Source organism: Bacillus sp. AFS012607 (genome assembly GCF_002558005.1).
Taxonomy (GTDB): domain Bacteria; phylum Bacillota; class Bacilli; order Bacillales; family Bacillaceae_G; genus Bacillus_A; species Bacillus_A thuringiensis_S.
In genome coordinates, this window is the sequence record NZ_NTVM01000021.1 from 1 (window position 1) to 55,873 (window position 55,873).

The following is a 55,873-nucleotide window of genomic DNA, read 5'->3' on the forward strand; positions in this document are numbered from 1 at the left end:
AGCAACTAAAACACGAGTCAAATGACTCGTGTTTTTTCGTGTTTTATTTTATAATCCATAGTAATAAAAAATGTGTTTAAAGTATTCATATTTTGTTTAAATACAGGGGAATGTGGCTAGGATAGTGAATAAGCAAAAGAGTTGCAAATTTTATTAATACGTATATAATTAAAGTCAAAGATAGTCAAAGTCAATAAAGGTGGCGGATAAATGAGAAATATATCTGATATCATTGAGCAATATCTAAAGCAAGTTATTGACTTAAGTAATAATAATGTGATTGAAATCAAGAGAAATGAGATTGCGGATCGATTCGAGTGCGTACCATCTCAAATCAATTATGTAATCAATACCCGTTTTACGTTAGAAAGAGGATTTGTAGTAGAAAGTAAACGTGGTGGAGGAGGTTACATTCGCATTATAAAAGTCAAACTGCATGACGATATAGATATTATTGATCAAATGCTTCATATGATTGATCATAGCGTTGCGCAAGGGAATGCAGAAAGTATGATTATACGTTTAATAGAAGAGGGAATTATAACAAATCGTGAAGCGAAACTGATGTTAAGCGTAATAGATCGTTCTGTATTATCAATGGATGTTCCTTCTCGAGATGAACTTAGGGCTCGAATATTATGCGCAATGTTAAGAACACTGAAATATAAATAAATATAACTTTTGTAAAAGATTGATAACTAAGATAAAGCAGTTAAATATTGTAGAAGTTTTGAAAAAGAACATGCACTTTTATTTAAACGGATTCAGGAAAGCGAACAATCTAGTAATGTATGAAAAGTACCATGAGATAGAGCGTTCCTGTTGTAAAGGTGGGGATAGTGATGACTTGTCAAAACTGTAATATAAGACCAGCAACTTTACATTATACAAAAGTAATTAACGAGAAGAAGGCGGAAGTTCATCTTTGTGAGCAATGTGCAGAGCAAAGTGGCTATACGTCTTTCTTTCCATCATCGCAGTCTAACTTTTCATTTCATGATTTATTTGCTGGTTTATTACACGGTGAATCAACAATGTTTGAAGAAGGAAAAAATGGATTTTCAAATGCAGATATAGTAAGATGTCCAGATTGTAAGATGACATATGAACAATTTACAAAAGTCGGACGTTTTGGCTGTTATTCTTGTTACGATACATTTAAGGAGCATTTAAAGCCATTATTAAAACGCCTTCACGGTGGGCATACAGAACATTGTGGGAAAATTCCGGAACGTATAGAAGGAAATATCCACTTAAAGAAAGAATTAGATGAACTAAAACTTATTCTGAAACAATACGTACAGAAAGAGGAATTTGAGAAAGCTGCAGAAGTAAGAGATAAGATCCGAGGTCTTGAAATACAGCTTAGTGAGCATAGAGAGGGGGAATAGTTCTATGTCACTGGACAAAATTATGAACGAAGCAATTAGTCCATGGATGAAGGGGGATGGCCCTGATTCTGATATTGTTTTAAGTAGTCGAATTCGTTTGGCTCGTAACTTTAAACAATATCAATTTTCCACTATGCAAAACGAAGAAGAAGCTAAACAGATTCATGAATTATTCAAAAAGAAATTCATAAATAAAGCAGTAGGGTCTTTTGGGGAGTTTGGACTATTAAAGATGAATGAATTAACCCCTCTTCAAAGGAGAGTTTTAGTCGAAAAGCATTTAATTAGTCCAAATCTTGCAGGGACAGAATATGGAGCATGTCTACTATCAGAAAGTGAACATATTAGTGTTATGCTTAATGAAGAAGACCATATTCGGATTCAGTGCCTATTTTCAGGATTACAGTTATCAGAGGCACTTCAAAGTGCCAATCAAATAGATAATTGGATTGAGAAAGAAGTTGAATACGCTTTTGATGAATCACTTGGATATATTACGAGTTGTCCTACTAATGTTGGCACAGGGTTAAGAGCTTCTGTGATGATACATTTACCGGGACTGGTTTTAACAAAAAGAATTAGCCGTATTATACAAGTAATTCAAAAATTAGGGTTAGTAGTAAGAGGAATATACGGTGAAGGTAGCGAAGCGTTAGGTAATATATTTCAAGTTTCAAATCAAATGACGCTAGGAAAGTCTGAAGAAGATATTATTGCAGATTTAAAGAGTGTCATTCAACAAATTATACAGCAAGAAAAAATGGCTAGAGAATTAATTGTACAAAATTCAAGTATTGAACTTGAAGATAAGGTTTATCGTTCTTACGGCATACTAGCAAACAGTCGTTTAATTCAATCTGCAGAAGCAGCCAATTGCTTATCAGATGTACGACTTGGTATTGATCTAGGATATATAAAAGGTATATCGAGAAATATTTTGACTGAGCTAATGGTTCTTACGCAACCAGGTATTTTACAACAATACGCAGGTGGACCTTTAGGGCCAGAAGAAAGAGATTATCGAAGAGCAACCTTAATCCGTGAGCGATTACGTATTGAAAAAAACTAAGCGCAAGTAGGAGGCGATTTCTATGATGTTTGGAAGATTTACAGAAAGAGCACAGAAAGTGTTAGCTTTATCTCAAGAGGAAGCAATTCGTATTGGGCATAATAATATTGGAACAGAACATATTTTACTTGGGCTTGTACGCGAAGGTGAAGGAATTGCAGCAAAAGCATTAATTGCTCTTGGATTAAGTCCAGAGAAAGTTCAAAAAGAAGTAGAAGCGTTAATTGGGCGAGGAACAGAAGCTTCTCAAACTGTACATTATACACCTCGTGCTAAAAAGGTTATTGAATTATCTATGGATGAAGCGCGTAAGCTAGGCCATTCTTACGTTGGAACAGAACACATTTTACTCGGTTTAATCCGTGAAGGTGAAGGTGTAGCCGCACGTGTTTTAAATAATTTAGGTGTAAGTCTAAATAAAGCAAGACAACAAGTGTTACAACTTCTTGGAAGTAATGAAGCTAGTTCAGGTCATCAAGGTGGTTCAGCAACAAATGCAAATACACCGACACTGGACAGTTTAGCAAGGGACTTAACAGTTGTTGCACGTGAAAATCGCTTAGACCCTGTTATTGGACGCGGTAAAGAAATTCAACGTGTAATTGAGGTATTAAGCCGTAGAACGAAAAATAACCCAGTATTAATTGGTGAGCCTGGTGTAGGTAAAACGGCAATTGCAGAAGGATTAGCACAGCAAATTGTAAATAATGAAGTTCCTGAAACTTTAAGAGATAAGCGTGTTATGACACTAGATATGGGTACAGTGGTAGCTGGAACAAAATATCGCGGTGAATTTGAAGATCGTTTAAAGAAAGTGATGGATGAAATTCGCCAAGCAGGCAATATTATTCTATTTATTGATGAGCTTCATACATTAATTGGTGCAGGTGGAGCAGAAGGTGCAATCGATGCATCGAATATTTTAAAACCATCTTTAGCACGAGGAGAGCTACAATGTATTGGGGCAACAACTTTAGATGAGTATCGTAAATATATTGAAAAAGACGCGGCTTTAGAAAGACGTTTTCAACCAATTCATGTTGATGAGCCAAGTTTAGAAGAATCGATTCAAATCTTGAAAGGTTTACGTGATCGTTATGAGGCGCATCACCGTGTATCTATTACAGATGACGCTATTGATGCAGCTGTAAAACTTTCAGATCGTTATATTACAGATCGCTTTTTACCGGATAAAGCAATTGATTTAATTGATGAAGCTGCTTCAAAAGTTCGCTTACGTTCTTATACAACACCACCAAACTTAAAAGAGCTTGAAGTGAAGCTTGAGGAGATTCGAAAAGAAAAAGATGCAGCTGTACAAAGTCAAGAATTTGAAAAGGCTGCATCCTTACGTGATATGGAGCAACGCTTACGTGAGAAGTTAGAAGATACAAAACGTCAATGGAAAGAGCAACAAGGAAAAGAAAATTCAGAGGTTACGGTAGAAGATATTGCAAATGTCGTTTCTACATGGACGCGTATCCCAGTTTCTAAACTTGCACAAACAGAGACTGATAAATTATTAAATTTAGAATCCATTCTTCATGATCGTTTGATTGGTCAAGATGAAGCAGTAGTAGCAGTAGCAAAAGCTGTTCGTCGTGCAAGAGCAGGATTAAAAGATCCGAAGCGCCCGATTGGTTCATTTATTTTCTTAGGACCAACAGGTGTAGGTAAAACAGAACTTGCAAGAGCACTAGCAGAATCTATGTTCGGTGATGAAGATGCAATGATTCGCATCGATATGTCAGAGTATATGGAGAAGCATTCTACTTCCCGTTTAGTTGGTTCTCCTCCAGGATATGTTGGATATGAAGAAGGTGGACAATTAACAGAGAAAGTTCGTCGCAAGCCATATTCAGTTGTATTATTAGATGAGGTAGAGAAAGCTCATCCGGATGTATTTAATATTCTACTACAAGTATTAGAAGATGGTCGTTTAACAGATTCTAAAGGACGTACAGTTGATTTCCGTAATACAATTGTTATTATGACGTCTAACGTTGGTGCCGAGGCGTTAAAACGTAACAAACATCTTGGATTTAATGTCCAAGATGAAAGCCGTGATTATTCGGATATGAAAGGTAAAGTAATGGATGAGTTGAAAAAGGCATTTCGTCCAGAATTCTTAAACCGTATTGATGAAATTATCGTATTCCATATGCTTGAGAAAAAACATATTCAAGAGATTGTAACTCTTATGGTAAATCAGTTAGTAAATCGCTTAAAAGAACAAGAAATCGAATTGCACTTAACGGAAGGGGCAATTTCAGCTATTGCAGATAAAGGATTTGATCGTGAGTATGGCGCTCGTCCACTTCGCAGAGCAATTCAGAAACATGTAGAAGATAGACTATCAGAAGAACTTTTAAAAGGTGCTATTGAGAAAGGACAAAAAGTTATCTTTGATGTAGAAGGAGAATCATTTGTCATTCATAGTGCGGAAAAGGTAAAATAAGTATAGACAAACAAAGAGGGCTACGCGATAGCCCTCTTTCTTGTACGAGAAGGATAAACGTTTATAGACGAAAGTGAAGTGAACTATAAAAAGGTATGGCTAAAAAGAAAACGAAATTTATATGTCAAGAATGTGGTTATCAGTCACCAAAATATATGGGTAAATGTCCTGGATGTGGTCAATGGAATACACTTGTTGAAGAAATGGAGCCAGTTGTATCATCTAGGCGCCTTAATTACGCGAATGCAATTCAAACGGAAGTAACAAAACCAAGACGTCTTACCGAAGTAGAAACAAAGTCTGAGGCACGTATTGAAACGGAATTTCAAGAGTTTAATCGTGTGCTTGGTGGTGGAATTGTAGATGGGTCCTTAGTGCTTATTGGTGGAGACCCTGGGATTGGAAAATCAACATTACTATTACAGATTTCATCACAATTAGCAGATTCTTCATATGATGTATTATACATATCGGGTGAGGAGTCGGCAAAGCAGATTAAACTTCGTGCAGATCGTTTGCATGTAAAGGGTAGCAATCTATTTGTTGTAGCAGAGACAGACCTGCAGCGTATTGCAGCACATATTGAAGAGATGAATCCAGCTTTTGTTGTTATTGATTCTATTCAAACGATACATTTACCTGAAGTGACGTCAGCACCAGGAAGTGTGGCACAAGTACGTGAATGTACAGCGGAATTAATGAAACTTGCAAAAACAAAAGGAATCCCTATTTTCATTGTCGGGCATGTGACAAAAGAAGGAGCAATTGCAGGACCTCGTATGTTAGAACATATGGTCGATGCAGTTCTTTACTTTGAAGGAGATCGACACCATACGTATCGTATTTTACGGGCTGTGAAGAACCGTTTTGGTTCCACGAATGAAATGGGTATCTTTGAAATGAAAGAGCTTGGTCTTGCGGAAGTTTTAAATCCTTCTGAAATCTTCCTTGAGGAAAGGCCGGTTGGTGTTGCAGGATCAACAGTAGTTGCTTCAATGGAAGGAACAAGACCGGTTTTAGTAGAAATACAAGCATTAATCTCCCCTACTAGTTTTGGAAATCCTCGAAGAATGGCGACGGGAATTGATCATAACCGTGTTTCGCTTATTATGGCAGTATTAGAAAAAAGAACAGGTTTACTATTGCAAAATCAAGATGCATATTTAAAAGTAGCTGGTGGTTTGAAATTAGACGAACCGGCAATTGATTTAGCAGTGGCTTTAAGTATAGCCTCAAGTTTTAGGGATAAATCTACGGCACCAACTGATGCAGTAATAGGAGAAGTAGGATTAACTGGAGAAATAAGAAGAGTATCAAGAATCGAACAACGTGTACAAGAAGCGGCTAAATTAGGATTTCAACGTGTTATTATTCCTAGAAAAAACTTAGGAGGATGGACAATTCCGGATGGGATTGAGGTTGTAGGTGTTTCTAATTTAGGAGAAGCGCTTCGTTTGACATTAGGAGGCTAGGCTATGGAAGAAAATAAGCAACGTGTCAAAAGTATGATTAATATTTTACAGCTCGTGGCCCCAGGAACACCACTGCGTGAAGGGATAGATAATGTACTTCGCGCACAAACAGGGGGGCTAATTGTTCTTGGATATAATGAGCAGATTAAAAGTATTGTGGATGGTGGTTTTCACATTAATTGTGCATTCTCTCCTGCTAGTTTATATGAATTAGCAAAAATGGACGGGGCACTTATTTTAAATGAAACGGGAAGTAAAATTTTAATAGCGAATGCACAGTTAGTTCCAGAGGCATCTATTGATTCTATTGAAACCGGTATGCGTCACCGAACAGCAGAACGTGTAGCGAAGCAGACGGGCAGCCTTGTTGTGGCCATTTCACAAAGACGTAACGTAATTACGCTATATCAAGGGAACTTACGTTATACACTAAAAGATATAGGGGTTATTTTAACAAAGGCAAACCAAGCTATTCAAACGTTAGAAAAATATAAGGCTGTATGGAATGATGGTATTACGAATTTGGGCATTCTAGAATTTGAAGAGGTCGTTACAATGTCTGAGGTAGTTCACGTTTTACATAGTGTTGAAATGGTACTGCGTATTAAAAATGAAATATTGAGCTATATTCATGAGCTAGGAACAGAAGGTAGGTTAATTCGTTTACAGCTTACAGAATTACTAGCTGATTTAGAAGCAGAGGCAGCATTGTTAATTAAAGATTACCATCAGGAGAAAACACAAGACCATCATCAAATTTTGAAAAAGTTACAGGACCTTGCAAATACACAACTTTTAGAGGATAGTGATTTAGTTAAATTACTTGGCTATCCAGGGCAAACCAGTTTAGAAGAAAGTGTGACGCCAAGGGGATATCGAATTACAAGCAAAATCTCTCGTGTTCCGCCACTTATCATTGAAAATTTAATTAATCGATTCAAAACGTTGCAAGGAGTTTGTCGCGCGACTATTCATGAATTGGATGATGTGGAAGGAATTGGGGAAGTAAGGGCGAAGAAAATACGAGAAGGCCTAAAAAGAATTCAAGAGCATCTCTATATGAGTAGACACAATTAAGAATATTACATTGATTCCATAATATAACGACACTAGAACATTTTTGGTATATGATATGATATATTGGTAAATAAAACTATTTATAAAAAAAAACACGTCCGCTTTTGCATTCGGCGTTTTGATTAGCGAAACAATGGTTAATAATGAGTAGGAGGTGGTTGGATGTTAAAACGGATCGTACAGCTCTTCTTTCTAGTAATCGGGGGAGCGTTAGGGATTTACTTAATCCCAAAAGTTATTAATGTATTAGACATCGGTGCTGTTCCTTTATTGGAAGGATCTTATGTTCGTGCGATTATTGGTGCAATTATTTTATTTTTAACAACATTTTGGCTTGTAGATTATATTGTTCAACTTATTAAGCATATTGAAGAGGCTCTTGTAAAGGCGCCTGTAGCAGATGTTTTATTTGGTACATTAGGATTGATCTCTGGTCTTATTGTTGCATATTTAATTTTAATACCGATTCGTGAATTTACAATTCCGGTTATTAGTACGGTGTTGCAAGTGTTCTTCACTCTTTTACTTGGATATTTAGGATTCCAAGTAGGATTTAAAAAGAGGAATGAATTGCTAGGATTATTTACATTACCCCAACGCGGAGGTAAGAAGAAAAATAATAGCGAGAACGAAGAGGTAGAAGCAGAAAAATCTACGACTCATTGGAAAATTCTCGATACGAGTGTAATTATCGATGGACGTATTGCTGATATTTGCCAAACGAAGTTTTTGGAAGGAACAATTGTGATTCCACAATTCGTATTAGAAGAGCTTCAGCATATTGCCGATTCTTCCGATGCTTTAAAGCGTAATCGTGGTCGCAGAGGACTAGACATTTTAAATCGTATTCAAAAAGAGATGCCGATTCCGGTAGAAATTTATGAAGGCGATTTCGAGGATATCCAAGAGGTGGATAGCAAACTTGTAAAGTTAGCAAAAATCACCGGTGGAACTGTAGTAACGAATGATTTCAACTTAAATAAAGTTTCTGAATTACAAGGAGTAACGGTGTTAAACATTAATGATTTAGCTAATGCAATTAAACCAGTTGTACTCCCTGGCGAAGAATTAAATGTTTATGTTGTGAAAGATGGTAAAGAGCAAAACCAAGGTGTTGCGTACTTAGATGATGGTACGATGATTGTAGTAGAAGATGGTAGAGAGTATGTAGGTTCGCAACTTAATGTACTGGTTACTAGCGTATTACAAACATCGGCTGGTCGTATGATTTTCGCAAAACGTAAATTATTAGAAAAAGCATTATAGGTAGAGGATTATTAATATGTATACATTAATTATTCCGGCAGCCGGCCAAGGAAAGCGGATGGGTGCTGGCAAAAATAAGTTGTTCTTACTTATAAACGAAGTACCGATTATCGTTCATACATTACGTGCTTTTGAAAGAGATAAAGAGTGCAAAAGTATTGTTATGGCAATTAACGAAGAGGAACGCCCGTATTTTGAGGAATTAATGCAGAAGTATCCGATTGAAAAACAGGTACAATTTATTCAGGGTGGAGCCGAAAGACAAGATAGTGTATATAACGCGATTCAGCATGCGAGTGATGTTGAATACGTTCTTGTACATGACGGAGCGCGCCCATTCGTAACGAATAAAGTGATTCAAGACGTATTAACAGCAGCAGAAAAATATGGAGCTTCCATTTGTGCAGTGCCAGTAAAGGATACAGTTAAGAAAGTAGAGCAAGGTGTTGTTGTCGAAACGGTAGAACGATCTCAGCTTAAGGCTGTACAAACACCGCAAGGGTTCTCTGTTTCTCTTTTGTTAGAAGCTCATAGAAGTGCAAAACAGAGTTGTTTTCTTGGTACAGATGATGCAAGTCTCGTGGAACGTATTGGTAAGCAAGTAGGTGTAGTAGAGGGGAGTTACTATAATATTAAAGTGACGACTCCAGAGGATTTGCTAATTGCTGAAAGTTTCCTTCATGTTCAGAAAAAATAGCCGTGATGGTGTATAACAAAGGAAAGCTCGGCAATGGCCGGGCTTTTCTTTGTAGGGATATCAATATAATATAGAGTCATAAAGCTCAGTGGTTTAGCTCAAGGAGGATGTAAAGAATGTTTCGAATTGGACAAGGTTTTGATGTGCATGAATTTGCGGAAGGTAGACCGTTAATTATTGGCGGAATTACAATTCCACACGAGAAAGGATTAATCGGTCATTCAGATGCAGATGTATTGTTACATACGATTGCTGATGCATGTTTAGGTGCCATTGCAGCAGGAGATATTGGAAAGCATTTTCCTGATACAGACCCAGCTTTTAAAGATGCAGATTCAGCTGTATTGTTACAAAAAGTTTGGGAATTTGTGCGTGAACAAGGTTACGAGTTAGGGAACTTAGATTGTACAATTATTGCTCAAAAGCCAAAAATGGCACCGCATATTGAAAGTATGCGTAAACGTATTAGTGAACTGTTAGAAACGTCTATAGATAACATTAATGTAAAGGCAACAACAACAGAGAAATTAGGATTTACAGGTAGAGAAGAAGGAATTGCTTCTCAAGCAGTGGTATTATTACAGAAAAAATAATGGTTTTTAATTCGTAAGATGGATAATCACATTTTTTTGTTGTACAATTATAGAATGTGTAGACATTAAGAATGGAAGGTGTACCAATTATGGAAAAGCAAGTGAGAGTGCGCTATGCGCCAAGTCCAACAGGACACTTACATATCGGAAATGCGCGTACGGCATTATTTAATTATTTATTTGCTCGTCATTTAGATGGCAAGTTTATTATTCGTATTGAAGATACTGATGTAAAACGTAACGTGGCTGGTGGAGAAGAAAGCCAATTAAAATACTTGAAATGGCTCGGTATGGACTGGGATGAAGGTGTTGATGTTGGTGGTGAATTTGGACCATATCGTCAAACAGAGCGTTTAGATATTTATAAAAAATTATATCTAGATTTATTAGAGCGTGGTTTAGCTTACAAATGTTATATGACAGAAGAAGAGCTAGAAGCAGAGCGTGAAGGACAAATTTCTCGTGGTGAAACACCTCGTTATGCAGGTAACCACCGTGATTTAACTGAAGAACAAATGAAAGAATTTGAAGCTGAGGGACGTATTCCAAGTATTCGTTTCCGTGTACCAGCTGATCGTGATTACACATTTAAAGATATCGTAAAAGATGAAGTAGCATTCCATTCAAATGATTTCGGTGATTTCGTTATCGTGAAAAAAGATGGAATTCCAACTTATAACTTTGCGGTAGCAGTAGATGATCACTTAATGGAAATTACACATGTACTTCGTGGTGATGACCATATTTCAAATACGCCAAAACAAATGATGATTTATGAAGCTTTCGGTTGGGATATCCCGCAATTTGGCCATATGACTTTAATTGTAAATGAAAGCCGTAAAAAATTAAGTAAGCGTGATGAATCTATTATTCAATTTATTGAGCAATATAAAGAGCTTGGATATCTTCCAGAAGCAATCTTTAACTTTATTGCACTACTAGGTTGGTCGCCGGTAGGAGAAGAAGAAATCTTCTCTAAAGAAGAGTTTATCAAAATGTTCGATGCAGCTCGTTTATCAAAATCACCTGCATTATTTGATTCTCAAAAATTAAAATGGATGAACAACCAATATATGAAAAAGCAAGATTTAGATACGGTGGTAGAATTAAGCTTACCGCATCTAGTGAAAGCTGGACGTATAGGTGAAACTTTAAGTGAACAAGAGCAAGCTTGGATTCGTGATGTAATTGCGTTATATCATGAACAAATGAGTTTTGGAGCTGAAATTGTAGAGCTTTCTGAAATGTTCTTCAAAGATCATGTTGATCATGAAGAAGAAGGACAAGAAGTATTAAAAGGTGAACAAGTACCAGAAGTACTTCGTGCATTTGCTGGTCAAGTAGAAGCACTAGAGGCGATGGAACCAGCAGCAATTAAGGCGGCTATTAAAGCAGTTCAAAAGGAAACAGGTCATAAAGGTAAAAACTTATTTATGCCAATCCGTGTTGCAACTACTGGTCAAACACATGGCCCAGAGCTTCCTAATGCTATTGCACTTCTTGGAAAAGAAAAAGTTTTAAATCGTCTTCAAAAAGTAATTGGTTAACATTTTCTAGGTTTAGAAATATAATAAGTATACTTAAAACCTAATAAGGAAAAGCGACGAGAAGGAGAAGTAGAAAATCAGGCTTTTTACAGAGAGAACCACCTTTAGGCTGGAAGTGGTTTATAAGCGGGTTTTTGAAATGCCCCTTCGAGTCTTCTGCTGAACAGCAAAATGTTTTGTGAAACATCTTAAGGCGTTAAAGTAAGCAGAAGCGGTGTACACCGTTATCAGAGATGAGTTTGAGGCTTTTTTAGCCTAAACAGAGTGGAACCGCGCTTAAAAGGCGTCTCTGTCAATATGACAGAGGCGTCTTTTTTTATACCGTAAAACTGGGTATGAGTATAAATTTTATCTACGTGTATAAAGATTTAGGGAGATAAGTAGGGAGTTAGTTCACTCGAAAAAGCAGCCCATAAAGGGGAGGGAACATCGATGTTTAAGAGGCTTCGGGAAGATATTGAAGTCGTTTTTGAACAGGATCCAGCGGCAAGAGGTTATTTCGAAGTCATTTTAACTTACTCTGGATTACATGCAGTTTGGGCTCATCGAATTGCACATGCTTTTTATAAAAGGGATTTTTTCTTTCTTGCACGTTTTGTTTCACAAGTTAGTCGTTTTTTTACTGGCATTGAGATTCATCCAGGAGCAACTATTGGTCGACGCTTTTTCATAGACCATGGAATGGGAGTTGTAATTGGAGAAACTTGTGAAATTGGTGATAATGTAACAATTTATCAAGGGGTTACATTAGGTGGTACAGGAAAAGAAAAAGGCAAGAGGCATCCAACAATTCAGGATAATGTATTAATTGCGACGGGTGCTAAAGTCCTTGGTTCTATTACTGTGGGAGAGAATTCTAAAATCGGGGCAGGGTCTGTCGTATTAAAAGAAGTTCCTGCACATTCTACAGTTGTAGGTATACCTGGCCGAGTCGTTATTCAAAATGGAGTAAAGATTGGTCAAGAATTAAATCACTCTGACCTTCCGGATCCAATTTTTGATAAATTAAAGGCTATGGAAGTAGAACTTGATAAATTGAAGAAACAACTGGAAGTAAAGGTAGAAAGGAAGGATAAAAATGACTATTCACATTTATAATACGTTAACACGTCAAAAAGAAGAGTTTGTTCCATTAGAAGAAAATAAGGTAAAGATGTATGTATGCGGACCTACAGTCTATAACTACATTCATATTGGCAATGCAAGACCTCCTATGGTATTCGATACAGTACGTCGCTATCTAGAATATAAAGGGTACGATGTGCAATACGTATCGAACTTTACGGACGTAGATGATAAATTAATTAAAGCGGCAAATGAATTAGGTGAAGATGTACCGACAATTGCTGATCGTTTTGTTGAAGCGTACTTTGAAGATGTAACAGCGCTAGGTTGCAAACACGCAACAGTCCATCCTCGTGTAACAGAAAATATGGATATCATTATTGAATTTATTCAAGAACTTGTGAATAAAGGGTATGCATACGAATCAGAGGGAGATGTGTACTTTAAAACGAAGGAATTCGAAGGTTACGGTAAATTATCACATCAACCAATCGCAGATTTACGTCACGGTGCTCGTATTGAGGTGGGGGAAAAGAAACAAGACCCTCTTGATTTTGCTTTATGGAAAGCTGCGAAAGAAGGAGAAATCTTCTGGGAAAGCCCTTGGGGGCAAGGGCGTCCAGGGTGGCATATTGAATGCTCAGCAATGGCACGTAAGTACTTAGGGGATACAATTGACATTCATGCTGGTGGTCAAGACTTGGCGTTCCCGCATCATGAAAATGAAATTGCGCAGTCGGAAGCATTGACTGGAAAAACGTTTGCACGTTACTGGATGCATAATGGATATATTAATATTAACAATGAGAAGATGTCTAAATCGCTTGGTAACTTTATTTTAGTTCACGATATTATTAAGCAATACGACCCACAGTTAATTAGATTCTTTATGTTATCAGTACACTATCGTCATCCGATTAACTTTAGTGAAGAGTTATTACAAAGTACGAATAATGGGCTGGAAAGAATTAAAACAGCTTATGGAAACTTAAAGCATCGTATGGAAAGCAGTACGGATTTAACAGACCATAATGAGAAATGGTTAGTTGAAATAGAGAAATTCCAGACTGCATTTGAAGAGGCAATGAATGATGACTTTAACACTGCGAATGCAATTACCGAATTATACAATGTAGCCAATCATGCAAATCAATATTTACTTGAAGAGCATACATCTAAAGTTGTGATCGAAGCATACGTAAAACAATTGGAAACGTTATTTGATATTTTAGGATTAGAATTAACGCAAGAAGAATTGCTGGATGAAGAAATTGAAGAACTTATCCAAAAGCGCATTGAGGCTCGTAAAAATCGCGATTTCGCATTGTCTGATCAAATTCGTGACGATTTAAAAGGACGTAATATTATTTTAGAAGATACCGCTCAAGGTACAAGATGGAAAAGAGGATAAGGATGATTGATGCAAAGCAATTAAACAGCTTGGCGTTAGCGTATATGGGTGATGCGGTATATGAACAATATATCCGCTATCACCTCCTTCAAAAAGGAAAGGTTCGCCCTAATCAATTACATCGCTTAGGGACGAGCTTTGTTTCAGCAAAAGCACAGGCGAAAGTTGTTTATCATTTATTAGAGACGTCGTTTTTGACAGAGGAAGAAGAGGCGGTATTAAGAAGAGGACGTAATGCAAATTCAGGTACGGTTCCGAAAAATACGGATGTACAAACATATCGACATAGTACAGCCTTTGAAGCGCTAATTGGTTATCATCATTTATTAAATAACCGTGAAAGATTAGACGAAATTGTATATAAGGCAATTGCAGTTTTAGAAGAAAAGGAAGGGGGCACATCATCATGAGTAGTGAATATATTATCGGACGTAACCCTGTAATTGAAGCGTTACGATCAGGGAGAGATATTAATAAAATTTGGATCGCAGAAGGTGCTGCCAAAGGACAAGTGCAGATTGTACTAGCGTTAGCGAAAGAGAATAAGGTTATTTTACAACATGCACCAAAGAAAAAGTTAGATCAATTAGTTGAGGGTAATCATCAAGGTGTAATCGCTCAAGTAGCTGCATATCAGTATGCGGAGTTAGAAGATTTATTCAAAGTGGCAGAAAAACGTAATGAAGATCCATTCTTCTTAATTTTAGATGAGATTGAAGATCCGCATAACTTAGGTTCTATTATGCGTACTGCTGATGCGACAGGAGCTCATGGGATTATTATTCCAAAGAGAAGGGCTGTGGGGCTTACAGCGTCAGTTGCGAAAGCATCAACAGGAGCAATTGAATACATTCCTGTTGCACGCGTAACGAACTTATCCCGTACAATTGATGAATTAAAAGAACGTGGACTTTGGATTGCTGGTACAGATGCCAAAGGAAAAACGGATTATCGTAATTTAGATGGTAAAATGCCGATTGGGTTAGTAATTGGTAGTGAAGGAAAAGGTATGAGCCGTATTATTGGTGAAAAGTGTGATTTCCTAATCACTCTACCGATGGTTGGTAAAGTTACATCCTTAAATGCTTCCGTAGCCGCAAGTTTGTTAATGTATGAGGTATATCGTAAACGTCACGAAATTGGTAAATAAAAGATGAACGATATTTTAATCGTTGACGGTTACAACATTATCGGAGCTTGGGGAGATTTGAAGAAACTGCGGGATGTAGATTTACAATCATCAAGAGATGCACTTATTGATAAGATGGCGGATTATCAAGGTTATACAGGCACAAAAGTGATGATAGTCTTTGATGCCTATACAGTACATGGTATTGAAAAAAAGATGAAACAATCTCGTGTGGAAGTAATATTCACACGAAAGAATCAAACTGCAGATGAAAAGATAGAGCAACTTGCGATAGAGCTTAGAAATATAAATACACGAATATATGTTGCGACTTCTGATTACACGGAACAATGGGTTATATTTGCGCAAGGTGCCCTTCGGAAATCTGCGCGTGAATTAGAGTTGGAAGTACAGGCAATGGAGCAACAAGTAAGAAGGCGTACAAAAGACACGAAAGAACAGCAACCCGCCATGCGAAAGATATTTAGTAAAGATATTACAGAAAAATTAGAAAAATTAAGAAGAGGAGAGCGTTGAAGCATTGACGCTCTTTGTCTTTTTACTGTATAATATTGCTAAATAAATAGCGGTCGGAGGGATCAAGGTGGAAGCAGGCTTCGTAAGTGTAGGCGACGTTACATTTCGTGATTTAGAGGATGAGGCAATCGTTGAGTTAGTTCGAAAAGGTAATACTGACGCTCTAGAATATTTAATTCACAAGTATAAGAACTTTGTTCGCGCGAAATCAAGATCTTACTTTTTAGTGGGTGCCGATCGAGAAGACATTGTTCAAGAAGGTATGATAGGGTTGTTTAAAGCAATTCGTGATTATAAAGAGGACAAGCTGTCTTCATTCAAAGCATTTGCTGAACTGTGTATCACTCGACAAATTATTACCGCTATTAAAACGGCAACAAGACAAAAACATATTCCCTTAAATTCATATGTGTCTTTAGATAAGCCGATTTACGATGAGGAATCTGATCGAACATTATTGGATGTTATTTCTGAAGCGAAGGTAACTGATCCTGAAGAGATGATTATTAGCCAAGAAGAATATACAGACATAGAATCAAAAATATCAGAATTATTAAGCGATTTAGAAAGAAAAGTACTTTCTTTATATCTAGATGGGCGTTCTTATCAAGAGATTTCAGAACAGTTAAACAGACATGTGAAATCTATTGATAACGCTTTACAGCGGGTGAAGAGGAAATTGGAACGATATATGGAAATGCGAGAAAGTACAACTTTAAATTCATAACAAATAACAAGTGCAACAGGTGTAAAATAAATCACCTGTTTTCTTTTGTAGAGCGTACAAAATGCATGTCATTGACATTGTCTTTTATTGTATGATACATTTTTAGGGACATAATGTTACAAGGTTGGTGTAACTAATGAGGAAAAAAGTTGTACTCTCATGTGAAGAGTGTAAAAATCGAAACTACTCTACTATGAAAGATACGAGCTCAATAGAGCGACTTGAAATAAAAAAGTTTTGTAAAACATGCAATCAGCATACAGTTCACAAGGAAACAAAATAAATAATTGAAATAATACACTGGAGGTCCCGCAGATGCGTTTAACGAACTTTTTCGGCGATGTAGGTCGCGAAATGAAAAAAGTAAGTTGGCCTAAAAAAGATGAATTACTCCGCTCAACAGCGACTGTTGTTGCTACAGTTGTGTTCTTTGCGATTTTCTTCGCAGTAGTTGATATGGGCATTTCTTCTTTAATTCGGTTAATTCTTGGTTAATTCTTGAATAAGAAGCACTTATCCATGATATAATGTTATTTATAAGAACTGTGTAAAAGCCCGGTGAACGGGTTTTTTCATTTGCGCAAAAAAATGTACGTCAGGGAGGGAAGGACGCTCGTCCTAAATGAATGGAAAAAAGTTGGTATGTTGTCCATACTTATTCTGGATATGAAAATAAAGTAAAAGCAAACCTAGAGAAGCGTGTAGAATCAATGGGTATGCAAGATAAAATTTTCCGTGTTGTTGTCCCGGAAGAAGTAGAAGTAGAAATGAAAAACGGAAAAGAAAAATTAATGAAAAGAAAAGTGTTCCCAGGTTATGTATTAGTAGAATTAATCATGACTGATGATTCTTGGTATGTTGTACGTAACACGCCGGGTGTAACTGGGTTCGTTGGTTCTTCTGGTTCTGGATCTAAGCCATCGCCTCTATTAGAAGAGGAAGTTGTTACCATTATGAAACATATGGGAATGGACAACGAAGTGGTTGATTTCGACTTTGAACTTCATGAGACAGTACGTGTAAATGAGGGGCCATTCGCAGATTATACAGGTGCTATTGAAGAAATTGATGTGGAGAAGAAAAAGGTTAGTGTACTTGTGGACATGTTTGGTCGCGAGACTCCAGTTGAACTTGACTTCCATCAAATTGAAAAATTATAAAATGAAACTTGAAATGAATTGTAAAAAGTGATAATATCTTTTAAGTCAGTACGTCTTCATTATCGGAGGCGTTTTTTGAAAGATTTTATCCTTACAGATAAAATATGACGTGGGAGGGCAAATCACTGTCCAATTGACCACATCACGGACTTAAGGAGGTGTGTCTCGTGGCTAAAAAGGTAATTAAAATGGTAAAGCTTCAAATTCCTGCAGGTAAAGCTAACCCAGCTCCACCAGTTGGTCCAGCATTAGGACAAGCAGGTGTTAACATCATGGGCTTCTGTAAAGAGTTTAACGCTCGTACAGCAGATCAAGCTGGTCTTATCATCCCTGTTGAAATTACGGTATTTGAGGACCGTTCATTCACTTTCATTACTAAAACTCCTCCTGCTGCTGTTCTTCTTAAGAAAGTAGCTGGTATTGAGTCTGGTTCTGGTGAACCAAATCGTAATAAAGTGGCAACTGTTAAGCGTGATAAAGTACGCGAAATCGCTGAAACTAAAATGCCTGACCTAAACGCTGCTAGCGTAGAAGCTGCAATGCGTATGGTTGAAGGTACTGCACGCAGTATGGGCATCGTTATCGAAGACTAATTCGATTTGTTTTTAAAAAAAGGTTGCGGGTCTGGAATTCCAATTCGCAACCTTTATTATCGTAAATGATTATCGTTTTTAAATAAATGGATGGCGCTCATCCTCAGGTTATACCTGAAAACAGGCGTAAACGTGGGAGGTTATTCCGCTAAAACCACATTCGAGGAGGAAATAAAAATGGCTAAAAGAGGTAAAAAGTACGTAGAAGCTGCAAAGCTTGTTGACCGTGCAGCTGCTTACTCTGCAACAGAAGCAGTAGAATTAGTAAAGAAAACAAACACAGCTAAATTTGATGCAACTGTAGAAGCTGCATTCCGTTTAGGTGTTGACCCTAAGAAAGCTGACCAACAAATCCGTGGTGCAGTTGTTCTTCCGCACGGTACTGGTAAAGTACAACGTGTATTAGTGTTCGCTAAAGGTGAAAAAGCTAAAGAAGCTGAAGCTGCTGGAGCTGACTTCGTAGGCGATACTGATTACATCGGTAAAATCCAACAAGGTTGGTTCGATTTCGATGTAGTAGTAGCAACTCCTGACATGATGGGTGAAGTTGGTAAACTTGGTCGCGTATTAGGACCTAAAGGTTTAATGCCAAACCCTAAAACTGGAACAGTTACTTTCGATGTAACTAAAGCTGTTAACGAAATCAAAGCTGGTAAAGTTGAATACCGCGTTGATAAAGCTGGTAACATCCACGTTCCAATCGGTAAAGTATCTTTCGAAGATGCTAAATTAGTAGAAAACTTCAAAACAATCGCTGATACTTTATTAAAAGTTAAGCCATCTGCTGCAAAAGGTACTTACATGAAGAACGTAACAGTTGCTTCTACAATGGGACCTGGCGTACGTGTAGACGTTTCTACATTAGCGTAAAAATTGGAAGTTGACTTCATAAAGAAGATTTAATATAATCATTTATGTTGTGAATTTAAATAGTGTACCGTAGACAGTAGGTGTCAATAGACTTAATTTCCTACCTAGGTGTTAATATACGAAACGGAATTTTTTTCTGTGACTATATGCCTCCATGTCTACAAGTTGGGCATGGAGGTTTTTAGTGCACTTTCGGTACATCTTCTATATAATCTACAGGAGGTGTAATAACATGAGCAAAGTAATCGAAACTAAACAACAAGTTGTAACTGAAATCGCGGACAAACTTCGTGCTAGTAAATCTACGATCGTTGTTGACTACCGTGGTTTAACAGTTTCTGAAGCAACAGAATTACGTAAGCAATTACGTGAAGCTGGCGTTGAGTTCAAAGTTTACAAAAACTCTCTAACTCGTCGTGCTGCAGAATCTGCTGAAATGGCTGAGTTAAACGAATTCTTAACAGGACCAAACGCAATCGCGTTCAGTAACGAGGATGTAGTTGCTCCTGCGAAAGTATTAAACGACTTCGCTAAAAATCATGAAGCTTTAGAAATTAAAGCGGGCGTAATCGAAGGTAAACTTGTAACACTTGATGAGGTTAAAGCAATCGCTACTCTTCCATCACGTGAAGGCTTACTTTCTATGCTTCTTAGCGTTCTTCAAGCTCCAATCCGTAACCTTGCACTTGCTACTAAAGCAGTTGCAGAACAAAAGGAAGAGCAAGGCGCTTAATTTTTTAAAAGATAATTACGTATTATCGATAAAACAATACAAACCTATTTAAGGGAGGATATTTACAATGACTAAAGAACAAATCATTGAAGCAGTTAAATCTATGACTGTATTAGAACTTAACGACTTAGTAAAAGCTATCGAGGAAGAATTCGGCGTAACTGCTGCTGCTCCTGTAGCTGTTGCTGGTGGCGCTGGAGAAGCTGCTGCTGAGAAAACTGAATTTGATGTGGAACTAACTAGCGCTGGTGCACAAAAAATCAAAGTTATCAAAGTTGTTCGTGAAATCACTGGTCTTGGCTTAAAAGAAGCTAAAGAATTAGTTGACAACACTCCAAAAGTAATCAAAGAAGCTGCTGCTAAAGAAGAAGCTGAAGAAATCAAAGCTAAACTTGAAGAAGTTGGCGCTGCTGTAGAAGTTAAGTAATTAACTTTTGATGCTTTAAAAAAAGCTCGCTCTCATGCGAGCTTTTTTTTTAACTGTAAAGAAGAGAGGTGGCCATATGGCAGACCATTATTTTTCTAACGACCCTTCTAGTAAAAGTGATCGTAAGCGATGGGAATTTGCACTTCGTGGATCTCAATTTACTTTCTTATCCGACCATGGGGTGTTCTCGAAAAACGAAGTGGACTTTGGTTCCCGTCTTTTAATTGAAGCTTTTCAAATGCCAGATATTAAAGGTAATATATTAGATGTAGGTTGCGGATACGGTCCTATTGGTTTGTCGCTAGCGAAAGAGTTTCAAGGTCGTGAAGTTCACATGGTGGATGTGAATGAAAGGGCGCTTGGACTTGCGAAAGAAAACGCCGCTAATAACAAAATCGAGAATATACGTATTTTTCAAAGTAGCGTCTATGAAAATGTAGATGGCAAGTATGCTGCTATTCTATCTAACCCTCCAATTCGTGCGGGTAAAGATGTCGTACATGAAATTTTAGAAAAAGCTGTGGAGTATTTAGTTCCAGGTGGAGAACTTTGGATTGTTATTCAAAAGAAGCAAGGTGCACCATCTGCGCTGAAAAAACTAGAGGAAGTATTTTCTGAAGTTGAGGTTGTAGAAAAGAAAAAAGGATATTATATCATAAAATCAAAAAAACGTTGACGGTTATTTTTGGCTATGTTAACATTATACAATGCCAATATATGATTTTCTGCGTTGAGAAAGATGTATATTTTTGTTTCTCTTGGAAAAGATAGTAAAATCAGCAGATTATGAAACAGAATGATGGTTTTCTTATAGAAGCCATTTTTCTTTTTTGAGCAGGTAGAAAGACTCAACGTATTTATCTTTAAGAGAAAAAGACTACGCTAATAGCAGTAGTTGTATTTATTTGTGATTTTGCACAAATTTTTTTGTGCATTTATAATACTCATGATTTGAGGGGTGAAGCAGTTGACAGGTCAACTAGTTCAATACGGACGCCACCGCCAACGAAGAAGTTATGCCCGTATTAGTGAAGTATTAGAGTTACCAAATCTTATCGAAATTCAAACCTCTTCTTATCAGTGGTTTCTTGATGAGGGTTTGCGAGAAATGTTCCAAGACATTTCTCCGATTGAAGACTTTACGGGAAATCTATCGCTTGAATTTATCGACTACAGCTTAGGTGAACCTAAATACTCTGTAGACGAATGCAAAGAGCGTGATGTGACGTATGCAGCACCACTTCGTGTAAAAGTGCGTCTAATCAACAAGGAAACTGGTGAAGTAAAAGAACAAGATGTGTTCATGGGAGATTTCCCACTCATGACAGAGACTGGAACATTCGTAATTAACGGTGCAGAACGTGTTATCGTTTCCCAGTTAGTTCGCTCTCCAAGCGTATACTATAGTGGCAAAGTGGATAAAAACGGAAAACGTGGTTTTACTGCTACTGTAATTCCAAACCGCGGAGCTTGGTTAGAGTATGAGACAGATGCTAAGGATGTTGTATATGTGCGTATTGACCGTACGCGTAAACTTCCTGTAACTGTTTTGTTACGCGCATTAGGGTTTGGCTCTGATCAAGAAATCACCGAGCTTTTAGGTGATAACGAATACTTAAGCAACACATTAGAAAAAGACAACACAGATAGCACAGAAAAAGCATTGCTTGAAATTTATGAGCGTCTACGTCCTGGTGAACCACCAACAGTAGAAAATGCTAAGAGCTTACTTGTGTCTCGTTTCTTCGATCCAAAGCGCTACGATTTAGCAAATGTAGGTCGCTATAAGATCAACAAGAAGTTACACATTAAAAACAGATTGTTTAATCAACGTTTAGCTGAAACATTAGTGGATCCAGAAACTGGTGAAATTTTAGCGGCAGAAGGAACAATCTTAGATCGTCGTACACTTGATCGCATTTTACCTTACTTAGAGAAAAACATTGGATTCAAAACAGCGAAACCAATGGGTGGAGTGGTAGAAGGCGATGTTGAGCTGCAATCTATTAAGATTTATGCTCCTGAGTCGGAAGGCGAACGCGTAATTAATGTAATTGGTAATGCAAACATTACTCGTGATGTGAAACACATCACACCAGGTGATATCCTTGCTTCTATCAGTTACTTCTTCAACCTACTATACAAAGTAGGAGATACAGATGATATTGACCATTTAGGAAACCGTCGTCTGCGTTCTGTTGGAGAACTATTACAAAACCAATTCCGTATCGGCCTTTCTCGTATGGAACGTGTTGTTCGTGAGAGAATGTCGATCCAAGATACAAATGCAATTACACCACAGGCACTAATTAATATTCGTCCTGTTATTGCATCTATTAAAGAGTTCTTCGGAAGTTCTCAGTTATCTCAGTTCATGGACCAAACAAATCCATTAGCAGAGTTAACTCACAAACGAAGACTATCTGCATTAGGACCTGGTGGTTTAACGCGTGAGCGCGCAGGCTTTGAAGTACGTGACGTTCATTACTCCCACTATGGTCGTATGTGTCCGATTGAAACACCAGAGGGACCAAACATTGGTTTGATTAACTCATTATCTTCGTTCGCGAAAGTAAATGAGTTTGGTTTCATTGAAACACCATACCGTCGTGTTGACCCAGAAACTGGTCTTGTAACAGGGCATGTTGATTATTTAACAGCAGATGAAGAAGATAACTATGTTGTAGCCCAAGCGAATATGAAATTATCTGATGAAGGTGAATTCCTAAGTGAAGATATCGTAGCTCGTTTCCGTGGCGAAAATATTGTCACAAATAGAGAACGCATCGACTACATGGATGTATCTCCAAAACAAGTAGTGTCGGCAGCGACAGCTTGTATTCCGTTCTTAGAAAACGATGACTCTAACCGCGCACTTATGGGAGCGAACATGCAACGTCAGGCGGTTCCGTTAATGAATCCGGAATCTCCGATTGTAGGTACAGGTATGGAGTACGTATCAGCAAAAGACTCGGGTGCTGCAGTAATCTGTAAACATCCTGGTGTTGTTGAGCGCGTAGAAGCACGTGAAGTTTGGGTACGTCGCTATGTAGAAGTTGACGGTCAAACAGTAAAAGGCGACTTAGATCGCTACAAAATGCAAAAATTCATTCGTTCTAACCAAGGAACTTGTTACAACCAACGTCCAATCGTAAGTGTTGGAAATGAAGTTGTAAAAGGTGAAATCCTTGCGGATGGTCCTTCTATGGAATTAGGTGAACTAGCACTTGGACGTAACGTACTTGTTGGCTTCATGACTTGGGACGGTTATAACTACGAGGATGCGATTATCATGAGTGAGCGCCTTGTAAAAGATGATGTGTACACTTCTATTCATATTGAAGAATATGAATCAGAAGCTCGTGATACGAAGCTTGGACCAGAAGAAATTACACGTGACATTCCAAACGTTGGGGAAGACGCATTACGTAACCTTGACGAGCGCGGTATCATTCGCGTTGGTGCTGAAGTAAAAGATGGAGATTTACTTGTTGGTAAAGTAACACCTAAAGGTGTAACAGAATTAACAGCTGAAGAACGTCTATTACATGCTATCTTTGGAGAAAAAGCGCGTGAAGTACGTGATACATCACTACGTGTACCACACGGTGGTGGCGGTATTATCTTAGACGTAAAAGTATTCAACCGTGAAGATGGCGATGAATTGCCACCAGGTGTGAATCAACTTGTACGTGCATATATCGTTCAAAAACGTAAAATTTCTGAAGGTGACAAGATGGCCGGACGTCACGGTAACAAAGGTGTTATTTCTCGTATTTTACCAGAAGAAGATATGCCTTACTTACCAGACGGTACGCCAATCGATATTATGTTAAACCCATTAGGGGTACCATCTCGTATGAATATCGGTCAGGTATTAGAGCTTCATCTTGGTATGGCAGCAAGATACCTGGGCATTCACATTGCAACACCAGTATTCGATGGTGCTCGTGAGGAAGATGTTTGGGGCACAATTGAAGAAGCTGGTATGGCAAATGACGCGAAAACAATCCTGTATGACGGACGTACTGGTGAACCATTCGATAACCGCGTATCTGTTGGTGTCATGTATATGATCAAACTTGCGCACATGGTTGACGATAAACTTCATGCTCGTTCTACTGGACCATACTCACTTGTAACGCAGCAACCTCTTGGAGGTAAAGCTCAGTTCGGTGGACAGCGTTTCGGTGAGATGGAGGTTTGGGCACTTGAAGCTTACGGTGCTGCTTATACTCTTCAAGAAATCTTAACAGTGAAGTCTGATGATGTTGTTGGACGTGTTAAGACTTATGAAGCAATTGTTAAAGGCGAAAATGTTCCAGAACCAGGCGTTCCTGAATCATTCAAAGTATTGATTAAAGAGCTGCAAAGTTTAGGTATGGACGTTAAAATGATGTCTAGCGACGATACAGAAATTGAAATGCGTGATACAGAAGATGATGATGATCATCAATCAGCAGATAAATTGAATGTTGAAGTTGAGACAACTAAGGAATAATTGGGATAACCTGTAGACTAAAAGGGAGGTAGGCCCCTTGATAGATGTAAATAACTTTGAATATATGAAGATTGGACTTGCTTCACCTGACAAGATTCGTTCTTGGTCATACGGTGAAGTTAAGAAACCAGAAACTATTAACTATCGTACGTTAAAGCCTGAAAAAGATGGCTTGTTCTGTGAGCGTATTTTCGGACCACAAAAGGACTGGGAATGTCATTGCGGAAAATACAAACGTGTACGTTATAAAGGTGTAGTTTGTGATCGATGTGGCGTTGAAGTAACGCGTGCAAAAGTACGTCGTGAACGTATGGGTCATATTGAATTAGCTGCTCCTGTATCTCATATTTGGTATTTCAAAGGTATCCCGAGCCGCATGGGACTTGTCTTAGACATGTCCCCTCGCGCGCTTGAAGAAGTAATTTATTTCGCTTCTTATGTTGTAACAGAAAGTGGAGATACACCACTTGATAAGAAGCAATTACTTTCTGAAAAAGAATACCGTGCATATCGTGATCGATATGGTAGCACATTCCAAGCTGCTATGGGTGCAGAAGCGATTAAAAAGCTACTACAAGACATCGATTTAGATAAAGAAGTAGACTTCTTAAAAGAAGAATTAAAAACAGCACAAGGACAACGCCGTACTCGTGCTATTAAACGTCTAGAAGTATTAGAAGCATTCCGCAACTCTGGAAATGAACCATCTTGGATGATCTTAGATGTTCTACCAGTAATCCCACCAGAACTACGCCCAATGGTACAGTTAGATGGTGGACGTTTTGCTACTTCTGACTTAAACGACTTATATCGTCGTGTAATTAACCGTAACAACCGTTTAAAACGTCTATTGGACCTAGGTGCTCCAAGCATCATCGTTCAAAACGAAAAACGTATGTTACAAGAAGCTGTAGACGCATTAATCGATAATGGCCGTCGTGGCCGTCCGGTTACTGGACCAGGTAACCGCCCATTAAAATCACTATCTCACATGCTTAAAGGTAAACAAGGACGTTTCCGTCAAAACTTATTAGGTAAACGTGTTGACTACTCTGGCCGTTCTGTAATCGTTGTAGGACCGAACTTAAAGATGTACCAGTGTGGATTACCGAAAGAAATGGCGCTTGAACTGTTCAAACCTTTCGTTATGAAAGAGTTAGTTGGAAAAGGCTTAGCACACAATATTAAGAGTGCGAAACGTAAAATTGAGCGTGTACACCCTGAAGTTTGGGACGTTTTAGAATCTGTGATTAAAGAGCATCCAGTACTTCTAAACCGCGCACCAACACTTCACCGTCTTGGTATCCAGGCGTTTGAACCTACATTAGTAGAAGGTCGCGCAATTCGTCTTCATCCACTTGTATGTACTGCATACAACGCGGACTTTGACGGTGACCAAATGGCGGTTCACGTTCCGTTATCATCAGAGGCACAAGCAGAAGCTCGTATTCTTATGTTAGCGGCACAAAACATCTTGAATCCAAAAGACGGAAAACCAGTTGTTACTCCATCTCAGGATATGGTATTAGGTAACTACTACTTAACACTTGAGCGTGAAGGCGCAATCGGTGAAGGTATGGTCTTCAAAGATGCAAACGAAGCAATACTTGCATACCAAAATGGATATGTACATCTGCACACACGTGTTGCAGTTGCTGCAAGTTCAGTAAATAACGTAACGTTTACTGAAGAGCAAAAGGGTAAGCTTCTATTAACAACAGTTGGTAAATTAATATTTAACGAAATCTTACCAGAGTCGTTCCCTTATATTAATGAACCGACAAACTCAAACCTTGAAAAAGAAACACCAGCGGAATATTTCGTTGAAAAAGGTGCGAACATTAAAGAAATTATTGCTAGTCGCGAAGAAGTGGCACCATTTAGCAAGAAGATCCTTGGTAACATCATTGCGGAAGTATTCAAACGTTTCCAAATTACGGAAACATCTCGCATGCTTGACCGTATGAAAAACTTAGGATTTAAGTACTCTACAAAGGCTGGTATTACAGTTGGGGTATCTGACATTCTTGTATTAGGTGAAAAAGATGAAATTCTCCATGAAGCACAAGCAAAAGTAGATAATGTAATTAAACAATTCCGTCGCGGTTTAATCACGGAAGAAGAACGTTACGATCGCGTTATCTCTATTTGGAGTAATGCAAAAGATGTTATCCAAGGAAAACTGATGAAATCCTTGAATAAACGCAACCCAATCTTCATGATGAGTGATTCCGGTGCCCGTGGTAACGCATCGAACTTTACTCAGCTTGCTGGTATGCGTGGTCTGATGGCCAATCCATCTGGTCGTATTATCGAACTTCCAATTAAATCAAGTTTCCGTGAAGGTTTAACAGTACTTGAGTACTTCATCTCTACGCATGGTGCGCGTAAAGGTCTTGCCGATACAGCACTTAAAACTGCCGATTCTGGTTACTTAACGCGTCGTCTTGTAGACGTTGCACAAGATGTAATTGTCCGTGAAGATGATTGTGGAACAGATCGTGGTCTATTAATTGGTGCGATTAAAGAGGGTAATGAAGTAATTGAGTCATTATATGATCGTCTTGTTGGACGTTTTGCAAGAAAAACTGTAAAACATCCTGAAACAGGTGAAGTATTAGTTAGTGAAAACCAATTAATTACTGAAGATATCGCTCATATCGTTGAAAATTCGGGTGTTGAAACTGTAAACATTCGTTCAGCGTTCACGTGTAACACTCGCCACGGTGTATGTAAGAAGTGTTACGGTCGTAACTTAGCAACTGGTACAGACGTAGAAGTAGGAGAAGCGGTAGGTATTATCGCAGCTCAATCTATCGGTGAGCCAGGTACACAGTTAACGATGCGTACATTCCATACAGGTGGGGTTGCCGGAGATGATATCACTCAAGGTTTACCTCGTATCCAAGAGATCTTCGAAGCTCGTAATCCGAAAGGTCAGGCAGTTATCAGTGAAATCGACGGTGTTATCGCAGCGATCAACGATGTTAAAGATCGCCAAGAAGTAGTTGTACAGGGTGAAGTTGAAGCTCGTACGTATGCTATTCCTTACGGTGCTCGTCTGAAAGTAACTCCAGGACAGCCAATTAGCCACGGTAAAGAGTTAACAGAAGGTTCTATTGATCCGAAAGAATTACTAAAAGTAACGGACATTACAGCAGTGCAAGAATACTTATTACGTGAAGTTCAAAAAGTATACCGTATGCAAGGGGTAGAAATTGGTGACAAACACGTAGAAGTAATGGTACGCCAAATGCTACGTAAAGTTCGTGTAAGTGATGCAGGTGAAACAGATGTATTACCAGGAACATTACTAGATATCCATCAGTTTACTGATGCGAATGCGAAGGTGTTACTGAAAGGTAAACAACCAGCGACAGCTAGACCTGTTCTACTTGGTATTACAAAAGCTTCACTTGAAACAGATTCGTTCTTATCTGCAGCTTCGTTCCAAGAAACAACTCGTGTTTTAACGGATGCAGCAATTAAAGGTAAACGCGATGAGCTTCTAGGATTGAAAGAGAATGTTATTATCGGTAAGCTTGTTCCTGCTGGAACAGGTATGAATCGTTATCGTAAAGTGGATCTTGTAAAAACAACACAAGATAACATGAATGTAGAAAACGATGAAGTTTATGTGGAACAGTAAAATTTTCCGTCGTAAATTTTGTATAAAAACAGCTAATCCTAGTTGACATTGTATGAGTCAAAATGTTACTATAATCAAGGTTGCTCCTGAACGATGCTTTGGAGGATATTTATATGTCTTATCAAAAAGTGTCAAATGCTGAAAATGTAGTCGTTGGTCATAAACGAACATTGGAAGCAATCAAAAATGGTATAGTTAAAGAAGTTGTTATTGCAGAAGATGCTGATGTGCGGTTAACCCATGTTATCATTCGCACTGCTTTGCAACATAACATACCCATAACAAAAGTTGAATCAGTTCGTAAGCTTGGAAAAGTTTCGGGGATTCAAGTGGGAGCTTCAGCAATAGGAATAATAAGTTAAAACTGTTTTTGTGAGGAGAGAGCATTTGCTCTTCCTTGCAAAAACTTTGTTTTCAACTAATAATGAACCACCTGGATATGTGGTCATACAAACATGCGAAGGGAGGATAATCAAATGCCTACTATTAACCAATTAGTGAGAAATGGTCGTACTGATAAAGTATGGAAATCTAAATCACCTGCGTTAAACAAAGGTTTTAACTCTTTAAAGAAAAAATCAACTGATATCTCTGCACCTCAAAAACGTGGTGTATGTACTCGTGTTGGTACAATGACTCCAAAGAAACCTAACTCAGCGTTACGTAAATACGCTCGTGTACGTTTAACAAACGGGATTGAAGTTACAGCTTACATCCCAGGTATCGGTCATAACTTACAAGAGCATAGCGTAGTATTAATTCGCGGTGGTCGAGTAAAGGATTTACCAGGGGTACGTTACCACATCGTTCGTGGAGCGCTTGATACAGCTGGTGTTGACAAACGTATGCAAGGACGTTCTAAATATGGTACTAAGCGACCAAAACCTGCTAAAAAATAATAAACTTATAATGAAAGGAGGAACTCAATATGCCTCGTAAAGGACCTGTTGCGAAACGTGACGTGTTACCAGATCCAATGTACAATTCTAAGCTAGTAACACGCCTTATCAACAAAATGATGGTTGACGGTAAAAAAGGTAAATCTCAAACAATTCTTTATAACGCTTTCGATATCGTTCGTGAACGTTCAGATAAAGAACCAATGGAAGTATTCGAGCAAGCTCTTAAGAACATCATGCCTGTTCTTGAAGTACGCGCTCGTCGTGTTGGTGGTGCTAACTACCAAGTTCCAGTTGAGGTTCGTCCAGAACGCCGTACAACTTTAGGTCTTCGCTGGTTAGTAAACTATGCTCGTCTTCGTGGTGAAAAAACTATGGAAGAGCGTCTAGCTTACGAAATCTTAGATGCAGCTAACAACGCTGGTGCATCTGTTAAGAAACGTGAAGACACTCATAAAATGGCAGAAGCTAACAAAGCATTTGCTCATTACCGTTGGTAGGATTCAACGTAAAATAAATGTAAGCATAAACCGCTTTATTTGTCGCTTATGGAAGTGTGGAGAGGGAGAATGCCTCTCCCTTTCGTTGGGCGCTCGTTTTACATAATGAGGGTACTGGACACTGGCATATGTAACAATATAAAGTGGCTTTTTTGCTACTTAAAATAAAAAATCCAATCCATATATGGAAGGAGCAAGACACCAAATGACAAGAGAGTTCTCTTTAGAAAACACTCGTAATATTGGTATCATGGCTCACATCGATGCTGGTAAAACAACAGCAACTGAGCGTATTCTGTATTACACAGGACGTATTCATAAAATCGGTGAAACTCATGAAGGTGCATCTCAGATGGACTGGATGGAGCAAGAGCAAGAGCGTGGTATCACAATTACTTCTGCTGCAACTACAGCTCAATGGAAAGGTCACCGTGTAAACATCATTGATACTCCAGGACACGTAGACTTCACAGTAGAAGTAGAACGTTCTTTACGCGTACTTGATGGTGCGGTAGCAGTACTTGATGCACAATCTGGTGTAGAACCACAAACAGAAACTGTTTGGCGTCAGGCTACTACTTACGGTGTACCTCGTATCGTATTCGTTAACAAAATGGATAAGATCGGTGCAGATTTCTTATACTCTGTAGGAACAATCCACGATCGTTTACAAGCAAACGCACATCCAATTCAGTTACCAATCGGTGCTGAAGATGAGTTCAATGGTATCATTGATCTTGTTGAAGAGTGTGCTTACATGTACGGTAACGATTTAGGAACAGACATCGAGCGTGTCGAAATTCCTGAAGAGCACAAAGAACTAGCTGAAGAATACCGTGGAAAGCTTATTGAAGCGGTAGCTGAGCTTGATGAAGAAATGATGATGAAGTACCTAGAAGGTGAAGAAATCACTGTAGAAGAGCTTAAAGCTGGTATCCGTAAGGCTACAACTTCTGTAGAATTCTTCCCAGTAATCTGTGGTTCTGCATTCAAAAACAAAGGTGTTCAAATCCTGTTAGACGCAGTTATCGACTACCTACCATCTCCATTAGATGTACCTGCTATTAAAGGTACTCTTCCGGATACAGATGAAGAAGTAGAACGTAAGTCTAGCGATGAAGAACCATTCGCAGCTCTAGCATTCAAAATCATGACTGACCCTTATGTTGGTAAGTTAACGTTCTTCCGTGTGTACTCTGGTGTGTTAAACTCTGGATCATACGTGAAAAACTCAACTAAAGGTAAGCGTGAGCGTGTAGGACGTATCCTACAAATGCACGCTAACAGCCGTGAAGAGATTTCAACAGTTTACGCTGGTGATATCGCTGCTGCTGTAGGTTTAAAAGATACTACTACTGGTGATACTCTTTGTGACGAGAAGAGTCTTGTTATCCTTGAGTCTATGGAATTCCCAGAGCCAGTTATCTCTGTAGCTATCGAACCAAAATCTAAAGCTGACCAAGATAAAATGGGTACAGCATTATCTAAGCTTTCTGAAGAAGATCCAACATTCCGTGCTCACACTGACCAAGAAACTGGCCAAACTATCATCGCTGGTATGGGTGAACTTCACCTTGATATCATCGTTGACCGTATGCGCCGTGAATTCAAAGTCGAAGCAAACGTTGGTGCTCCTCAGGTAGCATACCGTGAAACTTTCCGCGCTGCTGCGAAAGTTGAAGGTAAGTTTGCTCGTCAATCTGGTGGACGTGGACAATTCGGTCACGTTTGGATTGAGTTTGCACCTAACGAAGAAGGTAAAGGATTTGAATTCGAAAACAAAATCGTCGGCGGTGTAGTTCCACGTGAATACATCCCAGCTGTTGGAGCGGGTCTTGAAGACTCACTTAAAAATGGTGTACTAGCTGGTTACCCACTAGTTGACATTAAAGCAGCATTAGTTGACGGTTCTTACCATGATGTCGATTCATCTGAGATGGCGTTCAAAATCGCTGCATCTATGGCACTTAAAGCTGCGGTTTCTAAATGTAACCCAGTAATTCTTGAGCCAATGATGAAAGTTGAAGTTGTAATCCCTGAAGAATACATGGGAGACATCATGGGTGACGTAACATCTCGTCGTGGACGTGTAGAAGGTATGGAAGCTCGCGGTAACGCACAAGTTGTTCGCGCTATGGTTCCGCTTTCTGAAATGTTCGGTTATGCGACAGCATTACGTTCTAACACTCAAGGACGCGGAACATTCTCAATGACATTTGATCATTATGAAGAAGTACCGAAGTCTGTTTCAGAAGAAATTATTAAAAAAAATAAAGGCGAATAATTGATTTTTATCAATTGTTCGAGTATAACTACTTATGTAAGCTTAGAAAGTGGGACGTAAGTTTCGCTTTCTAGTCTAAATATAAAATAACCTATATAAACTAAGGAGGAATTTAGAATGGCTAAAGCTAAATTCGAACGTTCTAAACCCCATGTTAACATCGGTACAATCGGCCACGTTGACCATGGTAAAACTACATTAACTGCTGCGATCACTACAGTTCTTGCAAAAGCTGGTGGTGCTGAAGCACGCGGATACGATCAAATCGACGCTGCTCCAGAAGAAAGAGAGCGCGGAATCACAATCTCAACTGCACACGTTGAGTACGAAACTGAAACTCGTCACTATGCACACGTTGACTGCCCAGGTCACGCTGACTATGTTAAAAACATGATCACTGGTGCTGCTCAAATGGACGGCGGTATCTTAGTAGTATCTGCTGCTGATGGCCCAATGCCTCAAACACGTGAGCACATCCTTCTTTCTCGTCAAGTAGGTGTTCCTTACATCGTTGTATTCTTAAACAAATGCGACATGGTTGACGACGAAGAATTATTAGAATTAGTAGAAATGGAAGTTCGTGACCTATTATCTGAATACGGATTCCCAGGCGACGACATTCCTGTAATCAAAGGTTCTGCTCTTAAAGCTCTTCAAGGAGAAGCTGATTGGGAAGCAAAAATCATTGAATTAATGACTGAAGTTGATGCTTACATCCCAACTCCAGAACGTGAAACTGACAAACCATTCTTAATGCCTATCGAGGATGTATTCTCTATCACAGGTCGTGGTACAGTTGCAACTGGTCGTGTAGAGCGCGGAATCGTTAAAGTTGGTGACGTAGTAGAAATCATCGGTCTTGCTGAAGAGAATGCTTCTACAACTGTAACTGGTGTAGAAATGTTCCGTAAACTTCTTGACCAAGCTCAAGCTGGAGACAACATCGGTGCTCTTCTTCGTGGGGTTGCTCGTGAAGACATCCAACGTGGACAAGTTCTTGCTAAAACTGGCTCTGTAAAAGCACACGCTAAATTCAAAGCTGAAGTTTTCGTATTATCTAAAGAAGAAGGTGGACGTCACACTCCATTCTTCGCTAACTACCGTCCTCAGTTCTACTTCCGTACAACTGACGTAACTGGTATCATCCAATTACCAGAAGGTACTGAAATGGTAATGCCTGGTGACAACATCGAAATGACTATCGAACTTATCGCTCCAATCGCTATCGAAGAGGGAACTAAATTCTCTATTCGTGAAGGTGGACGTACAGTAGGTTACGGTGTAGTTGCTACTATCGTTGAGTAATCTTAACTGATATAAAAACCCCCCAAGGGATTTCCCTTGGGGGGTTTTGTTTGTGTTTATATAATGAATTGGATGATATCTTTATGTTTTGACGAGTTTCTTCTATAGTATATAAAAACATTAAAACGAAACCCAAAAACTGTAAAATGAATTCTAGTAGATGAAAACTTGAAATTCTTTAAAGTGCCATGTATAATAGCAAAAGTAGAGAAAAGCAGATGCAAACAAAAAGATGCTTGCATCTAGACTAATAACATTGTATAATAGACAATGTTGGTCTTTGACTGCGATGAAGTGGAAGGTTGCTGACACACCCGGCCGCTTTGCCATGGCATGGTGTGGGGAAATTTCCATGGAGAAGGTCTATTTTAGAAATAGGCGAACGAAGGAGGGAAAATAATGGCAAAAGAAAAAATTCGTATCCGTTTAAAAGCTTATGATCACCGTATTCTTGATCAATCAGCTGAGAAAATTGTAGAAACAGCTAAGCGTTCTGGGGCAACAGTTTCTGGTCCGATCCCATTACCAACTGAGAAGACTATTTACACAATTCTTCGTGCTGTTCATAAGTACAAAGATTCTCGTGAGCAATTCGAAATGCGCACACACAAACGTTTAATCGATATCGTGAGTCCTACTCCACAAACAGTAGATTCATTAATGCGTTTAGACTTACCGTCTGGTGTAGATATCGAAATTAAACTATAAATTATATAACTTAAAAATGTAGGAGGTGTAACTCATGACCAAAGGAATCTTAGGAAGAAAGATCGGTATGACTCAAGTATTTGCTGAGAACGGTGAGTTAATCCCAGTAACAGTTATCGCTGCTAATCCAAACGTTGTTCTTCAAAAGAAAACAACTGAAACTGATGGCTACAATGCAATCCAGTTAGGATTTGAAGATAAACGTGAAAAGTTAACTAACAAACCTGAACAAGGCCACACTGCTAAAGCATCTACAACTCCTAAGCGCTTCATTCGCGAAATCCGCGATGCAGACGTGGACGGATTAGAGGTTGGTCAAGAGGTAAAAGTTGAAGTTTTCGCTGCAGGTGAAATCGTTGACGTAACAGGAATTTCTAAAGGTAAAGGTTTCCAAGGTGTTATCAAACGCCACGGACAATCTCGCGGACCTATGTCTCATGGTTCTCGCTATCACCGTCGTCCAGGTTCAATGGGCCCAGTTGCTCCGAACCGTGTATTCAAAGGCAAAAAACTTGCTGGACGTATGGGTGGAGACCAAGTTACTATCCAAAACTTAGAAATCGTTCAAGTTGACACTGAGCGCAACTTATTACTAGTAAAAGGTAACGTTCCAGGTGCTAAGAAATCTCTTGTAGTTGTTCAAGGCGCTGTGAAGGTTAGCAAATAATTCACAATAGGAAGGAGGAATTCCAATGCCAAAAGTTACTGTATATAACCAAACTGGTTCACAGGTTGGTGAAATCGAATTAGCTGAAGCTATTTTCGGTATCGAACCAAATGAAGCTGTACTTTTCGAAGCTGTAATGATGCAACGTGCATCTTTACGTCAAGGTACACACAAAGTAAAAACTCGTTCTGAAGTTCGCGGTGGTGGTCGTAAACCATGGCGTCAAAAAGGAACTGGACGTGCTCGTCAAGGGTCTATCCGTTCTCCTCAATGGCGTGGTGGTGGTACGGTATTCGGACCTACACCAAGAAGCTATGCGTACAAACTTCCTAAGAAGGTTCGTCGTTTAGCAATTAAATCTGCATTAGCTACTAAAGTAGTTGAGAACAACATTGTAGTTCTTGAAGACCTAGTATTAAATGCACCAAAAACAAAAGACATGCTAGCAGTACTTAAAGGATTAACTGTTGAGAAGAAAGCTCTTATCGTAACTGCTGATGCAAACGAATCTGTAGAGTTATCTGCTCGCAATATCCCTGGAGTAACAGTAATCACTGCTGATGGCGTAAACGTTTTAGACGTGCTTCATCATGATAAGCTAATCATGACAAAAGCGGCAGTGGAAAAAGTAGAGGAGGTGCTTGCATAATGAGAGATCCTCGTGATATCATTAAGCGCCCAGTTATCACTGAACGTTCTATGGAAATGATGGCTGAAAAAAAATACACGTTCGATGTGGACGTTAAATCTAATAAAACAGAAGTTAAAGATGCTCTTGAAGCGATCTTTGGTGTTAAAGTAGAAAAAGTGAACATCATGAACTACAAGCCGAAAGCAAAACGCGTTGGTCGTCACGCTGGTTTTACTAGCCGTCGTCGTAAAGCAATCGTTAAGCTAACTGCTGACAGCAAAGAAATCGAAATCTTCCAAGGCGTTTAATTCTTACTAAAGAAGGAGGGAAATTGAGATGGGAATTAAAAAGTATAATCCAACTACTAACGGTCGTCGTAATATGACTACGAATGATTTCGCTGAAATCACGACTGACAGACCCGAAAAGTCTTTACTTGCTCCTTTAAGCAAGAAGGCTGGTCGTAATAATCAAGGTAAAATTACTGTACGTCATCAAGGTGGCGGACATAAGCGTCAATACCGTATCATCGACTTTAAGCGTAACAAAGATGGAATTCCAGGACGCGTTGCTACGATCGAATACGATCCAAACCGCTCTGCGAATATCGCATTAATTAACTACGTTGACGGTGAAAAACGTTACATTCTTGCTCCTAAATCATTAGAAGTAGGTATGGAAGTTATGTCTGGCCCAGAAGCTGACATCAAAATCGGTAACGCATTACCATTAATCAACATTCCAGTAGGTACTGTTGTTCATAACATCGAGCTTAAGCCTGGTCGTGGCGGACAATTAGTTCGTTCTGCTGGTACATCTGCTCAAGTACTTGGTAAAGAAGGTAAATACGTACTTGTACGTTTAACTTCTGGTGAAGTACGTCTTGTATTATCTGCTTGTCGCGCTTCAATCGGTCAAGTAGGTAACGAACAACATGAACTTATCAAAATCGGTAAAGCAGGTCGCTCTCGCTGGTTAGGTAAACGCCCAACAGTTCGTGGTTCTGTAATGAACCCGGTTGATCACCCACACGGTGGTGGTGAAGGTCGTTCTCCAATCGGACGTAAGTCTCCAATGTCTCCATGGGGTAAACCAACTCTTGGATTCAAGACTCGTAAGAAAAACAAAGCGTCTGACAAATTTATCGTTCGTCGTCGTAAAAAATAATGGGATTGTAGTACGGTTCATTTCTAGAACCGTACGCCAATCACGAAGGGAGGCACCAAAATGGCTCGTAGCTTAAAAAAAGGACCATTTGTCGATGATCACTTAATGAGCAAAATGGAAAAATTAGTTGCATCTGAGCAAAAACAAGTTGTTAAAACTTGGTCTCGCCGTTCAACAATCTTCCCTCAGTTCATCGGACACACAATCGCTGTATATGATGGTCGTAAACACGTACCTGTGTACATCACTGAGGATATGGTTGGCCATAAGTTAGGTGAATTCGCACCAACTCGTACGTATAAAGGTCACCTTGCTGACGATAAGAAAACTAGAAGATAATGAGAGGAGGCACTTCAATGCAAGCTAAAGCAGTAGCGAGAACAGTTCGTATTGCTCCTCGTAAAGTTCGTTTAGTAGTAGACTTAATCCGAGGTAAGCAAGTGGGTGAAGCGATTGCTATCCTTAACCACACACCAAAAACTGCTTCTCCAGTTGTAGAAAAAGTTTTAAAATCTGCAATCGCAAATGCAGAGCACAATTATGAGATGGATATTAACAACCTAGTTGTTGAAAAAGTCTTCGTTGACGAAGGTCCAACGTTGAAACGTTTCCGTCCACGTGCAATGGGTCGTGCAAGCCAAATTAACAAACGCACAAGCCACATCACAGTTGTGGTATCAGAAAAGAAGGAGGGATAATCGATGGGTCAAAAGGTTAATCCAATTGGTCTTCGTGTCGGTGTTATCCGTGACTGGGAATCTCGTTGGTTCGCTGAGAAAGATTACGCTACATTATTACATGAAGACATCAAAATCCGTGAGTACATTAATGTACGCTTAAAAGATTCTGCTGTTGCTAAAGTAGAAATCGAACGTGCAGCAAATCGTGTAAATGTTACAATTCACACTGCAAAACCTGGTATGGTAATTGGTAAAGGTGGTACTGAAGTTGAAGCACTTCGTAAAGCTCTTAACCAATTAACAGGCAAGCGTGTACACATCAACATTTTAGAAGTTAAGAGAGCTGATCTTAACGCTAAATTAGTAGGCGAAAACATCGCTCGTCAATTAGAAAACCGTGTATCATTCCGTCGTGCACAAAAGCAAGTTATTCAACGTGCTATGCGTGCAGGTGCTAAAGGTATTAAAACACAGGTTTCTGGTCGTCTTGGCGGAGCTGATATCGCTCGTGCAGAATCTTACAGTGAAGGAACTGTTCCACTTCATACACTTCGCGCTGATATTGACTATGCAGCAGTTGAAGCTGATACAACATACGGTAAATTAGGCGTAAAAGTATGGATCTACCGTGGAGAAGTCCTTCCTACAAAAAAGAAAGCTTCTGAGGAAGGAGGAAAATAATATGTTAATGCCAAAACGCGTAAAATATCGTAGAGAGCATCGTGGTAAAATGCGTGGTCGTGCTAAAGGTGGAACTGAAATTGCTTTCGGTGAATTCGGTTTACAAGCACAAGCTGCTTCATGGATTACAAACCGTCAAATCGAAGCTGCTCGTCGTGCAATGACTCGTTACATGAAACGTGGCGGTAAAGTATGGATTAAAATTTTCCCTTCTAAACCTTACACTGCAAAACCTCTAGAAGTACGTATGGGTTCCGGTAAAGGGGCACCAGAAGGCTGGGTAGCAGTAGTAAAACCTGGGAAAATTATGTTCGAAATCGCGGGTGTATCTGAAGAGGTAGCACGCGAAGCATTACGTCTTGCAGCTCACAAGTTACCTGTGAAATGTAAATTCGTAAAACGTGAAGAAAATGGTGGTGAATCTAATGAAAACTAATGATATTCGTGAATTAACCACTGCCGAAATCGAAACAAAAGTTAAAGCTTTAAAGGAAGAGTTGTTTAATCTTCGCTTCCAACTTGCTACAGGACAATTAGAGAATCCAACTCGCATTCGTGAAGTGCGTAAAGCAATTGCTCGTATGAAAACTGTAGTTCGTGAAAGAGAGATCGGAATTAATCGATAAATTGAGGGGAGGTTTGCATAGTGAGCGAACGTAACCAACGCAAAGTTTATACTGGTCGTGTAGTGTCTGACAAAATGGACAAAACGATTACAGTTTTAGTTGAAACTTACAAAACTCATTCCTTGTACGGAAAACGTGTTAAGTATTCTAAGAAGTACAAAGCCCATGATGAGCAAAACCAAGCGAAACTTGGCGATATCGTTAAAATCATGGAAACTCGCCCGCTTTCTGCTACTAAGCGTTTCCGTTTAGTTGAAATCGTTGAAGAAGCGGTTATTATCTAAATAGACGAATCGGAATTTTTAGTCCGAAGGGAGGTTTCATAACATGATCCAACAAGAATCTCGTTTGAAAGTTGCTGACAACTCTGGTGCACGTGAACTTTTAACAATTAAAGTATTAGGCGGCTCTGGTCGTAAATATGCTAACATTGGTGACATTATCGTTGCTACGGTAAAACAAGCAACACCAGGTGGCGTTGTTAAAAAAGGTGACGTTGTTAAAGCAGTAGTAGTACGTACGAAGAGCGGAGCTCGTCGTCCGGACGGTTCTTACATCAAATTTGATGAAAACGCAGCGGTTATCATTAAAGACGATAAGAGCCCACGTGGTACTCGTATCTTCGGACCAGTAGCTCGTGAATTACGTGATAGCAACTTCATGAAGATCGTTTCTTTAGCTCCAGAAGTTCTATAATTTAAGGTATTGCCTTGCTAAGGAGGTGCAGAATTAAGATGCATGTAAAAAAAGGTGATAAAGTACAGGTAATCACTGGTAAAGACAAAGGAAAACAAGGCGTTATCCTTGTGGCTTTCCCAAAGCAAAACCGTGTTATCGTTGAGGGTGTTAACATCGTTAAAAAACACTCTAAGCCATCTCAATTAAATCCACAAGGTGGAATTATTACTAAAGAAGCACCTATTCACGTTTCTAACGTTATGATTTTAGATCCGAAAACAGGTGAACCTACTCGCGTAGGCTTCAAAGTAGAAGATGGTAAAAAAGTTCGTATTGCAAAAAAATCTGGTGAATTATTAGATAAATAATTTTCTTAAGAAAGGAGGTCACTTCATTGAATCGCCTTAAAGAGAAGTTCCAAAAGGAAATTACTCCTGCTCTAGTGAGCAAGTTTAACTATAAATCTGTGATGGAAGTACCGAAAATCGAAAAGATCGTAATCAACACTGGTGTTGGTGACGCGGTATCTAACTCAAAAGCTTTAGACAATGCAGTAGAAGAATTAACACAAATTGCAGGTCAAAAACCTGTTGTAACTCGTGCTAAAAAATCAATCGCTGGTTTCCGTCTTCGTGAAGGTATGCCAATCGGTGCGAAAGTAACTTTACGCGGCGAGCAAATGTATGAGTTCTTCGACAAATTAGTATCGGTTTCTTTACCACGTGTACGTGATTTCCGTGGTGTTTCTAAGAAATCATTCGATGGTCGTGGGAACTACACATTAGGTGTTAAAGAGCAACTTATCTTCCCTGAGATTGATTATGATAAAGTAAGCAAAGTACGCGGTATGGACATCGTAATCGTTACTACAGCGAAAACTGATGAAGAAGCTCGTGAACTTTTAACACAATTCGGTATGCCATTCCAAAAATAATGGAAGCCAACGCTAAGTAGAGGAGGCGAAAACGTGGCTAAAAAATCTATGATAGCGAAACAAAAGCGTACTCCTAAGTTTAAAGTACAAGAGTATACACGTTGCGAACGCTGCGGTCGTCCGCATTCTGTATACCGCAAATTTAAACTTTGCCGTATTTGTTTCCGTGAACTTGCATATAAAGGTCAAATTCCTGGTGTTAAAAAAGCTAGTTGGTAAAACCCACAAATGGGAAGGAGGTAAAACACATGGTGATGACAGATCCAATTGCAGACATGCTTACTCGCATCCGTAATGCGAACATGGTACGTCATGAGAAATTAGAGGTTCCTGCTTCTAAAATCAAAAAAGAGATCGCTGAACTTTTAAAACGTGAAGGTTTCATTCGTGATGTAGAATACATCGAGGATAACAAACAAGGTATCCTTCGTATTTTCCTGAAATATGGTGCAAACAATGAACGTGTAATCACTGGATTAAAACGTATCAGTAAACCTGGCTTACGCGTTTACGCTAAAGCTGACGAAGTACCACGTGTACTTAACGGATTAGGTATCGCTCTTGTTTCTACATCTAAGGGAGTAATGACAGACAAAGACGCTCGTCAATTACAAACTGGTGGAGAAGTAGTAGCATACGTTTGGTAATATATATTTAAAACGAACGGAGGTGTGACCACATGTCTCGTATTGGTAAAAAGATTCTTGAAATCCCTGCAGGTGTTACTATTACAATTGCAGAAGACAATACTGTAACAGTAAAAGGCCCTAAAGGTGAATTAACTCGTAAATTCAATGCTGATATGTCTATCAAAATTGAAGAAAATACACTAACAGTTGAGCGTCCATCTGAACAGAAGGAACACCGTGCATTACACGGTACAACTCGTGCTTTAATCGGAAACATGGTTGAAGGTGTAACTGCAGGTTTCGCACGCGGACTTGAATTAGTCGGTGTTGGTTACCGTGCTCAAAAACAAGGAGATAAACTTGTTTTAAGCGTAGGTTATTCTCATCCAGTAGAAATGACTCCGGAAGCAGGTCTTGAAGTTGAAGTACCTGCACCAACTAAAATCGTAATTAAAGGTATCGACAAGCAACGTGTTGGCGAATTTGCTGCTAACATCCGTGCTGTACGTGCTCCTGAGCCTTACAAAGGTAAAGGTATTCGTTACGAAGGCGAAGTTGTTCGTCGTAAAGAAGGTAAAACTGCTAAGTAAACCCGTTAGGTGAGAGAAAGGAGTGACAAGAAAATGATCACTAAAGCTGATAAAAATGCGACTCGTAAGAAAAGACATGCACGTGTACGTGCTAAACTTACTGGTACTGCAGAGCGTCCACGTTTAAACGTGTTCCGTTCTAACCAACATATTTACGCTCAAGTTATTGATGATGTGAATGGTGTAACGTTAGTAAGTGCATCTACTCTTGATAAAGACCTTGCTCTTAACGGTACTAGCAATACTGAAGCTGCTACGAAAGTTGGAGAATCAGTTGCTAAGCGTGCTGTAGAGAAAGGCGTTAAAGAAGTAGTATTCGATCGCGGTGGTTACTTATACCATGGCCGTGTTAAAGCTCTAGCTGAAGCTGCTCGTGAGGCTGGATTACAATTTTAATGGTCAAAGGAGGGAAAATTGATGCATCGCATTGACCCAAGTAAATTAGAACTTGAAGAACGTGTAGTTACGATAAATCGTGTCGCGAAAGTTGTTAAGGGTGGTCGTCGTTTCCGCTTTGCTGCACTAGTTGTAGTTGGCGATAAAAACGGTCATGTTGGATTCGGTACTGGTAAAGCACAAGAGGTACCAGACGCAATTCGCAAAGCTATCGAAGACGCTAAGAAAAATTTAATCGCTGTACCATTAGTTGGTACAACAATTCCACACACAATCAACGGTCACTTTGGAGCTGGTGAAGTATTCTTAAAACCTGCTGCTGAGGGTACTGGTGTTATTGCTGGTGGACCTGTTCGTGCGGTTCTTGAATTAGCTGGTGTACAAGATATTCTTTCGAAATCTCTTGGTTCTAACACACCAATCAACATGATTCGCGCTACTGTGAACGGATTAAGCGAACTTAAGCGCGCTGAAGATGTTGCAAAATTACGCGGTAAATCTGTAGAAGAGCTACTAGGTTAAGGAGGGAAAACAAATGGCGAAAAAGTTAGAAATTACCCTCACTCGTAGTGTAATTGGTCGTCCACAAGATCAACGTGCGACGGTAGAAGCTTTAGGTCTTAAAAAGTTGAATTCAACTGTAGTTAAGGAAGAAACTCCTGCTATTCTTGGTATGATCAACAAAGTTTCTCACCTTTTAACTGTAAAAGAAGCTTAAGGATAACTCATTAATATAAGGAGGTGCCTGGGAATGAAACTTCATGAATTAAAACCTGCAGAAGGTTCTCGTAAAGTACGTAACCGTGTCGGTCGTGGTATCGGTTCTGGTAACGGTAAAACTGCTGGTAAAGGTCATAAAGGACAAAACGCACGTTCTGGTGGCGGTGTTCGTCTTGGCTTCGAAGGTGGTCAAACTCCATTATTCCGTCGTTTACCAAAACGCGGCTTCACAAACATTAACCGTAAAGAGTTTACTATTGTAAACTTATCAACGTTAAATCGTTTTGAAGATGGTACAGAAGTAACACCTGAATTATTGCTGGAAACTGGCGTTATCAGCAAGTTAAACGACGGTGTTAAAATTCTTGCAAGCGGAGCAGTAGAGAAAAAACTAACTGTTAAAGCGCACAAGTTCTCTTCAAGTGCTAAAGAAGCAATTGAAGCAGCTGGCGGATCAGTTGAGGTGATCTAATGTTTCGTACAATCTCCAACTTTATGCGCGTTGCTGAGATAAGACGTAAAATATTATTCACTTTAGCGATGTTAATCGTATTCAGGATTGGCACGTTTATCCCAGTGCCATTTACAAATGGAGACGTACTGAAAGCACAAGACCAATTAAATGCTTTAGGCATCCTAAATACATTTGGCGGTGGCGCCTTGAAAAACTTCTCCATCTTCGCGATGGGAATCATGCCGTATATTACAGCATCCATCATCGTGCAATTATTGCAGATGGATGTTGTTCCTAAATTTTCGGAATGGTCGAAGCAAGGTGAAATGGGCCGTCGTAAACTAACGCAATTCACGCGTTACTTTACAATTGTTCTTGCGTTTATTCAGGGGTTTGGTATGTCAATCGGTTTTAACGGTATGGTAGGTGGGCAATTAATTTTGAATCCTGGTTGGAGCACTTATTTATACATTGCTACGGTACTGACTGCTGGTACTGCATTTTTAATGTGGTTAGGCGAACAGATTACAGCTAAAGGTGTAGGTAATGGTATTTCCATCCTTATCTTTGGCGGTATTGCTGCAGCGATCCCAAGTGTTATATCTCAAGTGTATCAACAACAGTTTCAAAATATCGGAGATCAATTGTTCATGAGTATCGTTAAAGTTGCATTGATTTTACTAGCTGTGCTAGCAGTTATTGTTGGTGTTATTTTCATTCAACAAGCTGTTAGAAAGATCCCAATTCAATACGCGAAGCGTGTAACAGGAGGGAATGGGAATCATGCTGGAGCACAAAACACACATTTACCGCTTAAGGTAAATAGTGCGGGTGTTATTCCAGTCATTTTTGCTGTTTCATTCTTAATTACGCCTCCAACTATTGCACAGTTCTTCCCGAAACATGATGTATCGCAGTGGATTATTGCAAACTTTAACTATTCTCACCCAGTGGGAATGATCATATATGTTGCGCTCATTGTAGCCTTCACATATTTCTATGCATTTGTTCAGGTTAATCCAGAGCAAATGTCAGAGAATCTAAACAAGCAAGGTGGATATGTTCCAGGTATTCGTCCGGGTAAGAATACAGAACAATATCTAACAAAAATCTTGTATCGTTTGACCTTTGTAGGATCAATTTTCCTAGCAGCGATTGCAATCTTACCAGTTATTTTTACGAAATTGGGAAATCTTCCTCCATCTGCACAGATTGGTGGAACGAGTATGTTAATCGTTGTCGGCGTTGCTTTAGAAACAATGAAGCAGCTAGAAAGCCAACTGGTAAAACGCCATTACAAAGGGTTTATCAAGCAGTGAGTAAGTGGGAAGAACTATCTTCCCTACATGCTCATGTACTGAGGGGGAACAAGGATGAACTTAATTTTAATGGGGCTTCCTGGTGCTGGTAAAGGTACACAAGCCGAACAGATTGTAGCCAAGTATAACATCCCTCACATTTCAACAGGAGATATGTTCCGTGCAGCTATGAAGGCTGAAACTGAAATGGGTCTACAAGCAAAATCTTTTATTGATAAAGGTGCACTTGTTCCAGATGAAGTTACAATCGGAATTGTTCGTGAACGTTTAAGTCAAGAAGACTGCGTAAGAGGTTTCTTACTAGACGGTTTCCCACGAACTGTTGCACAAGCATCAGCTCTTGAAGAGATTATGAAAGATCTTGGCAAAAAAATCGACTATGTTTTAAACATTAATGTGGATTCAGGGTTGTTATTAAAACGCCTTACAGGCCGTCGCATTTGTAAAGAGTGCGGTGCGACTTACCACTTAGAATTCAATCCACCAGCAAAAGCTGATGTGTGCGATAAATGTGGTGGCGAATTATACCAACGCTCTGATGACAATGAAGAAACTGTAGCAAATCGTTTAGATGTAAATATTAAGCAAACAAAACCTTTGCTTGATTTCTACGACGAGCTTGGTTACTTAAAAAGCATTAATGGTGAGCAAGATATCAATAAAGTATTTGCTGATATCGATGTTCTCATCGGAGGCTTAGCGTAATGATCATCTGCAAAACTCCTCGCGAGATAGAAATCATGCGAGAAGCTGGCAGAATCGTTGCTTTAACTCATCAAGAGTTGAAACAGCACATTACTCCAGGAATTACAACGAAAGAGCTCGATCAAATAGCGGAAAAGACGATTCAAAAATATGGTGCTACGCCATCTTTTAAAGGATACAACGGATTTCCGGGGAGCATATGTGCTTCTGTAAATGAAGAGCTTGTACACGGAATTCCAGGAAAGCGCAAGCTCAAAGAGGGCGATATCATCAGTATCGATATTGGTGCGAAATACAATGGGTACCATGGAGATTCTGCATGGACGTATCCAGTTGGAAACATTTCTGAATCTGTTCAAAAGCTACTTGATGTCACAGAAAAATCGTTGTATCTTGGTCTAGAACAAGTAAAACCAGGCGAGAGATTATCAAATATCTCACATGCGGTTCAAACCCATGCTGAAGAGAATGGATTCTCGATCGTTAGGGAGTATGTTGGTCACGGAATCGGGCAAGACTTACATGAGGACCCTCAAATCCCGCACTATGGTCCACCAAATAGAGGCCCTAGATTAAAGCCGGGAATGGTCATCTGTGTTGAGCCGATGGTGAATCAAGGAAGACGATATGTAAAAACACTATCTGATGACTGGACAGTGGTAACGGTAGATGGTAAATGGTGTGCCCATTTTGAGCACACGATTGCTCTTACAGAAGCAGGATACGAAATCCTTACCACTTTATAAGTAGCTGGCTCTCCGGGATTTCAGAGCAGTGTAAAATGTTACTGATTTGAAGAAGGGAGAACTATTGAATGGCTAAAGATGATGTAATTGAAGTCGAAGGTACCGTTCTTGAAACGTTGCCAAATGCTATGTTCAAAGTAGAATTAGAGAATGGGCATGTCGTATTGGCTCACGTTTCTGGTAAAATCCGTATGAACTTCATTCGTATTTTACCAGGAGACAAAGTTACGGTAGAATTATCTCCGTACGATTTAAATCGTGGTCGTATTACGTACCGTTTTAAATAATATAGCACTCCGTAATCTTTAAGGAGGTTCGAGACATGAAAGTAAGACCGTCAGTTAAACCAATCTGCGAAAAATGTAAAGTTATTCGTAGACGTGGAAAAGTAATGGTTATTTGTGAAAACCCTAAACATAAACAAAAACAAGGTTAATCAGAAGGAGGTGCATTCAGAATGGCACGTATCGCAGGTGTAGATATTCCTCGAGACAAACGCGTTGTTATTTCTTTAACTTACGTATTCGGCATTGGTCGCACAACTGCTGAAAAAATTCTTACTGAAGCTGGTATTTCTTCAGAAACACGAGTTCGTGATTTAACGGAAGACGAATTAGGACGTATCCGTGATGTTATCGATCGTATTAAAGTTGAGGGAGACCTTCGTCGTGAAGTATCTCTTAACATTAAACGTCTAATGGAGATCGGTTCTTACCGTGGTCTTCGTCACCGTCGTGGTTTACCAGTTCGTGGTCAAAATTCTAAAAACAATGCTCGTACACGTAAAGGTCCACGTCGTACAGTAGCAAATAAAAAGAAATAATAAGTAAAGGAGGTTGAACTAACAATGGCACGTAAAACAAACACTCGTAAAAAACGTGTGAAAAAGAATATCGAAGCTGGTATAGCTCATATTCGTTCTACTTTCAACAACACAATCGTAACACTTACAGATACTCACGGTAACGCACTTTCTTGGTCTAGTGCTGGTGCACTTGGTTTCCGTGGATCTCGTAAATCTACTCCATTCGCTGCGCAAATGGCTGCTGAAGCTGCTGCTAAAGTTGCAATGGAGCACGGTTTAAAAACTTTAGAGGTTACTGTTAAAGGTCCTGGTGCTGGTCGTGAAGCTGCAATTCGTGCTCTTCAAGCTGCAGGTCTAGAAGTAACAGCAATTAGAGATGTTACTCCAGTTCCTCATAATGGATGTCGTCCGCCAAAACGTCGTCGTGTGTAATTTTTCTGTATAGAATTTTCCCTTTTGTCTATAATGGATATGATGCATTATCGAGAAATTTCGTACAGAAACATCGCTTGTTGTGCACAATCGGGAACTGCCTAAGGGGGACTTTCGGTTAGACAGGGGTTATACCTTTGTTTAACCGGGGTTTCGACGTTTTGAAGGAGGGTTTAGTTAATGATTGAAATCGAAAAGCCGAAAATCGAAACGGTTGAACTTAACGAAGATGCTAAATATGGTAAATTCGTAATTGAACCGCTTGAGCGTGGATATGGTACTACTTTGGGTAACTCCTTACGTCGTATTCTTTTATCCTCACTCCCTGGTGCCGCTGTTACTGCTATCCAAATCGATGGCGTATTACATGAATTTTCAACAGTTGAGGGCGTAGTAGAAGACGTTACGACGATCATCTTAAACTTGAAAAAGTTAGCTCTTAAAATCTACTCTGAAGAAGAGAAGACGTTGGAAATTGATGTGCAGGGCGAAGGTATTGTCACAGCTGCTGATATTACTCACGATAGTGATGTAGAAATCTTAAATCCAGATTTACACATTGCAACGTTAGCAAAAGATGCGCATTTCCGCGTGCGTTTAACTGCAAAGCGTGGCCGTGGGTATACGCCAGCTGATGCAAATAAAAGCGAAGATCAACCAATAGGAGTAATTCCTATTGATTCTATTTATACTCCAGTATCACGTGTGACTTACCAAGTGGAAAAGACACGTGTCGGACAAGTGGCTAATTATGATAAGCTTACGCTTGATGTATGGACGGATGGAAGCATCGGGCCAAAAGAAGCTATCTCTTTAGGTGCCAAAATCTTAACTGAGCATTTAAATATCTTTGTTGGTTTAACTGATGAAGCACAAAATGCTGAGATTATGGTCGAGAAGGAAGAAGATCAAAAAGAGAAAGTTCTTGAGATGACTATCGAAGAACTAGACCTTTCTGTTCGTTCTTATAATTGCCTAAAACGTGCAGGAATTAATACTGTACAAGAGCTTGCGAACAAAACAGAAGAAGATATGATGAAAGTTCGTAACTTAGGACGTAAATCCTTAGAAGAAGTTAAACATAAACTTGAGGAATTAGGTTTAGGTTTACGTAAAGACGACTGAGGATTTAAACCCATGAACAAAGGAGGGAACTACGAATGGCATACAGAAAATTAGGCCGTACAAGTGCGCAACGTAAAGCTATGTTACGTGACTTAGCTACTGATTTAATTATCAACGAGCGCATCCAAACGACAGAAACTCGTGCAAAAGAACTTCGTTCTGTAGTGGAAAAAATGATCACTTTAGGTAAACGCGGAGATCTTCATGCTCGTCGTCAAGCAGCAGCTTTCATTCGCAATGAAGTAGCTAACGCTGAGACTGGTCAAGATGCACTTCAAAAATTATTCGCTGATGTAGCTCCACGCTATGCTGAGCGCCAAGGCGGATACACTCGTATTGCAAAAATTGGTCCACGTCGCGGAGACGCAGCACCAATGGTAATTATCGAGTTAGTATAATGATAATTAAAAGGGCAGGACAGTTCTTTTCAAGAAACTGGTCATGGCCCTTTTTTTTAAATATAAAAATAGGCGAGCTTGGCGAAGGAAAGGGTGCCTTCTATTGAAAAAAGAGAAACTTCGGATAGGAAATATATCATTTCAATATCCTGGGGCAGCCACGTATGCATTAAAAGATGTTTCATTTTCCTTATATGAGGGAGAATGGGTATCTATTATTGGACAAAACGGTTCAGGAAAGTCTACACTTGCAAAATTATTGAATGGTTTGTTTTTGCCGGAAGCAGGGACTATTACAGTAAATGATTCAATGGTTTTATCAGAGGAAACGGTATGGGATGTTCGAAAACAAATTGGAATGGTATTTCAAAATCCAGATAATCAATTTGTTGGAACAACAGTGCAAGATGATGTTGTATTTGGTTTAGAGAATATCGGAATGCCAAGAGAACAAATGATTGAAAGATTAGAACAGGCCTTACGACTTGTCCGTATGGAAGATTTTCTTAATGATGAGCCTCATTCCTTATCTGGTGGGCAAAAACAGCGAGTGGCAATAGCAGGCGTTTTAGCACTTCAGCCATCTATTTTAATATTAGATGAAGCAACGTCAATGTTAGATCCTCAAGGAAGACGTGAAGTAGTAGAAACGGTTAGACAACTTGTTAATCAAAAAGGTATTACCGTGTTATCAATTACGCACGATTTAGAAGAAGCGGCGCAGTCAGATCGTGTCATTATTTTAAATAAGGGAGAAATATTAGAGGAAGGGATTCCAGAGAAAATTTTCAAGTCCTCTCATATGCTCCAAGAAATTGGCTTAGATGTACCGTTTTCGGTGAAAATAGCAGAATTATTAAAAAGAAATGAAATTCTTTTGCAAAATACGCATCTTACAATGGAAAGCTTGGTGAACGAACTTTGGAGATTACATTCCAAAAAGTAGAACATCGTTATCAATATAAAACTCCATTTGAAAGACGCGCACTTTATGATGTAGACGTGTCGTTTCCAAGTGGGGGCTATTATGCCATTATCGGTCATACTGGTTCAGGTAAGTCGACGATGATTCAACATTTAAATGGTTTATTGCAGCCGACAAATGGTACAGTTCAAATTGGTGAACATTTGATTTCGGCAGGAAAGAAAGAAAAAAAGCTAAAGCCACTACGTAAAAAAGTAGGGGTTGTCTTTCAATTCCCGGAACATCAGTTGTTTGAAGAAACTGTGGAGAAAGATATTTGCTTCGGACCTACTAATTTCGGGGTATCTGGAGACGAAGCGAAGCAAAAGGCTAGAGAGGCAATAGAACTTGTAGGGCTAGAACCGGAACTGTTAACACGTTCTCCGTTCGAATTAAGTGGTGGACAAATGAGACGTGTTGCTATAGCGGGTGTACTGGCAATGGAACCTGAAGTGCTTGTATTAGATGAACCTACAGCAGGTCTAGATCCAAAAGGGCAGAACGAACTTATGCAGATGTTTTATAAGTTGCATAAGGAGAAAGGGCTTACAGTTATCCTTGTAACGCATAATATGGAAGATGCTGCTCAGTATGCGGAACAAATTGTAGTTATGCATAAAGGAACGGTCTTTTTGCAAGGAAGTGCAGAGGAAGTATTTTCACATGCTGATGAACTAGAGAAAATTGGTGTGGATCTTCCTATGTCATTAAAGTATAAACGTGCAATTGAAGAGAAGTTTGGTATTTCAATTCCAAAGGCTACCTTATCTTTAGAGGATCTTACTCATGAAGTTGTGCAGGTGTTACGAAAAGGTGGTCATGAATCATGCAGCAGTTGATTATTGGGAGATATATCCCGGGGAATTCACTTATTCATCAACTTGATCCACGTACGAAGCTGCTGATTGTCTTTTTATATGTATTTGTTGTTTTCTTAGCAAATAATGCGATTTCATATGGATTTTTATTTTTATATGCACTCATTGCTTTATTTTTTGCAAAAGTGCCGATTCGTTATGTACTTTCGGGCTTAAAACCAATTTTATGGATTTTTCTTTTTACATTTTTCCTGCATATTTTTACAAATAAAGAGGGGGATGTACTACTCCAGCTTGGTTGGTTTTCGATACATGAAAAAGGATTAGAGCAAGGGATATACATTTCTGTACGGTTCTTCGTTATTATTTTAATGACGACATTATTAACGTTAACGACGACACCTATTGAAATTACAGATGGTTTGGAGACGTTATTAAAGCCATTGAAGCGTATAAAGGTTCCTGTTCATGAAATCGCATTAATGATGTCAATTTCTCTTCGTTTTATCCCGACATTAATGGATGAAACGAGTAAAATAATGAAAGCACAAGCATCACGTGGTATTGATTTCGCTGGTGGACCGATAAAAGATAGAATGAAAGCTATTATCTCACTGCTCGTTCCTCTGTTTATCAGTGCTTTTAAGCGTGCAGAGGACTTAGCTATTGCGATGGAAGCTCGTGGATATCAAAGTGGTGAAGGACGTACTAAATTTAGGCAACTACGCTGGAAAACAAGCGATACAGTAACGATTGTAAGCTTATTTTGTTTAGCTTGTATTTTGGCATGGGTGCGATCGTAATGGAGAATAGAGAAATGGATAGAATAAAATGTACGGTTGCATATGATGGTATGCATTTTTGTGGTTATCAAATTCAGCCGAAGCATCGTACTGTTCAACAGGAGATAGAAAAAGCATTACAGAAATTGCATAAGGGAGAACTTGTTCGTGTTCAGGCGTCTGGTAGAACAGATTCTACGGTTCATGCAAAAGGGCAAGTAATACACTTTGATACTCCTTTGTCTCTTGAGGAGTGGCAATGGAATAACGCTTTAAATACAATGTTGCCAGATGATATTGTTATTAGGCGAGTAGAGAAAAAAACAGAAGAATTTCATGCACGTTACGGTGTTGAGAAAAAAGAATATCGTTATCGTGTATTATTATCAAAGACTGCGGATGTATTCCGTAGAAATTACGTATATCAATATCCATATCCGCTCGAAATCAATTCTATAAGAAAAGCAATTCCTTATTTTATTGGAACGCATGATTTCACTTCTTTTTGCTCGGCAAAAACTGACAAAAAAGATAAAGTGCGAACAATTTATGAAATCGAGTTAATTGAGCAAGATGATGAATTAATTTTTCGTTTTGTAGGTAATGGATTTTTATATAATATGGTCAGAATTATTGTTGGTACGTTACTTAACGTAGGGCAAGGAAAGCTTGATCCTGATAGCATTCCAGAGATTTTAGCGAAACAAAATCGTCAGTTTGCTGGAAAGATGGCTCCAGGTCATGGGCTTTACCTATGGGAGGTAAACTATAACAACTAATCCTGGTGTAACATTTGCTTGACATTAGAAACTCAAAAGTATATCATAACATATGGTATTGTTTCTAAAACCACGATTAGCCCCGGAAGGAAATCGTGTTTAAGATAAACAATAGATTTTTTCTATGGAAAAGATAACGAGGAGGGAAACACATGCGTACGACTTTTATGGCAAAAGCTAACGAAGTTGAGCGTAAATGGTATGTGGTTGATGCTGAAGGTCAAACTTTAGGTCGCCTATCTACTGAAGTAGCATCCATTTTACGTGGTAAAAACAAACCTACATTTACACCACACGTTGACACGGGTGATCATGTAATTATTATTAACGCTGAGAAAATTCATTTAACAGGTAATAAATTAAACGATAAAATTTACTACCGTCACACTAACCACCCAGGTGGACTTAAGCAAAGAACAGCTCTTGAAATGCGTACAAACTACCCTGTACAAATGTTAGAGCTTGCAATTAAAGGCATGCTTCCAAAAGGACGCTTAGGCCGTCAAGTTTCTAAGAAACTTAACGTGTATGCTGGAGCAGAGCATCCACACCAAGCACAAAAACCAGAAGTTTACGAACTTCGCGGATAATTAATTAAAGGAGGGCTTACTTTGGCACAGGTTCAATACTATGGCACTGGACGTCGTAAGAGTTCAGTAGCGCGCGTACGCCTAGTTCCAGGCGAAGGACGCGTTATCATTAACGGTCGTGATTTTGAAAACTATATCCCATTTGCTGCATTACGTGAAGTAGTGAAACAACCTCTAGTTGCAACAGAAACTTTAGGTAACTACGATGTACTTGTAAACGTAAATGGTGGTGGATACACTGGTCAAGCTGGTGCTATTCGTCACGGTATTTCTCGCGCTTTATTAAAAGCTGATCCAGAATACCGTCTAACACTAAAACGTGCAGGTCTATTAACTCGTGACGCACGTATGAAAGAGCGTAAAAAATACGGTCTTAAAGGCGCACGTCGTGCACCTCAGTTCTCAAAACGTTAATTTTTGCGAACTACAAACCCCAACCATTTTGGTTGGGGTTTTTTTGTGTTTCATTCCTCTTTTACAATTTTTTTAGCTTGGAATATTTTAGTGCTACGGCCTCGCGTATGCTTCTTCTTTAGAAGTTTAGACTAATACGTATTAGGGAGGTTTATAAGTACTATGAATGTCATTGTCAGCTTACAAGAAAAACAAAAAGAAAAGCAGTTAAAATACGAGCGGAAGATGCTGCGAGAATTATCATTAAAAACATTGCGCTCAAATATTCGTGATGCCTTTCAAATGCAAGAGCTTCATCGTCAGTATGAAGATTACTGTATTGAATTAGGGATAGAATCTTATTTATTAGGAGCGAGATATAGTAAATTTGGTTATTATGGTGAATCGTTTTTTGATGTGAAATATAGAGCTTTAGAAGAAGAACAACAATTAACTGAAACGCTATTTCAATTTTTAACGAGTATGACTATGCGAGAAATAAAGTTGAAAGATGAGGAATTACTTTTTGAATCTTGTCAGCAGTTTATAGGATTGTGGTGGCAAGAAGGGTATGAAAAAGGTGAAAGAAGATATCGATTAAAGCTTCATTAAGACAAGCATAAACTTTCCTCTTGTCCCATATAAGTAATTAGAGGGACTAGCTGGAGGAGGAAAGGTATGAAGAGAATTCGAATTATCTCTTTTGCACTCGCTGCGGTTGTTTTGTTTTTTTTAGTCAAACAAGAATTTCAAATCACAAAATCGTGGCGAGCTTGGAATTTACCCTTATCAGGGAAAGTAATCGTATTAGATGCTGGGCATGGTGGACCAGATGGAGGGGCTGTTGGTGGAAAGGATATTATAGAAAAGGATATTACGCTTGAAATTACAAAAAAGGTACAAGACTATTTACAAGAACAAGGTGCACTAGTTATTTTAACGCGTGAGGGAGATTATGATTTAGCTAACAAAGATACAAAGTCATATAGTAGACGTAAAGCGGAGGATTTAAAAAAACGTGTAGAAATCATCAATAAACCAGATATAGACTTTTTTGCAAGCATTCATTTAAATGCTTTAACTAGTAGTGGATCGAAAGGCGCACAAACATTCTACTATCGCTCTTCAATTGAAAATGAACGTGCTGCTAAATTTATACAGGCTGAATTGAGAACGAGTTTAGAAAATACGAATCGTTCTGCTAAAACAATCTCTCACGTATACTTATTGAAGTATGCGAAAACACCAGGTGCTTTAATTGAAGCCGGCTTTTTATCGAATGTGAACGAAAGGTATATGTTAAATTCGGAGAAATATCAACAGAAGGTAGCAGCTGCAATATACCGTGGTATATTGCGTTATTTCACGGAAAAAGGAAATCCTCCAGAATAAGGAGGATTTTTTTGAGTTTCTCTCGTTAACGAAGTTTTCGGAAAATATGTTATACTGGAAATGTAAACGCATTAATTTGAAGAATAAACAAAGATGAATTCAATTAACATTACGTTATTTTTCATACAGGGGGCTGGGTTAATTATGGTAACGAAAGAACAAGTGGTTGAAGCGTTAGAAGGGATTGTAGATCCGTTTTTACATAAAACATTAAAAGAAACAAGTGCAATTAAAGAGGTAACAGTCAAGCCTGAGAAGGAACATGTGAGTGTCAAAATTGCAATCGTAAAAACTGGTACAGCGGAACAAATGCAGTTGCAGTCTGGAATTGTAAAGTTAGTAAAAGAACTTGGAGCAGCAACAGTTGGACTTCGTTTTGCAGAATTTACAGAAGAGGAATTAGCTCAGTTTGCACCAGAACAAGAAGCAGAGCAAAGTGAATCTTTATTGTCACCAAATTCAAAAACGACATTCTTAGCAGTAGCGAGTGGAAAAGGTGGCGTGGGAAAATCAACCGTTTCCGTTAACCTTGCAGTTGCTTTAGCTCGTTTAGGAAAAAAAGTTGGTATTATTGATGCGGACATTTACGGTTTTAGTGTGCCAGACATGATGGGGATAGAAAAACGTCCCATCGTAAGAGGTGACAAGATAATTCCGGTGGAACGTTTAGGTGTAAAGGTAATCTCAATGGGCTTCTTTGTAGAGGATAATGCACCAGTTATTTGGAGAGGACCTATGCTTGGGAAAATGTTAAACCACTTCTTCACAGAAGTGGAATGGGGCGATTTAGATTATTTAGTACTAGATTTACCACCAGGAACAGGTGATGTTGCGTTAGATGTGCACTCAATGTTGCCATCTTGCAAAGAGATTATTGTAACGACGCCTCATCCAACAGCTGCGTTTGTAGCAGCGCGTGCTGGAGCGATGGCATTACGCACTGAACATAGTATTCTCGGTGTTGTTGAGAACATGGCATATTTTGAAAGTAAGGTAACTGGTGAGAAAGAATATGTATTTGGAAGAGGCGGGGGAGATAAGTTGGCTACCGAACTACAAACAAATGTTCTTGGTCGTATTCCGCTGCAACAACCTGATTGGAATAAAGAAGACTTTGCTCCTTCAGTATATGAAGATACACATACAACCGGCATTATTTATAGTAAAATAGCCGAAGTGGTAATTGATAAAACAGCTGTTACACAAAAATAAAGTGAAACTTTAATCAGTGGAGTTCATCTGTTACTGGCAACAATGAGGGTTTTGTTACTAGTAAACTTTTCGCTTAACTAGAGGGCCATTTTGTCTGTTAATAGCAAGATAAAGTAATAACGAGTGGACAATTTATACATTGTCCACTCGTTATTATAGTTATTATTTTCACTGTTCTTCCTTCTTCTCGCCTTGAGAACCACCGTCACCGCCTGCTTCTTTCTTATCAGATCCACCTTTTTCAGCCTTTTGTACACCTTTACTAATGATATCAATCATCTTGGATTGGAAGAGTGGACTTTCAGCAGTTTCTGTTAGTACTTGTTGTAGATATTGACGGTATTCTTTACTCTTCATTGTTTGTAACATCATTTTTTCTACTTCAGGATTTTTCATGATTTCTATAACGCCTGCTTGGTATTCAGGGTCTTTTAATAAGGTTTTCATTAATTGGGTTTGTTCTTTCCCCATACTTTTAGCGAACTTCGATGA

Annotated in this window: 71 protein-coding genes and 2 other annotated features (1 of these 73 cut by a window edge); of the genes, 70 read left to right on the forward strand and 1 reads right to left on the reverse strand. The window is 39.0% G+C overall.

Features of this window, described 5'->3' with window-relative positions; translation table 11 throughout:
• Nucleotides 1–210 precede the first annotated feature (210 nt).
• The 70 genes from ctsR (at nt 211) to CN409_RS23230 (ending at nt 55,381) form a co-directional block, all read left to right on the forward strand.
• Nucleotides 211–672 carry a transcriptional regulator CtsR gene (gene ctsR / locus CN409_RS22880; RefSeq protein ID WP_001244560.1) on the forward strand — a complete coding sequence of 154 codons (462 nt, stop codon included), beginning with the start codon at nt 211–213 and terminating at the stop codon, nt 670–672.
• A gap of 170 nt (nt 673–842) precedes the next feature.
• Complete coding sequence (mcsA, locus tag CN409_RS22885) at nt 843–1,391, forward strand: protein-arginine kinase activator protein McsA (protein ID WP_000128376.1); 549 nt, start codon at nt 843–845, stop codon at nt 1,389–1,391.
• Nucleotides 1,392–1,395: 4 nt separating this feature from the next.
• Nucleotides 1,396–2,460, forward strand: coding sequence for a protein-arginine kinase McsB (gene mcsB / locus CN409_RS22890; RefSeq protein WP_000050837.1), 1,065 nt, complete (start codon nt 1,396–1,398; stop codon nt 2,458–2,460).
• A gap of 22 nt (nt 2,461–2,482) precedes the next feature.
• Nucleotides 2,483–4,918: an ATP-dependent protease ATP-binding subunit ClpC gene (clpC, locus tag CN409_RS22895; protein ID WP_000971173.1), complete on the forward strand. Its 2,436-nt coding sequence runs from the start codon at nt 2,483–2,485 to the stop codon at nt 4,916–4,918.
• A 95-nt stretch (nt 4,919–5,013) separates the two neighbouring features.
• A complete protein-coding gene (gene radA, locus CN409_RS22900) occupies nt 5,014–6,390 on the forward strand; it encodes a DNA repair protein RadA (protein ID WP_001085199.1) in 1,377 nt (458 codons plus the stop codon).
• A gap of 3 nt (nt 6,391–6,393) precedes the next feature.
• Nucleotides 6,394–7,467: a DNA integrity scanning diadenylate cyclase DisA gene (gene disA / locus CN409_RS22905; protein WP_000392164.1), complete on the forward strand. Its 1,074-nt coding sequence runs from the start codon at nt 6,394–6,396 to the stop codon at nt 7,465–7,467.
• 162 nt (nt 7,468–7,629) lie between these two features.
• Nucleotides 7,630–8,733 carry a PIN/TRAM domain-containing protein gene (locus CN409_RS22910; protein ID WP_000919681.1) on the forward strand — a complete coding sequence of 368 codons (1,104 nt, stop codon included), beginning with the start codon at nt 7,630–7,632 and terminating at the stop codon, nt 8,731–8,733.
• 16 nt (nt 8,734–8,749) lie between these two features.
• Nucleotides 8,750–9,430 (forward strand): 2-C-methyl-D-erythritol 4-phosphate cytidylyltransferase, encoded by a 681-nt coding sequence (gene ispD, locus CN409_RS22915; protein ID WP_000288312.1) that lies wholly within the window; start codon nt 8,750–8,752, stop codon nt 9,428–9,430.
• Nucleotides 9,431–9,546: 116 nt separating this feature from the next.
• Nucleotides 9,547–10,023, forward strand: coding sequence for a 2-C-methyl-D-erythritol 2,4-cyclodiphosphate synthase (ispF, locus tag CN409_RS22920; protein ID WP_000488386.1), 477 nt, complete (start codon nt 9,547–9,549; stop codon nt 10,021–10,023).
• A gap of 89 nt (nt 10,024–10,112) precedes the next feature.
• Nucleotides 10,113–11,570, forward strand: coding sequence for a glutamate--tRNA ligase (gene gltX / locus CN409_RS22925; RefSeq protein WP_000415148.1), 1,458 nt, complete (start codon nt 10,113–10,115; stop codon nt 11,568–11,570).
• Nucleotides 11,571–11,617: 47 nt separating this feature from the next.
• Nucleotides 11,618–11,864: a binding site (T-box leader), on the forward strand.
• Between the two features lie 138 nt (nt 11,865–12,002).
• On the forward strand, nt 12,003–12,668 hold the full coding sequence (cysE, locus tag CN409_RS22930) for a serine O-acetyltransferase (RefSeq protein ID WP_000476495.1): 666 nt from the start codon (nt 12,003–12,005) through the stop codon (nt 12,666–12,668).
• The gene (gene cysS, locus CN409_RS22935; RefSeq protein WP_000152279.1) at nt 12,649–14,046 is read left to right on the forward strand and encodes a cysteine--tRNA ligase; all 1,398 of its coding nucleotides are present in this window, start codon (nt 12,649–12,651) and stop codon (nt 14,044–14,046) included. Before cysE ends, cysS begins: the two co-directional genes overlap by 20 nt.
• Before the next feature lie 2 nt (nt 14,047–14,048).
• Entirely contained in the window at nt 14,049–14,456 is a 408-nt protein-coding gene (locus CN409_RS22940; protein ID WP_000564265.1) for a Mini-ribonuclease 3, read from the forward strand.
• The gene (rlmB, locus tag CN409_RS22945; RefSeq protein WP_000093762.1) at nt 14,453–15,196 is read left to right on the forward strand and encodes a 23S rRNA (guanosine(2251)-2'-O)-methyltransferase RlmB; all 744 of its coding nucleotides are present in this window, start codon (nt 14,453–14,455) and stop codon (nt 15,194–15,196) included. The genes CN409_RS22940 and rlmB overlap by 4 nt, the downstream gene beginning before the upstream one ends.
• Before the next feature lie 3 nt (nt 15,197–15,199).
• Nucleotides 15,200–15,712 carry an NYN domain-containing protein gene (locus CN409_RS22950; protein WP_000997887.1) on the forward strand — a complete coding sequence of 171 codons (513 nt, stop codon included), beginning with the start codon at nt 15,200–15,202 and terminating at the stop codon, nt 15,710–15,712.
• Between the two features lie 67 nt (nt 15,713–15,779).
• Entirely contained in the window at nt 15,780–16,439 is a 660-nt protein-coding gene (locus tag CN409_RS22955) for an RNA polymerase factor sigma-70 (protein ID WP_000387198.1), read from the forward strand.
• Nucleotides 16,440–16,575: 136 nt separating this feature from the next.
• Nucleotides 16,576–16,722, forward strand: a complete 147-nt coding sequence (gene rpmG, locus CN409_RS22960) for a 50S ribosomal protein L33 (protein WP_014481927.1) — start codon at nt 16,576–16,578, stop codon at nt 16,720–16,722.
• 32 nt (nt 16,723–16,754) lie between these two features.
• The gene (gene secE, locus CN409_RS22965; protein ID WP_001241323.1) at nt 16,755–16,934 is read left to right on the forward strand and encodes a preprotein translocase subunit SecE; all 180 of its coding nucleotides are present in this window, start codon (nt 16,755–16,757) and stop codon (nt 16,932–16,934) included.
• A gap of 131 nt (nt 16,935–17,065) precedes the next feature.
• A complete protein-coding gene (gene nusG, locus CN409_RS22970; protein ID WP_000415794.1) occupies nt 17,066–17,599 on the forward strand; it encodes a transcription termination/antitermination protein NusG in 534 nt (177 codons plus the stop codon).
• A 167-nt stretch (nt 17,600–17,766) separates the two neighbouring features.
• Complete coding sequence (rplK, locus tag CN409_RS22975; RefSeq protein ID WP_001085872.1) at nt 17,767–18,192, forward strand: 50S ribosomal protein L11; 426 nt, start codon at nt 17,767–17,769, stop codon at nt 18,190–18,192.
• A gap of 177 nt (nt 18,193–18,369) precedes the next feature.
• Entirely contained in the window at nt 18,370–19,062 is a 693-nt protein-coding gene (rplA, locus tag CN409_RS22980) for a 50S ribosomal protein L1 (protein ID WP_002084079.1), read from the forward strand.
• Nucleotides 19,063–19,111: 49 nt separating this feature from the next.
• Nucleotides 19,112–19,255: a sequence feature (ribosomal protein L10 leader region), on the forward strand.
• A gap of 39 nt (nt 19,256–19,294) precedes the next feature.
• Nucleotides 19,295–19,795 carry a 50S ribosomal protein L10 gene (gene rplJ, locus CN409_RS22985; RefSeq protein WP_000048717.1) on the forward strand — a complete coding sequence of 167 codons (501 nt, stop codon included), beginning with the start codon at nt 19,295–19,297 and terminating at the stop codon, nt 19,793–19,795.
• Between the two features lie 67 nt (nt 19,796–19,862).
• Complete coding sequence (rplL, locus tag CN409_RS22990) at nt 19,863–20,222, forward strand: 50S ribosomal protein L7/L12 (RefSeq protein ID WP_000159736.1); 360 nt, start codon at nt 19,863–19,865, stop codon at nt 20,220–20,222.
• Nucleotides 20,223–20,298: 76 nt separating this feature from the next.
• Nucleotides 20,299–20,898, forward strand: coding sequence for a class I SAM-dependent methyltransferase (locus CN409_RS22995; protein ID WP_000763259.1), 600 nt, complete (start codon nt 20,299–20,301; stop codon nt 20,896–20,898).
• A gap of 291 nt (nt 20,899–21,189) precedes the next feature.
• Nucleotides 21,190–24,723: a DNA-directed RNA polymerase subunit beta gene (rpoB, locus tag CN409_RS23000; RefSeq protein ID WP_000147553.1), complete on the forward strand. Its 3,534-nt coding sequence runs from the start codon at nt 21,190–21,192 to the stop codon at nt 24,721–24,723.
• Between the two features lie 37 nt (nt 24,724–24,760).
• The gene (gene rpoC, locus CN409_RS23005; protein ID WP_000567944.1) at nt 24,761–28,372 is read left to right on the forward strand and encodes a DNA-directed RNA polymerase subunit beta'; all 3,612 of its coding nucleotides are present in this window, start codon (nt 24,761–24,763) and stop codon (nt 28,370–28,372) included.
• A 113-nt stretch (nt 28,373–28,485) separates the two neighbouring features.
• Nucleotides 28,486–28,734, forward strand: a complete 249-nt coding sequence (locus tag CN409_RS23010) for a 50S ribosomal protein L7ae-like protein (protein WP_000121833.1) — start codon at nt 28,486–28,488, stop codon at nt 28,732–28,734.
• 114 nt (nt 28,735–28,848) lie between these two features.
• Nucleotides 28,849–29,271, forward strand: coding sequence for a 30S ribosomal protein S12 (gene rpsL, locus CN409_RS23015; RefSeq protein ID WP_001142341.1), 423 nt, complete (start codon nt 28,849–28,851; stop codon nt 29,269–29,271).
• A gap of 29 nt (nt 29,272–29,300) precedes the next feature.
• Entirely contained in the window at nt 29,301–29,771 is a 471-nt protein-coding gene (gene rpsG, locus CN409_RS23020) for a 30S ribosomal protein S7 (RefSeq protein WP_001137492.1), read from the forward strand.
• 205 nt (nt 29,772–29,976) lie between these two features.
• The gene (gene fusA / locus CN409_RS23025) at nt 29,977–32,055 is read left to right on the forward strand and encodes an elongation factor G (RefSeq protein ID WP_000196384.1); all 2,079 of its coding nucleotides are present in this window, start codon (nt 29,977–29,979) and stop codon (nt 32,053–32,055) included.
• Between the two features lie 117 nt (nt 32,056–32,172).
• On the forward strand, nt 32,173–33,360 hold the full coding sequence (gene tuf, locus CN409_RS23030; protein WP_001029617.1) for an elongation factor Tu: 1,188 nt from the start codon (nt 32,173–32,175) through the stop codon (nt 33,358–33,360).
• A 399-nt stretch (nt 33,361–33,759) separates the two neighbouring features.
• Complete coding sequence (rpsJ, locus tag CN409_RS23040; RefSeq protein ID WP_001040595.1) at nt 33,760–34,068, forward strand: 30S ribosomal protein S10; 309 nt, start codon at nt 33,760–33,762, stop codon at nt 34,066–34,068.
• Between the two features lie 34 nt (nt 34,069–34,102).
• The gene (rplC, locus tag CN409_RS23045; RefSeq protein WP_000160209.1) at nt 34,103–34,735 is read left to right on the forward strand and encodes a 50S ribosomal protein L3; all 633 of its coding nucleotides are present in this window, start codon (nt 34,103–34,105) and stop codon (nt 34,733–34,735) included.
• A 25-nt stretch (nt 34,736–34,760) separates the two neighbouring features.
• On the forward strand, nt 34,761–35,384 hold the full coding sequence (gene rplD / locus CN409_RS23050) for a 50S ribosomal protein L4 (protein ID WP_001127258.1): 624 nt from the start codon (nt 34,761–34,763) through the stop codon (nt 35,382–35,384).
• Complete coding sequence (rplW, locus tag CN409_RS23055) at nt 35,384–35,674, forward strand: 50S ribosomal protein L23 (protein ID WP_001205558.1); 291 nt, start codon at nt 35,384–35,386, stop codon at nt 35,672–35,674. The genes rplD and rplW overlap by 1 nt, the downstream gene beginning before the upstream one ends.
• A 28-nt stretch (nt 35,675–35,702) precedes the next feature.
• Complete coding sequence (gene rplB / locus CN409_RS23060; protein ID WP_000511583.1) at nt 35,703–36,533, forward strand: 50S ribosomal protein L2; 831 nt, start codon at nt 35,703–35,705, stop codon at nt 36,531–36,533.
• 60 nt (nt 36,534–36,593) lie between these two features.
• Complete coding sequence (gene rpsS / locus CN409_RS23065; protein WP_000124454.1) at nt 36,594–36,872, forward strand: 30S ribosomal protein S19; 279 nt, start codon at nt 36,594–36,596, stop codon at nt 36,870–36,872.
• 17 nt (nt 36,873–36,889) lie between these two features.
• On the forward strand, nt 36,890–37,231 hold the full coding sequence (rplV, locus tag CN409_RS23070; protein WP_001148024.1) for a 50S ribosomal protein L22: 342 nt from the start codon (nt 36,890–36,892) through the stop codon (nt 37,229–37,231).
• A gap of 3 nt (nt 37,232–37,234) precedes the next feature.
• The gene (gene rpsC / locus CN409_RS23075) at nt 37,235–37,894 is read left to right on the forward strand and encodes a 30S ribosomal protein S3 (protein ID WP_000529956.1); all 660 of its coding nucleotides are present in this window, start codon (nt 37,235–37,237) and stop codon (nt 37,892–37,894) included.
• A 1-nt stretch (nt 37,895) separates the two neighbouring features.
• The gene (gene rplP / locus CN409_RS23080; RefSeq protein WP_000928969.1) at nt 37,896–38,330 is read left to right on the forward strand and encodes a 50S ribosomal protein L16; all 435 of its coding nucleotides are present in this window, start codon (nt 37,896–37,898) and stop codon (nt 38,328–38,330) included.
• Nucleotides 38,320–38,520, forward strand: a complete 201-nt coding sequence (gene rpmC, locus CN409_RS23085; RefSeq protein WP_000855718.1) for a 50S ribosomal protein L29 — start codon at nt 38,320–38,322, stop codon at nt 38,518–38,520. Before rplP ends, rpmC begins: the two co-directional genes overlap by 11 nt.
• 20 nt (nt 38,521–38,540) lie before the next feature.
• Nucleotides 38,541–38,804: a 30S ribosomal protein S17 gene (rpsQ, locus tag CN409_RS23090; protein WP_000004106.1), complete on the forward strand. Its 264-nt coding sequence runs from the start codon at nt 38,541–38,543 to the stop codon at nt 38,802–38,804.
• A 43-nt stretch (nt 38,805–38,847) separates the two neighbouring features.
• Complete coding sequence (gene rplN / locus CN409_RS23095) at nt 38,848–39,216, forward strand: 50S ribosomal protein L14 (protein ID WP_000615912.1); 369 nt, start codon at nt 38,848–38,850, stop codon at nt 39,214–39,216.
• Nucleotides 39,217–39,254: 38 nt separating this feature from the next.
• Complete coding sequence (gene rplX, locus CN409_RS23100) at nt 39,255–39,566, forward strand: 50S ribosomal protein L24 (RefSeq protein ID WP_000558200.1); 312 nt, start codon at nt 39,255–39,257, stop codon at nt 39,564–39,566.
• A gap of 26 nt (nt 39,567–39,592) precedes the next feature.
• The gene (gene rplE / locus CN409_RS23105) at nt 39,593–40,132 is read left to right on the forward strand and encodes a 50S ribosomal protein L5 (RefSeq protein WP_001080829.1); all 540 of its coding nucleotides are present in this window, start codon (nt 39,593–39,595) and stop codon (nt 40,130–40,132) included.
• A gap of 33 nt (nt 40,133–40,165) precedes the next feature.
• Entirely contained in the window at nt 40,166–40,351 is a 186-nt protein-coding gene (gene rpsN, locus CN409_RS23110; RefSeq protein WP_001085700.1) for a 30S ribosomal protein S14, read from the forward strand.
• Nucleotides 40,352–40,380: 29 nt separating this feature from the next.
• Nucleotides 40,381–40,779: a 30S ribosomal protein S8 gene (gene rpsH, locus CN409_RS23115; RefSeq protein ID WP_000245511.1), complete on the forward strand. Its 399-nt coding sequence runs from the start codon at nt 40,381–40,383 to the stop codon at nt 40,777–40,779.
• Between the two features lie 32 nt (nt 40,780–40,811).
• Nucleotides 40,812–41,351: a 50S ribosomal protein L6 gene (gene rplF, locus CN409_RS23120; protein ID WP_000086551.1), complete on the forward strand. Its 540-nt coding sequence runs from the start codon at nt 40,812–40,814 to the stop codon at nt 41,349–41,351.
• Between the two features lie 33 nt (nt 41,352–41,384).
• Nucleotides 41,385–41,747 carry a 50S ribosomal protein L18 gene (gene rplR, locus CN409_RS23125; RefSeq protein ID WP_000628818.1) on the forward strand — a complete coding sequence of 121 codons (363 nt, stop codon included), beginning with the start codon at nt 41,385–41,387 and terminating at the stop codon, nt 41,745–41,747.
• A gap of 21 nt (nt 41,748–41,768) precedes the next feature.
• On the forward strand, nt 41,769–42,269 hold the full coding sequence (rpsE, locus tag CN409_RS23130; protein ID WP_000554646.1) for a 30S ribosomal protein S5: 501 nt from the start codon (nt 41,769–41,771) through the stop codon (nt 42,267–42,269).
• Nucleotides 42,270–42,282: 13 nt separating this feature from the next.
• Complete coding sequence (gene rpmD / locus CN409_RS23135; RefSeq protein ID WP_001085233.1) at nt 42,283–42,465, forward strand: 50S ribosomal protein L30; 183 nt, start codon at nt 42,283–42,285, stop codon at nt 42,463–42,465.
• 33 nt (nt 42,466–42,498) lie between these two features.
• Nucleotides 42,499–42,939, forward strand: a complete 441-nt coding sequence (gene rplO / locus CN409_RS23140) for a 50S ribosomal protein L15 (protein WP_000766083.1) — start codon at nt 42,499–42,501, stop codon at nt 42,937–42,939.
• The gene (gene secY / locus CN409_RS23145) at nt 42,939–44,240 is read left to right on the forward strand and encodes a preprotein translocase subunit SecY (protein ID WP_000490118.1); all 1,302 of its coding nucleotides are present in this window, start codon (nt 42,939–42,941) and stop codon (nt 44,238–44,240) included. Before rplO ends, secY begins: the two co-directional genes overlap by 1 nt.
• Before the next feature lie 54 nt (nt 44,241–44,294).
• Nucleotides 44,295–44,945, forward strand: a complete 651-nt coding sequence (locus CN409_RS23150) for an adenylate kinase (RefSeq protein ID WP_001048995.1) — start codon at nt 44,295–44,297, stop codon at nt 44,943–44,945.
• Nucleotides 44,945–45,691 (forward strand): type I methionyl aminopeptidase, encoded by a 747-nt coding sequence (gene map, locus CN409_RS23155; RefSeq protein WP_000582539.1) that lies wholly within the window; start codon nt 44,945–44,947, stop codon nt 45,689–45,691. Before CN409_RS23150 ends, map begins: the two co-directional genes overlap by 1 nt.
• A gap of 68 nt (nt 45,692–45,759) precedes the next feature.
• On the forward strand, nt 45,760–45,978 hold the full coding sequence (gene infA / locus CN409_RS23160; protein WP_001029884.1) for a translation initiation factor IF-1: 219 nt from the start codon (nt 45,760–45,762) through the stop codon (nt 45,976–45,978).
• Between the two features lie 35 nt (nt 45,979–46,013).
• Nucleotides 46,014–46,127, forward strand: coding sequence for a 50S ribosomal protein L36 (gene rpmJ / locus CN409_RS23165; protein ID WP_000868344.1), 114 nt, complete (start codon nt 46,014–46,016; stop codon nt 46,125–46,127).
• A 21-nt stretch (nt 46,128–46,148) separates the two neighbouring features.
• The gene (gene rpsM / locus CN409_RS23170; RefSeq protein ID WP_000090792.1) at nt 46,149–46,514 is read left to right on the forward strand and encodes a 30S ribosomal protein S13; all 366 of its coding nucleotides are present in this window, start codon (nt 46,149–46,151) and stop codon (nt 46,512–46,514) included.
• Between the two features lie 24 nt (nt 46,515–46,538).
• Nucleotides 46,539–46,928, forward strand: coding sequence for a 30S ribosomal protein S11 (gene rpsK / locus CN409_RS23175; RefSeq protein WP_000101797.1), 390 nt, complete (start codon nt 46,539–46,541; stop codon nt 46,926–46,928).
• Nucleotides 46,929–47,108: 180 nt separating this feature from the next.
• On the forward strand, nt 47,109–48,053 hold the full coding sequence (locus CN409_RS23180) for a DNA-directed RNA polymerase subunit alpha (protein ID WP_000569643.1): 945 nt from the start codon (nt 47,109–47,111) through the stop codon (nt 48,051–48,053).
• A 35-nt stretch (nt 48,054–48,088) separates the two neighbouring features.
• Nucleotides 48,089–48,451: a 50S ribosomal protein L17 gene (gene rplQ, locus CN409_RS23185; RefSeq protein ID WP_000331490.1), complete on the forward strand. Its 363-nt coding sequence runs from the start codon at nt 48,089–48,091 to the stop codon at nt 48,449–48,451.
• A 103-nt stretch (nt 48,452–48,554) separates the two neighbouring features.
• Complete coding sequence (locus tag CN409_RS23190; protein ID WP_044783178.1) at nt 48,555–49,397, forward strand: energy-coupling factor ABC transporter ATP-binding protein; 843 nt, start codon at nt 48,555–48,557, stop codon at nt 49,395–49,397.
• On the forward strand, nt 49,373–50,254 hold the full coding sequence (locus CN409_RS23195; RefSeq protein ID WP_000406529.1) for an energy-coupling factor ABC transporter ATP-binding protein: 882 nt from the start codon (nt 49,373–49,375) through the stop codon (nt 50,252–50,254). Before CN409_RS23190 ends, CN409_RS23195 begins: the two co-directional genes overlap by 25 nt.
• On the forward strand, nt 50,242–51,036 hold the full coding sequence (locus tag CN409_RS23200) for an energy-coupling factor transporter transmembrane component T family protein (protein WP_001186530.1): 795 nt from the start codon (nt 50,242–50,244) through the stop codon (nt 51,034–51,036). The genes CN409_RS23195 and CN409_RS23200 overlap by 13 nt, the downstream gene beginning before the upstream one ends.
• A gap of 14 nt (nt 51,037–51,050) precedes the next feature.
• A complete protein-coding gene (truA, locus tag CN409_RS23205) occupies nt 51,051–51,794 on the forward strand; it encodes a tRNA pseudouridine(38-40) synthase TruA (protein ID WP_002084072.1) in 744 nt (247 codons plus the stop codon).
• Nucleotides 51,795–51,946: 152 nt separating this feature from the next.
• Nucleotides 51,947–52,384, forward strand: a complete 438-nt coding sequence (gene rplM, locus CN409_RS23210; RefSeq protein ID WP_001260795.1) for a 50S ribosomal protein L13 — start codon at nt 51,947–51,949, stop codon at nt 52,382–52,384.
• A gap of 21 nt (nt 52,385–52,405) precedes the next feature.
• On the forward strand, nt 52,406–52,798 hold the full coding sequence (gene rpsI / locus CN409_RS23215) for a 30S ribosomal protein S9 (protein ID WP_000079986.1): 393 nt from the start codon (nt 52,406–52,408) through the stop codon (nt 52,796–52,798).
• Nucleotides 52,799–52,960: 162 nt separating this feature from the next.
• The gene (locus CN409_RS23220; RefSeq protein WP_001101005.1) at nt 52,961–53,389 is read left to right on the forward strand and encodes a DUF2521 family protein; all 429 of its coding nucleotides are present in this window, start codon (nt 52,961–52,963) and stop codon (nt 53,387–53,389) included.
• A gap of 66 nt (nt 53,390–53,455) precedes the next feature.
• A complete protein-coding gene (cwlD, locus tag CN409_RS23225; protein WP_000822437.1) occupies nt 53,456–54,169 on the forward strand; it encodes an N-acetylmuramoyl-L-alanine amidase CwlD in 714 nt (237 codons plus the stop codon).
• A 144-nt stretch (nt 54,170–54,313) separates the two neighbouring features.
• Nucleotides 54,314–55,381 (forward strand): Mrp/NBP35 family ATP-binding protein, encoded by a 1,068-nt coding sequence (locus tag CN409_RS23230; RefSeq protein ID WP_000256626.1) that lies wholly within the window; start codon nt 54,314–54,316, stop codon nt 55,379–55,381.
• 168 nt (nt 55,382–55,549) lie between these two features.
• Here CN409_RS23230 and gerD read toward each other — a convergent pair whose 3' ends face one another.
• On the reverse strand, nt 55,550–55,873 hold the 3' portion of the coding sequence (gene gerD, locus CN409_RS23235; RefSeq protein ID WP_000821601.1) for a spore germination lipoprotein GerD. 294 nt of this gene lie beyond the right edge of the window; the window shows 324 of its 618 coding nt (coding positions 295–618); its start codon lies off the right edge, out of view; it ends in the stop codon at nt 55,550–55,552.

What these genes read in the sequence shown, in the direction of transcription:
- rpmD (WP_001085233.1), top strand. Translation starts at nt 42,283, where the DNA reads ATGGCGAAAAAGTTAGAAATTACCCTCACTCGTAGTGTAATTGGTCGT.
- nusG (WP_000415794.1), top strand. Translation starts at nt 17,066, where the DNA reads ATGGAAAAAAGTTGGTATGTTGTCCATACTTATTCTGGATATGAAAAT.
- rpsK (WP_000101797.1), top strand. Translation starts at nt 46,539, where the DNA reads ATGGCACGTAAAACAAACACTCGTAAAAAACGTGTGAAAAAGAATATC.
- rplM (WP_001260795.1), top strand. Translation starts at nt 51,947, where the DNA reads ATGCGTACGACTTTTATGGCAAAAGCTAACGAAGTTGAGCGTAAATGG.
- rplJ (WP_000048717.1), top strand. Translation starts at nt 19,295, where the DNA reads ATGAGCAAAGTAATCGAAACTAAACAACAAGTTGTAACTGAAATCGCG.
- rplB (WP_000511583.1), top strand. Translation starts at nt 35,703, where the DNA reads ATGGGAATTAAAAAGTATAATCCAACTACTAACGGTCGTCGTAATATG.
- rpmG (WP_014481927.1), top strand. Translation starts at nt 16,576, where the DNA reads ATGAGGAAAAAAGTTGTACTCTCATGTGAAGAGTGTAAAAATCGAAAC.
- map (WP_000582539.1), top strand. Translation starts at nt 44,945, where the DNA reads ATGATCATCTGCAAAACTCCTCGCGAGATAGAAATCATGCGAGAAGCT.
- mcsA (WP_000128376.1), top strand. Translation starts at nt 843, where the DNA reads ATGACTTGTCAAAACTGTAATATAAGACCAGCAACTTTACATTATACA.
- secE (WP_001241323.1), top strand. Translation starts at nt 16,755, where the DNA reads ATGCGTTTAACGAACTTTTTCGGCGATGTAGGTCGCGAAATGAAAAAA.
- CN409_RS22940 (WP_000564265.1), top strand. Translation starts at nt 14,049, where the DNA reads ATGATTGATGCAAAGCAATTAAACAGCTTGGCGTTAGCGTATATGGGT.
- CN409_RS23220 (WP_001101005.1), top strand. Translation starts at nt 52,961, where the DNA reads ATGAATGTCATTGTCAGCTTACAAGAAAAACAAAAAGAAAAGCAGTTA.
- rpsG (WP_001137492.1), top strand. Translation starts at nt 29,301, where the DNA reads ATGCCTCGTAAAGGACCTGTTGCGAAACGTGACGTGTTACCAGATCCA.
- rlmB (WP_000093762.1), top strand. Translation starts at nt 14,453, where the DNA reads ATGAGTAGTGAATATATTATCGGACGTAACCCTGTAATTGAAGCGTTA.
- cysS (WP_000152279.1), top strand. Translation starts at nt 12,649, where the DNA reads ATGACTATTCACATTTATAATACGTTAACACGTCAAAAAGAAGAGTTT.
- rpsH (WP_000245511.1), top strand. Translation starts at nt 40,381, where the DNA reads ATGGTGATGACAGATCCAATTGCAGACATGCTTACTCGCATCCGTAAT.
- ispF (WP_000488386.1), top strand. Translation starts at nt 9,547, where the DNA reads ATGTTTCGAATTGGACAAGGTTTTGATGTGCATGAATTTGCGGAAGGT.
- CN409_RS23180 (WP_000569643.1), top strand. Translation starts at nt 47,109, where the DNA reads ATGATTGAAATCGAAAAGCCGAAAATCGAAACGGTTGAACTTAACGAA.
- CN409_RS22910 (WP_000919681.1), top strand. Translation starts at nt 7,630, where the DNA reads ATGTTAAAACGGATCGTACAGCTCTTCTTTCTAGTAATCGGGGGAGCG.
- rpsL (WP_001142341.1), top strand. Translation starts at nt 28,849, where the DNA reads ATGCCTACTATTAACCAATTAGTGAGAAATGGTCGTACTGATAAAGTA.
- rplN (WP_000615912.1), top strand. Translation starts at nt 38,848, where the DNA reads ATGATCCAACAAGAATCTCGTTTGAAAGTTGCTGACAACTCTGGTGCA.
- ispD (WP_000288312.1), top strand. Translation starts at nt 8,750, where the DNA reads ATGTATACATTAATTATTCCGGCAGCCGGCCAAGGAAAGCGGATGGGT.
- disA (WP_000392164.1), top strand. Translation starts at nt 6,394, where the DNA reads ATGGAAGAAAATAAGCAACGTGTCAAAAGTATGATTAATATTTTACAG.
- rpsS (WP_000124454.1), top strand. Translation starts at nt 36,594, where the DNA reads ATGGCTCGTAGCTTAAAAAAAGGACCATTTGTCGATGATCACTTAATG.
- infA (WP_001029884.1), top strand. Translation starts at nt 45,760, where the DNA reads ATGGCTAAAGATGATGTAATTGAAGTCGAAGGTACCGTTCTTGAAACG.
- rplL (WP_000159736.1), top strand. Translation starts at nt 19,863, where the DNA reads ATGACTAAAGAACAAATCATTGAAGCAGTTAAATCTATGACTGTATTA.
- radA (WP_001085199.1), top strand. Translation starts at nt 5,014, where the DNA reads ATGGCTAAAAAGAAAACGAAATTTATATGTCAAGAATGTGGTTATCAG.
- rplV (WP_001148024.1), top strand. Translation starts at nt 36,890, where the DNA reads ATGCAAGCTAAAGCAGTAGCGAGAACAGTTCGTATTGCTCCTCGTAAA.
- CN409_RS23230 (WP_000256626.1), top strand. Translation starts at nt 54,314, where the DNA reads ATGGTAACGAAAGAACAAGTGGTTGAAGCGTTAGAAGGGATTGTAGAT.
- CN409_RS23200 (WP_001186530.1), top strand. Translation starts at nt 50,242, where the DNA reads ATGCAGCAGTTGATTATTGGGAGATATATCCCGGGGAATTCACTTATT.
- rplC (WP_000160209.1), top strand. Translation starts at nt 34,103, where the DNA reads ATGACCAAAGGAATCTTAGGAAGAAAGATCGGTATGACTCAAGTATTT.
- rpsC (WP_000529956.1), top strand. Translation starts at nt 37,235, where the DNA reads ATGGGTCAAAAGGTTAATCCAATTGGTCTTCGTGTCGGTGTTATCCGT.
- rplF (WP_000086551.1), top strand. Translation starts at nt 40,812, where the DNA reads ATGTCTCGTATTGGTAAAAAGATTCTTGAAATCCCTGCAGGTGTTACT.
- CN409_RS23150 (WP_001048995.1), top strand. Translation starts at nt 44,295, where the DNA reads ATGAACTTAATTTTAATGGGGCTTCCTGGTGCTGGTAAAGGTACACAA.
- rplO (WP_000766083.1), top strand. Translation starts at nt 42,499, where the DNA reads ATGAAACTTCATGAATTAAAACCTGCAGAAGGTTCTCGTAAAGTACGT.
- rplD (WP_001127258.1), top strand. Translation starts at nt 34,761, where the DNA reads ATGCCAAAAGTTACTGTATATAACCAAACTGGTTCACAGGTTGGTGAA.
- rplR (WP_000628818.1), top strand. Translation starts at nt 41,385, where the DNA reads ATGATCACTAAAGCTGATAAAAATGCGACTCGTAAGAAAAGACATGCA.
- truA (WP_002084072.1), top strand. Translation starts at nt 51,051, where the DNA reads ATGGATAGAATAAAATGTACGGTTGCATATGATGGTATGCATTTTTGT.
- clpC (WP_000971173.1), top strand. Translation starts at nt 2,483, where the DNA reads ATGATGTTTGGAAGATTTACAGAAAGAGCACAGAAAGTGTTAGCTTTA.
- rpsJ (WP_001040595.1), top strand. Translation starts at nt 33,760, where the DNA reads ATGGCAAAAGAAAAAATTCGTATCCGTTTAAAAGCTTATGATCACCGT.
- ctsR (WP_001244560.1), top strand. Translation starts at nt 211, where the DNA reads ATGAGAAATATATCTGATATCATTGAGCAATATCTAAAGCAAGTTATT.
- rplW (WP_001205558.1), top strand. Translation starts at nt 35,384, where the DNA reads ATGAGAGATCCTCGTGATATCATTAAGCGCCCAGTTATCACTGAACGT.
- CN409_RS23010 (WP_000121833.1), top strand. Translation starts at nt 28,486, where the DNA reads ATGTCTTATCAAAAAGTGTCAAATGCTGAAAATGTAGTCGTTGGTCAT.
- mcsB (WP_000050837.1), top strand. Translation starts at nt 1,396, where the DNA reads ATGTCACTGGACAAAATTATGAACGAAGCAATTAGTCCATGGATGAAG.
- rplA (WP_002084079.1), top strand. Translation starts at nt 18,370, where the DNA reads ATGGCTAAAAGAGGTAAAAAGTACGTAGAAGCTGCAAAGCTTGTTGAC.
- rpmC (WP_000855718.1), top strand. Translation starts at nt 38,320, where the DNA reads ATGAAAACTAATGATATTCGTGAATTAACCACTGCCGAAATCGAAACA.
- cwlD (WP_000822437.1), top strand. Translation starts at nt 53,456, where the DNA reads ATGAAGAGAATTCGAATTATCTCTTTTGCACTCGCTGCGGTTGTTTTG.
- rpsM (WP_000090792.1), top strand. Translation starts at nt 46,149, where the DNA reads ATGGCACGTATCGCAGGTGTAGATATTCCTCGAGACAAACGCGTTGTT.
- CN409_RS22950 (WP_000997887.1), top strand. Translation starts at nt 15,200, where the DNA reads ATGAACGATATTTTAATCGTTGACGGTTACAACATTATCGGAGCTTGG.
- secY (WP_000490118.1), top strand. Translation starts at nt 42,939, where the DNA reads ATGTTTCGTACAATCTCCAACTTTATGCGCGTTGCTGAGATAAGACGT.
- rplX (WP_000558200.1), top strand. Translation starts at nt 39,255, where the DNA reads ATGCATGTAAAAAAAGGTGATAAAGTACAGGTAATCACTGGTAAAGAC.
- rpsE (WP_000554646.1), top strand. Translation starts at nt 41,769, where the DNA reads ATGCATCGCATTGACCCAAGTAAATTAGAACTTGAAGAACGTGTAGTT.
- gltX (WP_000415148.1), top strand. Translation starts at nt 10,113, where the DNA reads ATGGAAAAGCAAGTGAGAGTGCGCTATGCGCCAAGTCCAACAGGACAC.
- tuf (WP_001029617.1), top strand. Translation starts at nt 32,173, where the DNA reads ATGGCTAAAGCTAAATTCGAACGTTCTAAACCCCATGTTAACATCGGT.
- CN409_RS22995 (WP_000763259.1), top strand. Translation starts at nt 20,299, where the DNA reads ATGGCAGACCATTATTTTTCTAACGACCCTTCTAGTAAAAGTGATCGT.
- rplQ (WP_000331490.1), top strand. Translation starts at nt 48,089, where the DNA reads ATGGCATACAGAAAATTAGGCCGTACAAGTGCGCAACGTAAAGCTATG.
- rpmJ (WP_000868344.1), top strand. Translation starts at nt 46,014, where the DNA reads ATGAAAGTAAGACCGTCAGTTAAACCAATCTGCGAAAAATGTAAAGTT.
- rplP (WP_000928969.1), top strand. Translation starts at nt 37,896, where the DNA reads ATGTTAATGCCAAAACGCGTAAAATATCGTAGAGAGCATCGTGGTAAA.
- cysE (WP_000476495.1), top strand. Translation starts at nt 12,003, where the DNA reads ATGTTTAAGAGGCTTCGGGAAGATATTGAAGTCGTTTTTGAACAGGAT.
- fusA (WP_000196384.1), top strand. Translation starts at nt 29,977, where the DNA reads ATGACAAGAGAGTTCTCTTTAGAAAACACTCGTAATATTGGTATCATG.